The organism is Streptomyces sp. NPDC001868, from assembly GCF_040297125.1.
GTDB lineage: Bacteria > Actinomycetota > Actinomycetes > Streptomycetales > Streptomycetaceae > Streptomyces.
In genome coordinates, this window is record NZ_JBEOYO010000051.1 from 1 (window position 1) to 57,671 (window position 57,671).

The 57,671-nt window shown below is 71.2% G+C and carries 37 protein-coding genes and 2 pseudogenes (1 of these 39 running past the window's edge); 15 read left to right on the plus strand and 24 right to left on the minus strand.

Features of this window, described 5'->3' with window-relative positions:
* Positions 1-154: 154 nt before the first annotated feature.
* The 5 genes from glgB to ABT147_RS37540 form a co-directional block, all read right to left on the minus strand.
* Entirely contained in the window at positions 155-3,382 is a 3,228-nt protein-coding gene (gene glgB, locus ABT147_RS37520) for a 1,4-alpha-glucan branching enzyme (protein WP_351414832.1), read from the minus strand.
* 29 nt (positions 3,383-3,411) lie between these two features.
* Entirely contained in the window at positions 3,412-4,869 is a 1,458-nt protein-coding gene (locus ABT147_RS37525; RefSeq protein WP_351414834.1) for a maltokinase N-terminal cap-like domain-containing protein, read from the minus strand.
* A gap of 93 nt (positions 4,870-4,962) precedes the next feature.
* Positions 4,963-6,681, minus strand: coding sequence for a maltose alpha-D-glucosyltransferase (gene treS / locus ABT147_RS37530; protein WP_351414837.1), 1,719 nt, complete (start codon positions 6,679-6,681; stop codon positions 4,963-4,965).
* The gene (locus tag ABT147_RS37535) at positions 6,678-8,816 is read right to left on the minus strand and encodes an alpha-1,4-glucan--maltose-1-phosphate maltosyltransferase (protein ID WP_351414839.1); all 2,139 of its coding nucleotides are present in this window, start codon (positions 8,814-8,816) and stop codon (positions 6,678-6,680) included. Before ABT147_RS37535 ends, treS begins: the two co-directional genes overlap by 4 nt.
* A gap of 229 nt (positions 8,817-9,045) precedes the next feature.
* Complete coding sequence (locus ABT147_RS37540; protein WP_351414842.1) at positions 9,046-10,362, minus strand: S8 family peptidase; 1,317 nt, start codon at positions 10,360-10,362, stop codon at positions 9,046-9,048.
* Positions 10,363-10,702: 340 nt separating this feature from the next.
* Here ABT147_RS37540 and ABT147_RS37545 point away from each other — a divergent pair, with 340 nt between their 5' ends.
* Positions 10,703-13,369: a glycosyltransferase family 1 protein gene (locus ABT147_RS37545; RefSeq protein WP_351414844.1), complete on the plus strand. Its 2,667-nt coding sequence runs from the start codon at positions 10,703-10,705 to the stop codon at positions 13,367-13,369.
* A 49-nt stretch (positions 13,370-13,418) separates the two neighbouring features.
* Here the strand turns inward: ABT147_RS37545 and ABT147_RS37550 are convergent, their stop codons facing one another.
* From ABT147_RS37550 to ABT147_RS37580, 7 genes are all read right to left on the minus strand, one after another.
* Positions 13,419-13,958 (minus strand): DUF1990 domain-containing protein, encoded by a 540-nt coding sequence (locus ABT147_RS37550; RefSeq protein ID WP_351414847.1) that lies wholly within the window; start codon positions 13,956-13,958, stop codon positions 13,419-13,421.
* Between the two features lie 68 nt (positions 13,959-14,026).
* Positions 14,027-15,688 carry a M4 family metallopeptidase gene (locus ABT147_RS37555; protein ID WP_351414849.1) on the minus strand — a complete coding sequence of 554 codons (1,662 nt, stop codon included), beginning with the start codon at positions 15,686-15,688 and terminating at the stop codon, positions 14,027-14,029.
* 210 nt (positions 15,689-15,898) lie between these two features.
* Complete coding sequence (locus tag ABT147_RS37560; RefSeq protein WP_351414851.1) at positions 15,899-17,968, minus strand: M4 family metallopeptidase; 2,070 nt, start codon at positions 17,966-17,968, stop codon at positions 15,899-15,901.
* Between the two features lie 353 nt (positions 17,969-18,321).
* Positions 18,322-20,100 carry an ABC transporter ATP-binding protein gene (locus ABT147_RS37565; RefSeq protein ID WP_351414853.1) on the minus strand — a complete coding sequence of 593 codons (1,779 nt, stop codon included), beginning with the start codon at positions 20,098-20,100 and terminating at the stop codon, positions 18,322-18,324.
* Positions 20,097-21,926, minus strand: coding sequence for an ABC transporter ATP-binding protein (locus tag ABT147_RS37570; protein ID WP_351414856.1), 1,830 nt, complete (start codon positions 21,924-21,926; stop codon positions 20,097-20,099). The genes ABT147_RS37565 and ABT147_RS37570 overlap by 4 nt, the downstream gene beginning before the upstream one ends.
* Before the next feature lie 114 nt (positions 21,927-22,040).
* Positions 22,041-23,978: an ABC transporter ATP-binding protein gene (locus ABT147_RS37575; protein ID WP_351414858.1), complete on the minus strand. Its 1,938-nt coding sequence runs from the start codon at positions 23,976-23,978 to the stop codon at positions 22,041-22,043.
* Entirely contained in the window at positions 23,975-25,918 is a 1,944-nt protein-coding gene (locus ABT147_RS37580; protein ID WP_351414860.1) for an ABC transporter ATP-binding protein, read from the minus strand. The genes ABT147_RS37575 and ABT147_RS37580 overlap by 4 nt, the downstream gene beginning before the upstream one ends.
* 169 nt (positions 25,919-26,087) lie before the next feature.
* On the opposite strand from ABT147_RS37580, the pseudogene ABT147_RS37585 reads away from it, so the two are divergent.
* The 5 genes and pseudogenes from ABT147_RS37585 to ABT147_RS37605 form a co-directional block, all read left to right on the plus strand.
* A pseudogene (locus tag ABT147_RS37585) lies at positions 26,088-27,035 on the plus strand (ABC transporter ATP-binding protein); the annotation flags it as partial.
* Positions 27,036-27,187: 152 nt separating this feature from the next.
* Positions 27,188-27,937 carry an ABC transporter permease gene (locus ABT147_RS37590; protein WP_351414866.1) on the plus strand — a complete coding sequence of 250 codons (750 nt, stop codon included), beginning with the start codon at positions 27,188-27,190 and terminating at the stop codon, positions 27,935-27,937.
* Between the two features lie 87 nt (positions 27,938-28,024).
* Entirely contained in the window at positions 28,025-29,287 is a 1,263-nt protein-coding gene (locus tag ABT147_RS37595) for a sensor histidine kinase (RefSeq protein WP_351414868.1), read from the plus strand.
* Complete coding sequence (locus ABT147_RS37600) at positions 29,280-29,957, plus strand: response regulator (RefSeq protein WP_351414870.1); 678 nt, start codon at positions 29,280-29,282, stop codon at positions 29,955-29,957. The genes ABT147_RS37595 and ABT147_RS37600 overlap by 8 nt, the downstream gene beginning before the upstream one ends.
* A 144-nt stretch (positions 29,958-30,101) precedes the next feature.
* A complete protein-coding gene (locus tag ABT147_RS37605; RefSeq protein WP_351414873.1) occupies positions 30,102-30,875 on the plus strand; it encodes a maleylpyruvate isomerase family mycothiol-dependent enzyme in 774 nt (257 codons plus the stop codon).
* 11 nt (positions 30,876-30,886) lie between these two features.
* Here the strand turns inward: ABT147_RS37605 and ABT147_RS37610 are convergent.
* Positions 30,887-31,501 (minus strand): annotated as a pseudogene (locus tag ABT147_RS37610) (sulfatase family protein); the annotation flags it as partial.
* Between the two features lie 405 nt (positions 31,502-31,906).
* Positions 31,907-34,159 (minus strand): glycogen debranching protein GlgX, encoded by a 2,253-nt coding sequence (gene glgX, locus ABT147_RS37615; RefSeq protein WP_502983228.1) that lies wholly within the window; start codon positions 34,157-34,159, stop codon positions 31,907-31,909.
* 152 nt (positions 34,160-34,311) lie between these two features.
* Here glgX and ABT147_RS37620 point away from each other — a divergent pair, with 152 nt between their 5' ends.
* From ABT147_RS37620 to ABT147_RS37645, 6 genes are all read left to right on the plus strand, one after another.
* Positions 34,312-35,538, plus strand: a complete 1,227-nt coding sequence (locus ABT147_RS37620; protein ID WP_351414875.1) for a L,D-transpeptidase — start codon at positions 34,312-34,314, stop codon at positions 35,536-35,538.
* A 205-nt stretch (positions 35,539-35,743) separates the two neighbouring features.
* A complete protein-coding gene (locus ABT147_RS37625; RefSeq protein WP_351414877.1) occupies positions 35,744-37,000 on the plus strand; it encodes a L,D-transpeptidase in 1,257 nt (418 codons plus the stop codon).
* Positions 37,001-37,115: 115 nt separating this feature from the next.
* Positions 37,116-37,883, plus strand: coding sequence for an enoyl-CoA hydratase/isomerase family protein (locus tag ABT147_RS37630; protein WP_351414880.1), 768 nt, complete (start codon positions 37,116-37,118; stop codon positions 37,881-37,883).
* Between the two features lie 341 nt (positions 37,884-38,224).
* Entirely contained in the window at positions 38,225-38,728 is a 504-nt protein-coding gene (locus tag ABT147_RS37635) for an ATP-binding protein (protein ID WP_351414882.1), read from the plus strand.
* 210 nt (positions 38,729-38,938) lie between these two features.
* Complete coding sequence (locus ABT147_RS37640) at positions 38,939-40,213, plus strand: YncE family protein (protein WP_502983229.1); 1,275 nt, start codon at positions 38,939-38,941, stop codon at positions 40,211-40,213.
* Positions 40,214-40,327: 114 nt separating this feature from the next.
* Positions 40,328-40,951: an ADP-ribosyltransferase gene (locus ABT147_RS37645; RefSeq protein ID WP_502983230.1), complete on the plus strand. Its 624-nt coding sequence runs from the start codon at positions 40,328-40,330 to the stop codon at positions 40,949-40,951.
* 30 nt (positions 40,952-40,981) lie between these two features.
* Here ABT147_RS37645 and ABT147_RS37650 read toward each other — a convergent pair whose 3' ends face one another.
* Entirely contained in the window at positions 40,982-41,614 is a 633-nt protein-coding gene (locus ABT147_RS37650) for a GNAT family N-acetyltransferase (protein WP_351414887.1), read from the minus strand.
* A 62-nt stretch (positions 41,615-41,676) separates the two neighbouring features.
* Between ABT147_RS37650 and ABT147_RS37655 the strand changes: the two genes are divergently transcribed.
* The 3 genes from ABT147_RS37655 to ABT147_RS37665 all read left to right on the plus strand — a co-directional run bounded on the left by ABT147_RS37655 (position 41,677) and on the right by ABT147_RS37665 (position 43,864).
* Positions 41,677-42,591: a helix-turn-helix domain-containing protein gene (locus tag ABT147_RS37655; protein ID WP_351414889.1), complete on the plus strand. Its 915-nt coding sequence runs from the start codon at positions 41,677-41,679 to the stop codon at positions 42,589-42,591.
* 71 nt (positions 42,592-42,662) lie between these two features.
* Positions 42,663-42,875 carry an EF-hand domain-containing protein gene (locus ABT147_RS37660; RefSeq protein ID WP_086800233.1) on the plus strand — a complete coding sequence of 71 codons (213 nt, stop codon included), beginning with the start codon at positions 42,663-42,665 and terminating at the stop codon, positions 42,873-42,875.
* A 326-nt stretch (positions 42,876-43,201) separates the two neighbouring features.
* Positions 43,202-43,864, plus strand: a complete 663-nt coding sequence (locus ABT147_RS37665) for an NADPH-dependent F420 reductase (RefSeq protein WP_351414891.1) — start codon at positions 43,202-43,204, stop codon at positions 43,862-43,864.
* A gap of 23 nt (positions 43,865-43,887) precedes the next feature.
* Here the strand turns inward: ABT147_RS37665 and ABT147_RS37670 are convergent, their stop codons facing one another.
* The 9 genes from ABT147_RS37670 to ABT147_RS37710 all read right to left on the minus strand — a co-directional run.
* A complete protein-coding gene (locus ABT147_RS37670) occupies positions 43,888-47,781 on the minus strand; it encodes an ATP-binding protein (protein WP_351414893.1) in 3,894 nt (1,297 codons plus the stop codon).
* Between the two features lie 28 nt (positions 47,782-47,809).
* Complete coding sequence (locus tag ABT147_RS37675) at positions 47,810-48,367, minus strand: glycoside hydrolase family 25 protein (protein WP_351414896.1); 558 nt, start codon at positions 48,365-48,367, stop codon at positions 47,810-47,812.
* Between the two features lie 26 nt (positions 48,368-48,393).
* Complete coding sequence (locus tag ABT147_RS37680) at positions 48,394-49,656, minus strand: McrC family protein (protein ID WP_351414898.1); 1,263 nt, start codon at positions 49,654-49,656, stop codon at positions 48,394-48,396.
* Positions 49,653-51,845: an McrB family protein gene (locus ABT147_RS37685; RefSeq protein WP_351414900.1), complete on the minus strand. Its 2,193-nt coding sequence runs from the start codon at positions 51,843-51,845 to the stop codon at positions 49,653-49,655. Before ABT147_RS37685 ends, ABT147_RS37680 begins: the two co-directional genes overlap by 4 nt.
* Positions 51,846-51,940: 95 nt before the next feature.
* On the minus strand, positions 51,941-53,479 hold the full coding sequence (locus ABT147_RS37690; protein WP_351414902.1) for an NADase-type glycan-binding domain-containing protein: 1,539 nt from the start codon (positions 53,477-53,479) through the stop codon (positions 51,941-51,943).
* Positions 53,476-54,033 (minus strand): phage tail protein, encoded by a 558-nt coding sequence (locus tag ABT147_RS37695; protein ID WP_351414905.1) that lies wholly within the window; start codon positions 54,031-54,033, stop codon positions 53,476-53,478. The genes ABT147_RS37690 and ABT147_RS37695 overlap by 4 nt, the downstream gene beginning before the upstream one ends.
* A gap of 133 nt (positions 54,034-54,166) precedes the next feature.
* On the minus strand, positions 54,167-56,125 hold the full coding sequence (locus tag ABT147_RS37700) for a putative baseplate assembly protein (protein WP_351414907.1): 1,959 nt from the start codon (positions 56,123-56,125) through the stop codon (positions 54,167-54,169).
* Positions 56,125-56,568: a GPW/gp25 family protein gene (locus ABT147_RS37705; protein ID WP_351414910.1), complete on the minus strand. Its 444-nt coding sequence runs from the start codon at positions 56,566-56,568 to the stop codon at positions 56,125-56,127. The genes ABT147_RS37700 and ABT147_RS37705 overlap by 1 nt, the downstream gene beginning before the upstream one ends.
* Before the next feature lie 79 nt (positions 56,569-56,647).
* Positions 56,648-57,671: the 3' portion of a VgrG-related protein gene (locus tag ABT147_RS37710; RefSeq protein WP_351414912.1), read on the minus strand. Its footprint extends 851 nt past the window's final position; only the last 1,024 of its 1,875 coding nucleotides appear in the window; its start codon lies off the right edge, out of view; its stop codon occupies positions 56,648-56,650.

Genomic DNA, 57,671 nt, shown 5'->3' on the forward strand with positions numbered 1-57,671 from the left:
CTAAAGGGCCGCAGGCCCTTTAGGGGCGCGGGGAACTGCGCGACCAGCCCCCACGCACCCGCACCCACCCACCCACCCCGCGCGGAGCGCGAAGGGGGGCGAAGGGGCGTAGCCCCTGGGGGATGGGACGGGTAGGGGCGGCGGGGGCGGGAGGCTAGGCCGGGCGGAGCCAGAGGGTGGTCAAGGGGGGCAGGGTGACGCGGATGCTGGCCGGGTGGGTGTGCCACGGGTGGGGGTCCGGCTTCACCGGATCGGGGGTCGTCACATCGGTCCCGCCGTACGCCCCCGCGTCCGTGTTCAGAATCTCGCGCCAGGCCGGAACATCCTCGGGAACCCCCAGCCGGTAGTCCTCCCGGACGACCGGGCTGAAGTTGGACACCGACAGCAGCGGCGCACCGTCCGCCGCGAACCGCAGGAACGCCAGGACGTTGTCGTCCGCGGAATCCCCCGTGATCCAGGAGAACCCGGCGGGCCTGGTGTCCTGCTGCCACAGCGCGGGCGTGCCACGGTAGGCCGAGTTGAGGTCGCGGACGAGGTCGCGAACACCCCGATGGTCGGCCTCGGCACCGTACGCCGGGTCCAGCAGCCACCAGTCGGGCCCGTGCGCCTCCGACCACTCGGCGCCCTGCGCGAACTCCTGCCCCATGAAGAGGAGTTGCTTGCCGGGATGCGCCCACATGAAGCCGAGGTACGCACGGTGGTTGGCGCGCTGCTGCCACCAGTCACCCGGCATCTTCGACACCAGCGAGCCCTTCCCGTGCACGACCTCGTCGTGCGAGATGGGCAGGACGTAGTTCTCGCTGTACGCGTACACCATCGAGAACGTCATCTCGTGGTGGTGGTGCTTGCGATGGACGGGATCCTTGGACATGTAGCCCAACGAGTCGTGCATCCAGCCCATGTTCCACTTCAGCCCGAAGCCGAGCCCGCCGAAGCCGCCCGGCCCGGTGTGGTGCGTGGCCCGGGTGACGCCGTCCCAGGCGGTGGACTCCTCCGCGATGGTCACGACGCCCGGCACCCGCCGGTACACCGTCGCGTTCATCTCCTGGAGGAAGGCGACCGCGTCCAGGTTCTCCCGCCCGCCGTGCTCGTTCGGCGTCCACTGCCCCGGCTCGCGCGAGTAGTCGAGGTACAGCATCGAGGCGACGGCATCCACCCGCAGCCCGTCGATGTGGTACTCCTCGCACCAGTACAGGGCGTTCGCCACCAGGAAGTTGCGCACCTCGCGGCGCCCGTAGTCGAACTCCAGCGTCCCCCAGTCGGGGTGCGCCGCCCGCGCCGGGTCCCCGTGCTCGTACAGCGGACGCCCGTCGAACTCGGCCAACGCCCAGTCGTCACGCGGGAAGTGGGCCGGCACCCAGTCCATCAGCACCCCGATCCCGGCCCGGTGCAGGGAGTCGACCAGGAACTTGAAGTCGTCGGGGCTGCCGAGGCGGGCGGTCGGGGCGTAGAAGCCGGTGACCTGGTAGCCCCAGGAGCCGCCGAAGGGGTGCTCGGCGATCGGCAGCAGCTCGACGTGGGTGAAGCCGAGGTCGGAGACGTACGCCGGTAGCTGCTCGGCGAGTTGACGGTACGTCAACCCGGGTCGCCAGGACGCCAGATGGACCTCGTACACCGAGAAGGGTGCCTCGTGCGCGGGGGTCTCCGCGCGCCGGGCGAGCCACTCCTCGTCGGTCCACTCGTAGTGCGAGGCGTGGACGATGGACGAGGTGTGCGGCGGGACCTCCGTACGCCGGGCCATGGGGTCGGCCCGGAGCGTCTTCGAACCGTCAGGCCGCGTGATCTCGAACTTGTACAGCTCGCCCTCGCCGATCCCGGGCACGAACAGCTCCCACACCCCCGAGGAGCCCAGCGAACGCATCGGGAAGCCGGTGCCGTCCCAGAAGTTGAACGTCCCCGCCAGGCGTACGCCGCGCGCGTTCGGCGCCCACACCGTGAAACGGGTGCCGGTCACGCCCTGGTGGGTCATCGGCTCCGCGCCGAGCGCCTTCCACAGCTCCTCGTGCCGGCCCTCGTTGATCAGATGCTGGTCCAGCTCGCCGATCGCGGGCAGGAAACGGTACGCGTCCTCGGTCTCCTGTTCCTTCCCCTCGTACGAGACCAGCAGCCGGTACGCCCCCGGCACCTCCCGCAGCGGCAGCAGTGCCGAGAAGAACCCGCCCCCGTCGTCGTGCAGCTCCGCCCGCAGCGACTCCACCACCACGCTCACGCCGAGCGCGTACGGCCGGAACGCGCGGAACACCACGCCCCCGGGCGCGGGGTGGGCCCCGAGCACGGAGTGCGGCGCGTGATGGGTTCCGGACAGCAGCCGCTCGCGATCGGCACCGTCCATCGCGGGGGAGAAGGCGGGCTGGGCGAGGGCGGGTTCGTGGTCGGGGGTGCCGGTCGGCTCGTTGGGGTGGTCGCTGTCAGCGCCTCCGGTGGCCTGCTTGGGCACCTTCGGTTCGGCGACCACCGGCTCGGCGGCGGTCTGCTTGGGGACCACCGGTTCGCCGGCCGTCGCCGGCCCGGCCAGCACCGACACGCGAGCGCTCCGCTCGGCCACGGCCGGCTCCGGCACCGGCGTTCCGGCGCCCGACGGGACGCCGGCAACCGACGCCGCCGCCCCCGCCTCCTGCGGCGGCTGCACGGCCTTCTTCGCGGAGGCCTTCTTGGTGACGGTCCTCTTGGCCACGGCCTCGGTCGTGACGGCCTTCGCGGTCACGGCTTTCTTGGCCACGGCTTTCTTGGCCACGGCTTTCTTGGTCGCGGTCTGCTTGACCGCCGCCTTCTTCGCGACTGCCTTTTTCGCGACAGCCTTTTTCGCACCGGTCTTCTTGGCGGCGGCTTTCTTGGCCACGGCCTTCTTCGCCACGGCTGGCTCGGCCGCAGCTGGCGCGGCCATGGCTTGCGCTGCCACGGTCGGTTCCGCGACCGCCTTCTCCGCGACCGCCTTCTCCGCGACCGCCTTCTTCGCGGACGTCGTCTTGGCGGGGGCCTTCTTGGCGGGAGCCTTCTTGGCCACGCGCTTGCCTTCCGCCACCTTCCCCGGTGCGGACTTCTTGGCGACCGCCTTGCTCTCGGTGGCCTTCTCGACGGCCGGTGTCCCCTCGCCGGCCTTCTCGGCGACCGCCTTGGTCCCGGCCGTCTTGGCGGCGGTCTTCCTGGCCAATGGCGGCACCCTGTTCCCGACCGTGGCCGTGCCCTGGGCTGTTGTGCTCTTGGTCGCCGCCTTCTTCGCCGTCTTCGTCGTCGCCGTCTTCTTGGCTGTCGCCTTCTTCGCCACGGCCTTCTTCGCGGTCGCGGCCGTCTTCTTCGTGGCCGTCTTCTTCACCGGGGCGGGCCCCTCGGCGGCGGGGCCGGTGGGCTGGGTGCTGTCGTCGGACGGCGGGCGGGGAGTCACAGGGACGGTCTCCTCGGGAGGGGGTGGTGTCAGGGGGTGTCGGCGCCGGGGTCCGTCGCCAGTCGGTGGACGGCGGCCAGGGGCACCGGCAGCCAGTCGGGGCGGTGGCGGGCCTCGTAGAGGACCTCGTACACGGCCTTGTCGGTCTCGTACGCGCGCAGCAGCACGGGATCCGTACGCGGGTCGTCCCCGGCGACGTCCGCGTAGCCGGAGCAGTACGCGGCCCGGCAGGCGGTCGCCCACTCGGCGGCCGGGGGCTGGAGGGAGTGCGCCGCGTAGTCGAAGGAGCGGAGCATGCCGGCGATGTCACGGGCGACGGGCTGCGGCATCCGCCGCTCGGCCAGCGGCTTCGAGGGCTCGCCCTCGAAATCTATGAGCGACCACTCCCCGGAGGGGGAGCGAAGACACTGTCCGAGGTGGAGGTCGCCGTGGATGCGCTGCGCGGTCCAGGTGCGGCCCTCGGCGGCCAGGTCGGCGAGGGCCTCGAAGGCGGTGTGCAGACCGGGCGCGTACGGGCGCAGCGCGGGTACGGCCTGCGCGGCGGCCTCCAGGCGTCCGGTCATGCCGTCGACCAGGGACTCCAGTTGCGGCCTGCCCAGGGTGACCGTGGGCAGGGCCCGGGTCAGCGCGGTGTGCACCTCGGCGGTCGCCCGGCCCAGCGCCCGTGCCTCGGCGGTGAAGTCCTCGCCCTTGGCCAGCACGCTCAGCGCCAGCTCCCAGCCGTCCGCCGCGCCGTGCAGGAACGGCTGGAGGACACCCAGGACGTGATGGGTGTCGGGGCCCGAGTCGGTGCCCCGGCCCAGCTCTGCCACCATCCAGGCCACCGGCGCCGGTACCCGGGGGCAGCCCTCGCGGGACAGCACCATCGGCAGTTCGAGGTCCGGGTTGTCGCCGGGCACGATCCGGCGGAACAGCTTGAGGATGAACGTATCGCCGTAGACGATCGAGGAGTTGGACTGCTCCGAGGTCACCACTCGGGGCACCAGGCCCTCGGGGATGCCGTGCCGCATGTCGCGTCCGCAGCGCAGCTCACCTACGTGTGCCTGGGACCGCAGCGCCTCCAGGAGGACGTCGGCGAGACGCGGGTCGTACAGCGCCTCGTACACCGTCCGCCCGGCCAGCGGTCCCTCGGCCACATGCCCGATCAGCGCGGGCGCCAGCCGGGGCGGCAGGGTCTGGCGTACGCCGAGCAGCAGTTGGTAGCAGTCGCCCGGGTGGGCCGGGGCGCCCTGGGACGGCACCAGTGGCTGGTGGGCGCGGAGGATGAGGTGCAGCAGTCCGGCCTTGGCGGTGCCGACCGGCAGCAGTTCGGTGGCCGCCACCAGGCTGAACCCGGCGACCGGCCGCCCCTTCCCCGCGAACCAGCGCTGCCGTGGCAGCCACTCCCGCAGCAGCGGTTCCAGGGAGATGAGCAGCCCGGGACCTGGCTCTGCGGTGGGCGGTGGAGCAGGACTTGTCGCGGTGGAGTGCGTGGCGGCTTCCGACATGGCCTCGCGTCCTTTCCCCGGGGGCGGGGTGTTCCTGTCTGCGTGCCCCGGGCGGGCCGGGAGAAACCGGCCCGCCCGGGGTTCCGGGCGGGCTTACACGGTGTCCTTCCGCAGGCGGAACCAGTAGAAGCCGTGGCCCGCGAGGGTGAGGAGGTAGGGCAGTTCGCCGATGGCCGGGAAGCGCACTCCGCCGATGAGTTCGACGGGGTGGCGTCCTTCGTAGGCGCGCAGATCGAGTTCGGTGGGCTGTGCGAAACGGGAGAAGTTGTTGACGCACAGCACCAGGTCGTCCCCGTCCCCCTCGGTCGAGGGTGCCTCCCGGAGGAAGGCGAGGACGGCCGGGTTGGACGACTGGAGTTCGGTGTAGGTGCCGAGGCCGAACGCCGGGTTCTGCTTGCGGATCTCGATCATGCGGCGGGTCCAGTGCAGCAGCGAGGACGGCGAGGACATCGACGCCTCGACGTTCGTCACCTGGTAGCCGTAGACCGGGTCCATGATCGTCGGGAGGGAGAGCCGTCCCGGGTCGCAGGAGGAGAAGCCGGCGTTGCGGTCCGGCGTCCACTGCATCGGCGTACGCACCGCGTCCCGGTCACCGAGCCAGATGTTGTCGCCCATGCCGATCTCGTCGCCGTAGTAGAGGATCGGCGAGCCGGGCAGGGAGAGCAGGAGTGCGGTGAACAGTTCGATCTGGTTGCGGTCGTTGTCCAGGAGGGGCGCCAGCCGGCGGCGGATGCCGATGTTGGCGCGCATACGCGGGTCTTTGGCGTACTCCGCGTACATGTAGTCGCGCTCTTCGTCGGTGACCATCTCCAGCGTCAATTCATCATGATTGCGCAGGAAGATGCCCCATTGGCAACTGGAGGGGATGGCCGGGGTCTTGGCGAGGATTTCCGAGACCGGGTAGCGGGATTCCCGCCGGACCGCCATGAAGATCCTCGGCATCACCGGGAAGTGGAACGCCATATGGCATTCGTCGCCGCCGCTGGGGAAGTCACCGAAGTAGTCGACGACGTCCTCCGGCCACTGGTTCGCCTCGGCCAGCAGCACGGTGTCCGGGTAGTGCGCGTCGATCTCCTTCCGTACCCGCTTGAGGAAGTGGTGGGTTGCCGGAAGGTTTTCGCAGTTGGTGCCCTCCTGCTGGTACAGGTAGGGCACCGCGTCCAGGCGGAAGCCGTCGATGCCCAGGTCCAGCCAGAACCGCAGCGCCGAGATGATCTCCTCCTGCACCGCCGGGTTCTCGTAGTTGAGGTCCGGCTGGTGGGAGAAGAAGCGGTGCCAGTAGTACTGCTTGCGGACGGGGTCGAAGGTCCAGTTGGAGGCTTCGGTGTCGACGAAGATGATGCGCGCGTCCTGGAACTGCTTGTCGTCCTCGGCCCAGACGTAGTAGTCGCCGTAGGGGCCGTCGGGATCTTTCCTGGACTCCTGGAACCACGGGTGCTGGTCGCTGGTGTGGTTCATGACGAAGTCGATGATGACGCGCATGCCGCGTTGGTGGGCGGCGTCGACGAATTCGACGAAGTCGGCGAGGTCGCCGAATTCGGGGAGGACGGCGGTGTAGTCGGAGACGTCGTAGCCGCCGTCGCGGAGGGGGGATTTGAAGAAGGGCGGGAGCCAGATGCAGTCGATGCCGAGCCACTGCAGATAGTCGAGTTTGGCGGTCAGGCCCTTGAGGTCGCCGATGCCGTCGCCGTTGCTGTCCTGGAAGGAGCGGACGAGGACTTCGTAGAAGACGGCGCGTTTGAACCAGTCCGGGTCCCGGTCCTTCTGCGGAGTGTCCTCGAAGGTGTCCGGAACGGGCTCGTTGACGATCATGGTGTGGGTGACCCCCCGATCTGCGGGTTGGACGGTCGCAGGACGGTCAGTACGTGGGCGGGCGAGCGGCCCGGTTCAAGACGTACATAGTTGTTCCTGCCCCAGGTGTAGACCTCGCCGGTGAGCTCGTCGCGCACCAGCACGGACTCATGCCAGTCCAGGCCGAGTTGCGGCATGTCCAACGAGACCGTGGCCTCCTGGGTGTGGTGGGGATCGAGGTTGACCACCACCAGAACCGTGTTCGAGCCCGCGCGTTTCGAGTAGGCGATCACCGCTTCCTGGTCGGCCTGGTGGAAGTGCAGATCCCGCAACTGACGCAGCGCCGGGCTCCGACGCCTGATCTCGTTGAGCTTGCCGAGCAGTGGGGCGATCGTACGTCCGTCTTGTGCCGCCGCGTCCCAGTCGCGGGGGCGGAGTTGGTACTTCTCGGAGTCGAGGTACTCCTCGCTGCCCGGCTTGAGGGGGGTGTTCTCGCACAGTTCGTAGCCGGAGTAGACGCCCCAGGTGGGGGAGAGGGTGGCGGCGAGGACGGCGCGGAGTTCGAAGGCGGGGCGGCCGCCCTGCTGGAGGAAGGCGTGGAGGATGTCGGGGGTGTTGACGAAGAAGTTGGGCCGCATGTAGGCGGCGGCCTCGCCCGCCAGCTCGGTGGCGTACTCCGTCAGCTCCTGTTTGGTGTTGCGCCAGGTGAAGTAGGTGTAGGACTGCTGGAAGCCGGTGGCGGCCAGGGTGTGCATCATCGCCGGGCGGGTGAAGGCCTCGGCCAGGAAGATGACGTCGGGGTCGGTGGCGTTGATGTCGGCGATGACCTGCTCCCAGAACACCACCGGTTTGGTGTGGGGGTTGTCGACGCGGAAGATCCGCACCCCGTGGTCCATCCAGTGCCGCAGGACGCGGGTCGTTTCGGCGATGAGACCGGGCAGGTCGGCGTCGAAGGCGATGGGGTAGATGTCCTGGTACTTCTTCGGCGGGTTCTCCGCGTACGCGATCGTCCCGTCGGGGCGGTGGTGGAACCACTCGGGATGCTTCTGCACCCACGGGTGGTCCGGGGAGCACTGCAGCGCGAAGTCCAGGGCGACTTCCAGGCCCAGCGCGCGGGCCTCGGCCACGAAGAAGTCGAAGTCCTCGATCGTGCCCAGGTCGGGGTGGACGGCGTCGTGGCCGCCCTCCGGGGAGCCGATCGCCCACGGCACACCCACGTCGTCCGGAGTCGGCGAGAGGGTGTTGTTGCGGCCCTTGCGGAAGGTGGTCCCGATCGGGTGGATCGGGGGCAGGTAGATGACGTCGAAGCCCATCGCGGCGATGGCGGGCAGGCGGCGGGCGGCGGTACGGAACGTGCCGTGGGGCTGCTCGGGGGTGCCCTCGGAACGCGGGAAGAACTCGTACCAGGAGCCGTACAGGGCCCGCTCCCGCTCCACCAGCAGGGGCAACGGCTCGGAGGACGTCACCAGTTCACGCAGGGGGTGGCGGGTGAGGACCTCGTCCACCTCCGGCGCCAACGCCGCCGCCAGCCGGGAGGACGCGGGCCGCGTGGTGTCCCGTAGCGCGTCCACGGCGGCGAGGAGGGTGCCTCGGCCGTTCCTGCCCTCGGGGATGCCGTCGGCGGCGCGCTCGTGGAGGCGCGCGCCCTCCTCCAGGACGAGTTCCGTGTCGATACCGGCCGGGATCTTGATGTGGGCGTGGTGGCGCCAGGTGGTGACCGGGGCGCCCCAGCCCTCCACGGCGTACGACCAGAGGCCCTCGCTCGGTACGGAGACGGTGGCGCCCCAGCGGTCGGTGCCGGGGGCGAGTTCGCGCATCGGGGTCCAGCCGGCCGGGCGGCCCTCCGGGTCCCTGAGCACGACATTGGCGGCGACCGCGTCGTGGCCCTCGCGGATGACGACGGCCGAGATCTCGAAGGCCTCGCCCACGACCGCCTTGGCCGGCCGGCGGCCGTGGTGGACGGTCGGCCGTACGTCGATGACCGGTATCCGCCCGATGGTGGGGGCGCCCGGAGTCACCGGGGTCTTCGGAGGTGGCGCGGCAGGCGCGGGCGGGCCGGTGCGCGCCGGGCGTGCGGGGCGTGCGGCGGTGCTGTCGGGTGGGGCGGTGGTGGTACTGGTCGTCGGGGGGGCTGACGAGTGGTGCGTGGCGGGCATGACCGCTCCTGTCCGCGTCAACGTGGGTGGGCGGATGAGGGTGTGGGGAGGTGGGGCCAGCGGGACGTACCGGTGGAGCCTTCCCACACAGTGCGGGTGGGCATTCCGGCACTTTGTTAACTACTCACGCGTATGTCTACACACAAGACCGGCCTCGTCCGAGAGGGGCGAGGCCGGTCACTGTAGTCGCTCTCGGTAAAGAGCCGCTCACCTGTGGTGTTACGGCTTCCTACGGGTTGTCGACGTGGAGAAGCTTGTTCGGGGAGCCCGGATATCTGTCCTTGACCTTGCCCGAAACCGCTCGGTCCACCAGCGACTTGGCCACTTCCGCCGGTGCGGCCCGCGGATGGTCGGCCAGATAGAGGGCCGCCGCGCCCGCCGCGTGCGGGGAGGCCATGGACGTACCGGAATGGGTGGTCTTCCCGGTGTCGCTCCGGTGCGAGGCGGAGGTGATGGACGCCCCGGGGGCGAACAGGTCAAGGCTCGGGCCCCAGTTCGAGAAGGGGGCGCGGACGTCCTTCCTGTCGGTGGCGCCGACCGTGATCGCCTGTTTGACGCGGGCGGGTGAGTGGAGGCCGGCCGCGACTGCGTCGTTGCCCGCGGCGACCGTGTAGGTGACCCCGGACGCGATGGAGTTGCGTACGGCCGCGTCGAGCTGGGCGTTGCCGTAGCCGCCCAGGCTCATGTTCGCGACGGCCGGTTTCCTCGCGTGCTTGGTGACCCAGTCGATGCCCGCGATGACCTGGGCGGTCGTCCCCCCGCCGTCGTCGTCGAGCACGCGTACGGCGACCACCTTGGCCTTCTTGGCGACGCCGTACGTGGTGCCGGCGACGGTGCCCGCGACATGGGTGCCGTGGCCGTTGCCGTCCTGGGCTGTCCTGTCGTTCTGGACGAAGTCCCAGCCGTGGGCGGCCCGGCCGCCGAAGTCCTTGTGCGTGATCCGTACACCGGTGTCGATCACGTACACGGTGACGCCCTTGCCCGCCGACCGCGGCCAGGTGTAGCCCTTGTCGAGCGGCAGGTTCGGCTGGTCGACGCGGTCCAGGCCCCAGGAGGGCGGGTCGGGCTGCCGGGGGGCGCCGGCGGCGTGCCGGGGGTCGGGTGCGGCCTGCCGGGTGCCGTAGGTCGCCTGCCAACTGCCGTGGGTCGCCTGCCGGCTGTCGTGGGTGGCCTGTCGGCGGTCGTAGGTGACCTTCGTGTCCTGGACGACCGAGGCCACGCGGGGGTCCGCCGCGAGGCGCCTGGCCTGTTTCTCGCCGGCCTCCACGGAGTATCCGTTCAGGGCGGTGCTGTACGTGTGGCGTATTTTCGCCCCGTACTTCGCCGCTATGCCCTTTCCGGACTTCGACGGGGCCGCCGTTCCCGCCTTGAGGGTCACGATGTAACTGCCGTTGACGGAGCCGGGACCACCGGCTCCGTGGACGAGCCCCTCCGCGGCGGCCTGCGCCGGCGGGGAGATGGCCGAAAGTGCGGCGGCCGTCAGCGCCGCGGTGAGCCCTCCCGCCCAGCGCCTGCGCCTGTTTCTCGCCTCTGTCGGATCGTGCATGTGTGAGAACCCCCTCCCCGGCCGAGGTCGGCCGGTGTTCCACTGGGCAGCCTCTCGTGCGGTGTGAAGCCCCACAAGGCCGCGCAGAGGGGTGGAATCGGCCATATCGCCCGTGGGGTACATGTGGACCTTGCGGCTGTGTTGCGGCGAATTCAGGACTGAACTCCCCGGGGTGGACTGCCCGGCGGGGCGGCCGGGGTACGGATGCGCCGTAATCGCATACCGAGGGACGCCCCGTGGTTGCCGGGCCCCCGCGCCGCTACCGTCGGGGGGTGACGAACGGCGCACAGCGGAGTGCGTCCCCGGCCCGTACGTCTTTGGCGCGAAGGTGGAACCCTCTGTGAAGGCCATCCGCAGATTCACCGTCCGACCCGTCCTGCCCGAAGCCCTCCATCCGCTCAGCGAGCTGGCGCGCAATCTGCGCTGGTCCTGGCACGCGGAGACCCGTGACCTCTTCCAGTCGGTCGACCCCGAGCGCTGGGCCTCGTCCGGCGGCGACCCCGTACGCCTGCTCGGCTCCGTCTCCACCCGCCGCCTCGCCGAACTCGCCGAGGACCGGCGCTTTCTGCGCCGGCTGGCCGCCGTCGCCGACGACCTGCGTGACTATGTCACCGGGGACCGCTGGTACCAGGTGCGGGGGCGGGGGGACGCGCACGGGCGGGCGCAGGCGGGGGCGTCCGAACTCCCGGCCGCCGTCGCCTACTTCTCGCCCGAGTTCGGCATCACGGCCGCGCTGCCGCAGTACTCGGGCGGTCTCGGCATCCTCGCCGGCGACCATCTGAAGGCGGCCAGCGACCTCGGAGTCCCGCTGATCGGCGTCGGACTGCTCTACCGGCACGGCTACTTCCGGCAGTCCCTGTCCCGGGACGGCTGGCAGCAGGAGCACTATCCGGTGCTCGACCCCAACGAACTGCCCCTGGTCCCGCTCCAGGACACCGACGGCACCCCGGCCCAGGTCGACCTGGCGCTGCCCGGCGGCCGCCGGCTGCACGCGCGGATCTGGCAGGCCCAGGTCGGCCGGGTGCCGCTGCTGCTGCTCGACTCGGACGTCGAGGAGAACGACCTCGGCGAACGCGGTGTGACCGACCGGCTGTACGGCGGCGGCAGCGAACACCGGCTCCTCCAGGAGATGCTGCTCGGCATAGGAGGAGTGCGGGCCGTACGGACGTACTGCCGGCTCACCGGTCACGCCGGGCCCGAGGTCTTCCACACCAACGAGGGCCACGCCGGTTTCCTCGGCCTGGAGCGCATCGCCGAACTCTGCGACCAGGGGCTCGACTTCGACGCCGGCCTGGAGGCGGTCCGCTCCGGCACGGTCTTCACCACCCACACCCCCGTCCCCGCCGGCATCGACCGCTTCGACCGCGAACTGGTCGCCCGCCACTTCGGCCCCGACGCCGAACTGCCGCGCATCGACGTCGGCCGCATCCTGGGGCTGGGCATGGAGACGTACGCGGGCGGCGACCCGAACGTCTTCAACATGGCGGTGATGGGCCTGCGGCTCGCGCAACGGGCCAACGGTGTCTCGCTGCTGCACGGGCAGGTCAGCCGGGAGATGTTCTCGGGCCTGTGGCCGGGCTTCGACCCGGACGAGGTCCCGATCACCTCGGTGACCAACGGGGTGCACGCACCGACCTGGGTGGCCCCGGAGGTCTTCCGCCTCGGCGCCCGGCAGATCGGCGCCGAACGGACCGAGGACGCCATGACGGTCGGCGGTTCCGAGCGCTGGGACGCCGTCGGCGACATCCCCGACCAGGACATCTGGGACCTGCGCCGGGACCTGCGCGAACAACTGGTCGTGGAGGTACGGGAACGCCTGTCCGCCTCCTGGCGGCAGCGGGGCGCGGGCACGGCCGAGCTGGGCTGGATCGAAGGAGTGTTGGATCCGGATGTGTTGACCATCGGGTTCGCGCGCCGAGTCCCGTCCTACAAGCGCCTGACCCTGATGCTGCGCGACCCGGACCGCCTGATGGATCTCCTCCTCCACCCGGAACGCCCGATCCAGATCGTGATCGCGGGCAAGGCGCACCCGGCGGACGACGGCGGAAAACGCCTGATCCAGGAGCTGGTGCGGTTCGCGGACGACCCGCGCGTCCGCCACCGGATCGTCTTCCTCCCCGACTACGGCATGGCGATGGCCCAGAAGCTCTACCCGGGCTGCGACGTCTGGCTGAACAACCCCCTGCGCCCCCTGGAGGCGTGCGGGACGAGCGGTATGAAGGCGGCCCTGAACGGCTGTCTCAATCTGTCCGTCCTGGACGGCTGGTGGGACGAATGGTTCCGGCCGGACTTCGGCTGGGCGATCCCGACGGCGGACGGTACGGCGACGGCCGAGGACCAGGACCGCCGGGACGACGTGGAGGCGGCGGCCCTCTACGACCTGCTCGAACAGCGGGTCGCCCCACGCTTCTACGAGCGCGGCCAGGGCGGTCTGCCCGACCGCTGGATCGCGATGGTCCGCGAGACCCTGACCCACCTCGGCCCGAAGGTGCTGGCCGGCCGCATGGTCCGCGAGTACGTGGAACGCCTGTACGCCCCCGCCGCCCGGGCCCACCGGTCACTGGTCCCGGACGTGGCCCGCGAACTGTCCGACTGGAAGGCCCGCGTCCGGGGCGCCTGGCACCGGGTGACGGTCGACCACGTGGAGACCTCGGCCGCCCCCGCCAGCACCGCCGCCGAACTGGGCGCCACCCTGGTGCTGCGCGTCCGCGTCGGCCTCGGCGATCTGGCCCCGGACGACGTCGAGGTCCAGGCGGTCTCCGGCCGCGTCGACATGGAGGACCGCATCACGGACGCGACGTACGTCCCGCTCAAGCCCACGAGCGGCCCCGACGACGAGGGCCGCTGGGGGTACGAGGGCCCCCTCGCCCTGGACCGCACGGGCTCCTTCGGCTACACGGTCCGCATCCTCCCCACCCACCGCCTGCTCGCATCGCCCGCGGAACTGGGGCTGGTGATGGTGCCTTCGGAGGAGTTGGGGGAGGGGGCGGGGGTGTTGATGCGGTAGCGCTGTCCCGGCGGGGGCGCCGACACGGTCGCCCGGCCCCGGGCCCGGCTCACTCCTTCGGGTCCCCCGCCAACCTCCGCAGTACCACCCCGCACCGCCGCGCGTACGCGTGCTGCAAGCCCCGGGTCGCCGCGCCGCCCGCTCGGGCGTACCACTTGGCGGCGCGGCTGAAGGCGGTGACCGTCAGCCAGACCGTGCCGTCGCCGGTGCGGTCGACGACGAAGGCTTCCTCGCCGCATTCGGGGTGGCCGGGGAGGGTGCCGTAGGCCCAGCCCTTGCGGCGGGGTTCGTCGACGGTCCAGACGACGCGGCAGGGGGCCTTGATGAGGCCGCCCAACGTCACGGTCACGTCGACGCCCGGGGCGGCCTCCGCCGCGTCCGTCCGTATGCCCACGCCCATCGCGCGGTGCATCTCCCAGGTGAGGACGGCGTTCGCGGCTCGCTCGAACACGTCCGTGCCCTCGCCTATGCGGGAGCGGACGTGGAGGGGGTTGAAGTCGGGCGGGCAGTGGCCCTCGCGGGTCGCGCCGACCGCGTCGTAGGTGAAGGGGCCCTCGGGGAGCGGGAGTGAGCCGTCGGTGTGGGACATGAGCCAAAGAGTAGGGCGGCACCCGGCGTTGCCTTCCGGCCGGGTACCGCCCCTTGTTCAGCTGTGCGTCACGCGGTGACGTTGACCGCCGCCCACGCCGCGTTCACCGCCGCGTACTCCGCGCTGCTCGCGCCGTAGAGGGAGGACGCCGCGTTCAGGGTCGCCGTACGCGCGCCCTTGTAGTTGGTCGTCGAGGTCATGTACGTGCTCAGCGCCTTGTACCAGATCTGGACGGCCTTGTCGCGACCGATGCCCGAGAGCGTGGAGCCGTTCGACGTCGGGGAGTTGTACGTCACCCCGTTGATCGTCTTGCTGCCGCTGCCCTCGCTCAGCAGGTAGAAGAAGTGGTTCGCCGGGCCCGAGGAGTAGTGGACGTCCAGGCTGCCGAGCGACGACGACCAGTAGTTGGCCGACGAGCCGTCCTTGCTCGGCTGGTCCATGTAGCGCAGCGGGGTGCCGTTGCCGCGGATGTCGACCTTCTCGCCGATGAGGTAGTCGCCAGGGTCCTTGGAGTTGGCCGCGTAGAACTCCACCGCCGTGCCGAGGATGTCGGAGGTGGCCTCGTTCAGGCCGCCGGACTCGCCGCTGTAGTTCAGGCCCGCCGTGTTCGAGGTCAGGCCGTGCGTCATCTCGTGGCCCGCGACGTCCAGGGAGGTGAGCGGCTTGACGTTGCCCTCGCCGTCGCCGTACGTCATGCAGAAGCAGCTGTCGGACCAGAAGGCGTTGACGTACGCGTTGCCGTAGTGGACACGGGAGTACGCGGCGACGCCGTTGTTCTTGATGCCGTTGCGGCCGAGGACGTTCTTGTAGAAGTCCCAGGTGACCTGGGCGCCGTAGTGGGCGTCCACGGCGGCGTTCTGGTCGGTCGAGGAGCTGGTCGCGGTGCCGGTGCCCCAGACGTCGTTGGCGTCGGTGAAGAGCGTGCCGGCCGAGGACGACGTGGCGCGGGCCTTGTTGTACGTCTTGTGGCTGCCGCGCGCGGCGTCCGTCAGGTTGTACGTGGAGCCCGACAGGGTCGTGCCGATGGTCACCGAGCCGTTGTACTGGCTGTTGCCGGTACCGGTCTGGATGGCCTCCCACTCGTACAGCTTCTTGCCGGTCTCCGCGTCGGTGATGACGTGCAGCTCCTGCGGGGTGCCGTCGTGCTGGAAGCCGCCGACGACCGTCTCGTAGGCGAGGGCGGGCTTGCCGCTCGCGGCCCAGACGACCTTGCGCGGGGCCTTGTCGGCCGCCGTCCTGGTGGAGCCCTCCGCCTTGGCGGCCTTGAGGGCCTGCTTCTCGGCGGTGGCCTTGGTGACGTCCGCGGTGAGGTCGGAGAGCTTGACGGCGGCGGTCGTGGCCTTGGTGATGCTCTTGATGTCACCGGCCTTGGACTCGTGGACGACCAGGTCGCCGCCGAGGACCGGGAGACCGCCGAAGGTGCGCTCGTAGCGCGTGTGGACCGTGCCGTCGGTGTCCTTGAGGACATCGCGGACGACCAGTTCCTCCTTGGCGCCCAGGCCTATCTCGTCGGCGGTCTCGGCCGTGGTGGCGTCCGCCTTCTTGATCAGGGCGGTGCGCGCGGCGGGGGTCAGCTGGACCGGGGCGCCGGCCGGCTGGGCCTTGTCCGCGGCCGGCGCGGGCTGGGCGGTGGCACCGGAGGTCAGCCCGGTGGTGAGCAGCGCGCCGGCGGCGATGGCGGTCGCGATGGCGAGCGTGGTGCGCTTGTGACGCGCGTAGAGGGGAGACACACAAGCTCCTTATGTGGGGGAATGCTCTGGTGCTGGTGCGGCGGGTGAGGGAAGAGTGACATCCGGGGCGTGTTCATGTCATGAGGGCAAAGTGATGTTGGCCGAAAGTCGACTGTCCGACAAATGTTTCGGGAACATGAACAGGCGTCGCCCCGGCGGGAAGTGACCCGCCGGGGCGACGCCTTGCCTATGTGTTCCGCCGCGCTCCCTCTACGGGAACGTCAGCTTCCAGCTGTTGATGTACCCGGTGTCCCGGGCCGCGTTGTCCTGGACCCGCAACTGCCAGACGCCGTTGGCGACTTCGGAGGACGCGTTCACGGTGTACGTCTGGTTGATGTTGTCCGCGCTGCCGCCGGTGCCGTACGCCTTCAGCGTGTACGCCGTGCCGTCGGGGGCGACCAGCTGGACCTGGAGGTCACCGATGTAGGTGTGGACGACGTCCACGGCGACCGCGAGGTTCGAGGGCGCGTTGCCGGTCCGGCCGGAGACGGTGATCGACGAGGTGACCGCCGCGCCGTTGTCCGGAATCGAAACGTCGGTCGTGCTCTCGAACGACGTACCGCCGCCCCCGCCACCGCCGGGCCGCGCACCCACGTTGATGGCCGCCCACGCGTTCTGCACCGCCGTGTACTCGGCGGACGTGGTGCCGTACAGCTCACCGGTGACCGCGAGCGTGCCGGTGCGGGCCGCCGCGTAGTTGGTCGTCGACGTGAACTTCGTGGTCAGCGCCTTGAACCAGATCTGCTCCGCCTTGGCGCGGCCGATGCCCGTCACCGGGAGGCCGTCCGAGGTGGGCGAGTCGTAGGTGACGCCGTTGATGGTCTTGGTGCCGCTGCCCTCGGAGAGGAGGTAGAAGAAGTGGTTGGCGGGACCCGACGAGTAGTGCACGTCGATCGAGCCGATGCCCGAGTACCAGGCGTCCTTGGACGAGCCGTCCTTGCTCGGCTTGTCCATGTAACGCAGCGGCGTGCCGTCGCCGTTGATGTTGATCTCCTCGCCGATGAGGTAGTCACCGACGTCGGAGGAGTTCGCCGCGTAGAACTCGACCGTCGAGCCGAAGATGTCCGAGGTGGCCTCGTTCAGACCGCCGGACTCACCGGAGTAGTTGAGGCCGGCCGTGTTGGACGTGAGACCGTGGGTCATCTCGTGCGCGGCCACGTCGATCGAGGTCAGCGGGTTGGCGTTGCCCGAGCCGTCGCCGTACGTCATGCAGAAGCAGGAGTCCTGCCAGAACGCGTTGACGTAGTTGTTGCCGTAGTGCACCCGGGAGTAGGCGCCGACACCGTCGCCGCGGATACCGCTGCGGCCGTGCACGTTCTTGTAGTAGTCCCAGGTCAGCGCAGCGCCGTAGTGGGCGTCGGCGCCGGCCGACTCCAGGTTCGACGGAGAGCCGTTGCCCCAGACGTCGTCGGGGCCGGAGAACAGGGTCCCGGTGCCGGAGGTGCCGCGGTTCAGGTTGTACGTCTTGTGGCCGCCGCGCGCGCCGTCGGTGAGGTTGAACGTCGAACCCGACTGCGTGGTGCCGAGGGTGACCGAGCCGCTGTACACCGTGTTGCCGGTGCCGGTCTCGACCGCCTCCCACTCGTACAGCTTCGCGCCGCTGGTGGCGTCGGTGATGACGTGCAGTTCCTGCGGGGTGCCGTCGTGCTGGAAGCCGCCGACGACCGTCTCGTAGGCGAGGACCGGCTTGCCGCTCGCGGCCCAGACGACCTTGCGGGGTGCGCGGTTGACCTCGGGGCTCTTGGCGTCCTCCGCCTTCGCCGCGCCGAGGGCCTGCTTCTCGGCCTTGCCGGCGGTGACGGTGGGCTTCAGCGAGGGGACCTTGATGGTCGCCTTGGTGGCCTTGACGATGCCCTCGGTCTCGCCCGCCTTCGACGTCTCGACGACCAGGTCGCCGCCGAGGACCGGGAGGCCCTCGTACGTCCGCTCGTACCGCGTGTGCACGGTGCCGTCGCGGTCCTTGAGCACGTCACGGACGACGAGCTTCTCCTTCGCGCCGAGGTTCAGCTCCTCGGCGGTCGCCGCCTTCGTCGCGTTGGCCTCGCGTATCAGCTCGGCACGCTGGGCGGGGGTGAGCTTCACGGAGAGCGCGCCCGGGTCGGCCTTGCCCGCGGCCGACGGTGCCTTCTCCGGGGCGGCGGTGGCGGCGCCCGACTGGACGGCCGCGGCCAACAGGGCGGTGACGGCGACGAGCGCGCCGGCGGCCGCGCGCCGCCGGGTGCTGTGGCCGAAGGTGTTACCGGTGTGGGAGGTGCGTCTGTGGGACTGGCGTCTCAACACTGACTCCTTCTGCGTGGCCGCGGTTCGCGCGGCCAGGGGAGAACGGACGGCTGGTGACCGCCCGGGCAGAACAAGGTGAGAACTGGTGAACGCTTAAACCACATGCGTGGGGGGTGCTTTCGCGGCACGGCCGGAGCCACTTGTGAGGTTGCTGTGCCGCGGTTGTGGGCAGAGTGGCAGGAGATTGCGCTTCCTGTCAGGAGCGCGTCAACAAGTTGGCCGGAAATCCTCCGTTGCCCGGTTGGTCATGTTCGATATACGGACTGTTCGCCGTGGGGCACTTGATCCGTTGCGGCGCCGGTGGCGGCCGTCAGTGAGCCGCGATCAGTGAGTTCCGCGGACGGCGACCGCCGTCAAGCCGCCCCCTCCCCGTGCCACCTCCGCCACAGCGCCGCGTACGCCCCGTCCGCCGCCACCAGCTCCTCGTGCGTGCCGAGTTCGGTGAGGCGGCCGTCCTCCATGACGGCGACCCGGTCCGCGTCGTGCGCCGTGTGGAGGCGGTGGGCGATGGCGATGACCGTACGGCCGTGCAGGACGGCGGCGAGGGCGCGTTCGGTGTGCCGGGCGGTGGTGGGGTCCAGCAGGGCGGTGGCCTCGTCCAGGATGAGGGTGTGCGGGTCGGCCAGGACCACGCGGGCCAGGGCGAGTTGCTGGGCCTGGGGGCCGTCCGTGCGGCGACCGCCCTCGCCCAGGCGGGTGTCGAGGCCCTCGGGGAGGTCACGGACCCAGTGGTCCGCGCCCACCGCCGTCAGCGCCGCCCACAACTCCTCGTCCGTGGCCGCCGGTTCGGCGATCAGGAGGTTGTCGCGGACCGTGCCCAGGAAGACATGGTGCTCCTGGGTGACCAGCACGACCTGGCGGCGCAGACGTTCGGGGCCGAGGCCGACCACGGGGACACCGCCGACCGTCACCATGCCCTCGGTCGGCGCGTCGATGCCGGCCAGGAGACGGCTCAGGGTGGTCTTGCCCGCGCCGGACGGGCCGACCACCGCGAGCCGTTCACCGGGGCGGACCGTCAGATCCACACCGCGCAGCACCTCGCCGCCCCGGTCGTACGCGTAACGGACGCCCGTCACGTCGATGCGGTCGTCCGCCGGTTCCGGGGTGCCGTCGGAATCCGAGCGCGGGGCACCGGCAAGACCCTCCACCCGGGCGAACGAGGCGCCGCTGCTCTGCAACAACTCCACCCGCATCAGGATCTCGTCCAGCGGGCCGCTCAGCTGCTGCAGATACAGGGCCGCCGACACCACCGTGCCCAGGCTGACCGAGCCGCGCGCCAGCAGCGCCCCGCCGACGAGGAGCACCAGCACCTGGGGCACGAAGTACGAGACATCGACCCCCGGGAAGAACACCGTCCGCAGGAACAGGGTGTGGAACCGCCGCCGCCGGGACGTCTCCAGCGCGTCCCGGCTCACGGCGATCCGCCGTCGCTCCAGCCGCAACGCCTCGACCGTACGGGCGCCGGACGCGGTCGCCGCGACGATCTCCGCGACCTCCGAGTTGGCCTCGCCCTCCGCGAGATACCCGGCGCGCGCCCGGCGCAGATACCAGCGCAGCACCACCCCGATACCGCTCAGCCCGAACAGCGCGCACAGCCCGAGCAGCGGGTCCAGCGCGAACACCGCGCCGATCAGGAACACCGCCTGCACCGAGCTGATCAGCAGCTCGGGGCCCACATCACGCAGCGTCTTGCCCACCGCGTCCACATCGGCCGTGCCGCGCGCCGTCAGATCACCGGCCCCCGCCCGCTCCACGACCGACGCCGGCAGCGCCAGCGTCCGGTCCACGAACTCCTCCCGCACCCGCGCCAGCGTCCGCTCCCCGAACCGGTGCCCCACATAGCGGGCCCAACGTGCCAGCAGCAACTGCGCCACCGCGCACAGCACGATCACCGCAGCCAGCCGGTCCACCGCCCCGACTCCACCGCCGCCGCGCACCTCGTCGATGATCCGCCCCAGCAGCCAGGGCCCGGCCAGCCCCATCGCGGCGGCCGCCCCGTTCAGTCCCAGCACGGCGAGGAACGCCCGCCCGTCCGCCCGCACCAGCCGTACGGTGGCCCGCCGTACGGAGGCCGCGTCGGCGATGGGCAGCCGGCCTGGGGCGGCGGGGGATACGGGTTCAGCCGTCGTCACCGTGCGACCTCCTCGACCGTGCTGTTGGCTGGGGCTGGGGCTGGGGCTGGGGCTGGGGCTGGGGCTGGGGCCGGGTCCGGGCTCGTGCGCGTGTCTGGGTCAGTGTCCGGGTCCGTGCTCGTGACCTCTTCCTCTCCCGCGTCCCGCGCCACCAGCGCCCGGTATCCCGGCTCACCGGCCAGCAGTTCGCGGTGGGTGCCCAGGGCCGCGACCTTGCCGTCGACCAGGTGGAGGACGGTATCCGCGTGGTCGAGGACGAGCGGCGAGGTGGTGGTGACCAGCGTCGTACGGCCCTCGCGGGCGGCCCGCAGCCGCTGGGCGACCCGGGCCTCGGTGTGGGCGTCGAGCGCCGAGGTCGGCTCGACGGCCAGCAGGACCTCGGGGTCGGCCACCAGCGCCCGCGCCAGCCGTACGCGCTGCCGCTGGCCGCCGGAGAGATTGCGGCCCTGCGCGTCGACCGCCGAGTCGAGGCCGTCCGCCAGGCCCTGCACGATGTCCTCGGCCACGGCCGCGCGCAGCGCCCGCGCGGCCGTCGCGTCGTCGACGTCGCCCTGGCCGCCGAGCAGCTCGCGCAGCCGGCCCGCGAACAGGTCGGCCTCGTGGTCGGCGACCAGGATCCGCGCGCGGACCTGCGCCAACGGGATCGCGTCGAGCGGGATTCCGCCCCAGGTCACCGCCGTCGGCGCGTACCGGCCGAGCCGGTCCACGACGGCCGCGGCCTCGGCCGGCCGGTCGGCGGCCAGCGCGACAAGCCGCCCCGGCGGCACCCGTACGCCCGACTCCGGGTCGTGCAGCGTCGAGGGCTCGGCGGGCGCGTCCGTGGTGCCTCGGTCCGGCAGCGGCTCCAGGCTCACGAACCGGATGACGCGCCGCGCGGCCACCACCCCGCGGCTCAGCTCGTACCCCATCTCGACAAGGAACGACACCGGCCGCACCAGCACGGTGACGAACCCGTACACGGCTACCAACTCGCCCACGGTGATGGCCCCTTGAGCGGCGAGCCGGGCCGCGAGCCAGGTCACCACCGCCAGGAACAGCGTCGGCAGCCCCACCCCGAGCGCCTGCATCCAGCTGGTCACCGACCCCACCCGGTACCCCTGCGCCCGCAGCCGCTGCGAGTCCCGGTGGAACGCGTCCGCGACCAGCCCCTTGCCACCGAGCCCGTTGAGGACACGCAGCCCGCCCGCGAGGTCCGCGATCCGCGCGGTCAGCACGCCCTGCCGCTCCCGGTACTCCGTCTCCGTGCCCTGCAGCCGCCGCATCAACGGCCCCACGAGTACGGCCACCAGCGGCATCCCGAGCAGGACGACGGCCGCGATGGGGAGGGAGACCGACACGAGCAGCCCGGCGACCACCAGATACGCGGCGATCGCGCCGACCCCCGGGCCGAGGACCGTCAGGGAGGAGGAGATCGTGTTGACGTCGCCCACGCCGATGGTGACGACCTCCCCGGCGCCGACGCGACGCGGCAGGGCCGCCCCCAGCCGGACCGCGTGCGCCATCACGACCTTCACCGTGCGGAAGTTGGCGTCCATCCGGACCCGGGTCATCGTGCGGTGGCGCATGATGCTGAGCCAGGCGTTGAAGACGCCCACGCCGAAGAGCGCGGCCGTCCAGGCGGTCAGGGCGCCGTAGTCGCCGGGTTCCAGGCCCTCGTCGATCGCCCGGGAGAGCAGGTACGGGGTGGCAGCGAGCAGGATCATCCAGACGCAGGAGATGAGGGTGCCGAGGGCGGAGCGGGGCGCCTGCTGTTTGACCAGCCACCACAGGTAGTGGGCGCCGCCCCGGCGGTCGGGGGTGCCGGGGTCCTCGTACGCGTTGATCATCGGCCCCCGGTTTTCTGTGTGGAGTTGGATGGGGAGGAGTGGGTTCGATTCCTGGTGCGGGTTCGGTGGGGCTTCTCGCGCAGTTCCCCGCGCCCCTGACGGGGCGCGGCGCGTCTACGCCAGGCTGTCCCGCCAGGCCCGGTGCAGATCTGCGAATCGCCCTGCCCCCGTGATCAGGTCCGCCGGGGTGCCGTCCTCCACGATCCGGCCGTGTTCCATCACCAGGACCCGGTCGGCGATCTCGACCGTGGACAGGCGGTGGGCGATCACCACGGCCGTACGGCCCCGCAGGACCGTCGCCATGGCGCGCTGGACCGCCCGTTCGCCGGGGACGTCGAGGGAGCTGGTCGCCTCGTCCAGGATGAGGACGGCCGGGTCGGCGAGCAACGCCCGGGCGAACGCGACGAGTTGGCGCTGCCCGGCGGAGATACGGCCACCGCGCTTGCGTACGTCGGTGTCGTAGCCGTCGGGCAGGGCGGTGATGAAGTCATGGGCGCCGATGGCCTTGGCGGCGCGCTCGATGTCCGCGCGCGTCGCGTCGGGGCTGCCGATGGCGATGTTCTCGGCGACCGTGCCGGAGAACAGGAACGACTCCTGCGTCACCATGATCACCCCGCGCCGCAGCTCGGGCACCGAGAGGTCGCGCAGGTCGACGCCGTCGAGGAGGACCCGCCCGGACGAGGGGTCGTAGAAGCGGGCCACCAGCTTGGCGAGGGTCGACTTGCCCGCGCCGGTGGAGCCCACCACCGCGACCGTGCTGCCCGCCGCGAGGGTGAGGTCGAAGCGGGGCAGGACCTCGCCGCCGGTGCGGTACGCGAACCGTACGTCCTCGAACACGACCTCGCGGCCCGGCAGTTCGCTGGACGCCGCGGGCAGCTCCTTCGGCTCGGCGGGTTCGGGGACCGACGGGACCTGCGCCAGGAGGCCCGCGATCTTCTCCAGCGAGGCCGCCGCCGACTGGTACGAGTTCAGGAACATGCCGAGCCGGTCGATCGGGTCGTACAGGCGCCGCAGATACAGCACCGAGGCCGCCAGCACACCCAGCGCCAGCGTCTCCGAAGCCACCCGGTACGCGCCCCAGAGCACGATCGCCGCGACCGTGATGTTGGCGACCACACGGGAGCAGACCACATAGCGGGCCATCTCCAGGATCGCGTCGCCGTTCTTGCGCTCGTGATGCCGGTTCAGGGTGCCGAACTCCGTGTCGTTCGCGGCCTCCCGGCGGAACGCCCGCACCGGGCGGATGCCGTTCATCGTCTCCGCGAACTTCACGATCACCGCCGCGATCGCGCTGGACCGGGCCGTGTAGACGCTCGCCGCGCGCCGCCGGTACGACCGCACGAACCCGTACAGCGGCACGAACGACGCCAGCGCCGCCGCGCCCAGACCGAGGTCCAGCCAGAGCAGCATCGCCGAGATGTAGACGAACGCGAGGATCACGCCGATGAGTTCCTGCAGCCCCTCGTCGAGCAGCTCGCGCAGCGACTCGACGTCCGTGGTGGACCGGGAGATGAGCCGGCCCGAGGTGTACCGCTCGTGGAAGTCGATGCTCAGCGCCTGCGCGTGCCGGAAGATCCGGCCGCGCAGATCCAGCAGCACGTCCTGGTTCACCCGCGCGGACGCCCCGATGAACGCGTACTGCAGCCCGCCGGCCGCCAGCGCGCACACCAGATACCCGACGCCCACCGCGATCAGCGGCCCGTGCCGGCCGTCCCGGAGCGCCGGTACGGCACTGTCGATGGCGTACGCCACCAGCAGCGGGCCCGCCTGCACGGCCGCCTGCTGGAGCAGCAGCAGCACGCTCGCCATGATCACGCGGGCCCGCATGGGCGCGAGCAGGGAGCGCAGCAGGGCGAGGGTGGCGCCCGGGGGAGTGGGGAGGTCGTCGTGGTCGAACGGGTCGCCGGCGGGGGCGGCCTCGTGCGTGGTGGTGGGCCGGTCGCCGCTCGGGGGCTTCTCCAGGGAAGTCGCCTTGCCCGGATTCTCGTTCGGTTCCTTGCTCGGCTCCTCGTTCGGGTCCTTGTCCGGCGCGGTGGTCAAGGGCGCCGTCATCGCTCGTCCTCCTCGGTGCCGGACATCAGATGGGCGTACTCCGGGTTCGTGCGCAGCAGTTCCTGGTGGGTGCCGACCGCCGTGATCCGGCCGCCGGAGAGCAGGGCCACACGGTCGGCGAGCAGCACGGTCGACGGGCGGTGCGCCACGATCAGCGCGGTCGTCTCCGCGAGCACGTGGCGCAGCGCGGCCTCCACCGCGGCCTCCGTGTGCACGTCCAGCGCCGACAGCGGGTCGTCGAGGACCAGGAAGCGGGGTCTGCCGACCACCGCCCGCGCGAGCGCCAGGCGCTGCCGCTGGCCGCCGGAGAGGCTGAGGCCCTGCTCGCCGACCTGGGTGCCGGTGCCCTGCGGGAGCGCGTGCGCGAACTCCGCCTGCGCGATGGCCAGGGCGCGGTCCAGCTCGGGCTCGCCCGCGTCCGGCCGGGCGCCCATGAGGACGTTCTCGCCGACGGTCGCCGAGAAGAGGGTGGGTTCCTCGAAGGCCACGGCGACCAGGGCGCGCAGCGATTCCCGGGGCATCGCGGTGATGTCCTCGCCGTCCAGCGTGATGCGGCCGGACGTGACCTCGTGCAGGCGGGGGACGAGGGCGGTCAGGGTGGTCTTGCCGGAGCCGGTGGCGCCGACCAGGGCCATCGACTCGCCGGCGCGGATGTGGAGGTCGATGCCGTCGAGGGTGGGGGTGGTGTCGGGGGCGGCGTCGGGGTAGCGGAAGGTGACGGCGTGGAACCGGAGGCCGAGTGTTCCGTCAGCCGTCTCAGCCGTCTCAGCCGCGGGCAGCCGTGCCGCTGGGGCGATGGGGGTCCCCCCGGTCGAGCGAAGTCGAGAGTGCCCGCTGGACTCCGGCTCCTCGTCCATCACCTCGAAATACCGCTCCGTCGCCGTCGCCGCCTCCTGGCTCATCGCCAGCAGGAAGCCGATCGAGTCGACGGGCCACCGCAGCGCGAGGGCCGTCGACAGGAAGGCGACCAGGGTGCCCGCCGAGAGCACCCCGTCCGCGACCTGGACGACCCCCACCACCAGCGCCGCCCCGATCGCCAGCTCGGGAAGCGTGATGATGACGCCCCAGATCGCCGACAGCAGACGGGCCTTGCGCAGCTCGGTGCCGCGCAGCGTCCGCGACAGCTCACGAAAGGCCCGCGCCTGGCTGCGGTGCCGCCCGAACCCCTTGATGATGCGGATCCCGAGCACGCTCTCCTCGACGACGGTCGTCAGATCGCCGACCTGGTCCTGCGCGAGGCGCGCGACGGCGGCGTACTTCCTCTCGAAGAGGACGCAGGTGACGATCACGGGGACGACGGGGCCCAGGATGACCAGCCCGAGAGTCCAGTCCTGGACGAGCATGATGATGACGCCGACGACAATGGTCACCGCGTTGACCAGCAGGAACGTCAGCGGGAAGGCGAGGAACATCCGCAGCAGCATCAGGTCGGTCGTGCCGCGCGAGAGCAGTTGACCGGAGGCCCAGCGGTCGTGGAAGGCGACCGGGAGGCGTTGCAGATGCCGGTAGAGATCCGCGCGCATCGAGGCCTCGACCCCGGCGAGGGGCCGCGCCACGAGCCAGCGCCGCAACCCGAACAGCAGCGCCTCGGCGAGCCCGAGCAGCAGCAGGTACAGCGCGCCCAGCCACACGCCCGCCGGGTCCCGGTCGGCGATCGGGCCGTCCACCATCCACTTCAGGACGAGCGGGATGAACAGGCCCACGCACGAGGCGACTATCGCGACGAGCGCGGCGACGGTCAGCCGCGCCCGCACGGGCCGCACATACGGCCACAGCCGCAGCAGCGTGCGTACGGCCGACCGCCCCTCGGCCTCCCCGGCCCGCTCGGCTCTCTCGGGCTCCTCGGGCGGCCCGGCCTTCTCGGCCTTCTCGGGCGGCGCGGTGGTCTCGGGTTCCTGGTTCCGGTCGGGTTCCTCGGCGGTTGCACGTGTCGTGGGCATCAGCAGCGAGCCTACGGATCGGCACTGACAACGCCCACCGAGTTTTGGCCGGACCGCGTTCGGCCGCCGGTCCTGCGACCCGGGCGGGCACAGGGGTGTACCGGGAGCTCAGAGGGGTCGTACCGGCACATCCACCGATCGGCTGATGTCCTTTCGAGCGCGATGGCCGATGTGCTCACGGGCGTTCCGCCGGGATTCTCGACACATGCCACACAAGTCGTCCACACCCGTCATCGAGGTCACCGGCCTGCGCAAGGCCTACGGCGGCCGGAACGTCGTCGACGGTGTCTCCTTCACCGTCGAGGAGGGCGAGATCTTCGGGATCCTCGGCCCGAACGGCGCAGGCAAGACCACCACCGTCGAATGCGTCGAGGGCCTGCGGATGCCCGACGCGGGCCGGGTCCGGGTCGCCGGCCTCGACCCGGTCGCCGAGCACGAGGCCACCCGCCGTGTGCTCGGCGCGCAGCTGCAGGAGAGCGAGCTGCAGGCCAAACTCACCGTCCGTGAGGCGCTGGAGCTGTACTCCGCCTTCTATCCGAGGCCGCTCGACTGGCGGCCCCTGGCCGAACGGCTCGGCCTGACCGACAAGCTCTCCACCCGGTTCGCCAAGCTCTCCGGCGGCCAGAAGCAGCGGCTGTTCATCGCGCTCGCGCTGGTCGGCGACCCCCGGATCGTGGTCCTGGACGAGCTGACCACCGGGCTCGACCCGCGTGCCCGCCGGGACACCTGGCAGCTGATCGAGGACATCCGCGCGAACGGTGTCACCGTCCTCATCGTCACCCACTTCATGGAGGAGGCGCAGCGGCTGTGCGACCGGATCGCCGTGATCGACAGGGGCCGGATCGCCGCCCTGGACACCCCGGCCGGTCTGATCCGCCGCTCGGCGGGCGCCACCGTCATCAGCTTCACGCCCTCCGCCCCGCTGGACGACCGTGACCTGAACGCGCTGCCCGCGCTCGCGGCGATCGAGCGCAAGGACGGCCGTATCACCCTCTCCGGCACCGACGAGACCGTGAACGCCGTGCTCACCCTCCTCGCCCGCACCCACACCACCGCCCGTCACCTACGGGTCACCGACGCCACGCTGGACGACGCGTTCCTCGACCTCACGAAGTCCGATGGCAAGTCCGATGGGAAGGCCGATGGGAAGGCCGATGCGAAGGCCGATGCGAAGGCCGATGTGAAGGCCGATACGAGGTCCGGCGCGACGGCTGACACGAAGCCCGACACGAAGCCCGGCGCGAAGGCCGGTACGAAGGAGGCAGCGGCATGAGCGTCGCATCCCTCAACACCGCCGTCCTGCGGACCGAGCTCCGTCTCTTCCGCCGGGAACCCGGCAGCCTCTTCTGGATCCTGGCGTTCCCCACCCTCCTCCTCCTGATCCTCGGCTCGATCCCGTCCTTCCGCGAGGCCGACCCGGCCTACGGCGGACTGCGCCCGGTCGACGGCTATGTCCCCGTGAGCGTGCTGCTCGGCCTGATCGTCGGCGGGGTGCAGGCCATGCCGCAGACCCTCACCGGCTACCGCGAGCGCGGCGTCCTGCGCCGGATGTCCACGACCCCGGTCCGGCCCGCCGCCCTGCTGTCCGCCCAGATGTTCCTGTACGGCGGTGCCGCCCTGGTGTCGGCGCTGCTCGTCCTCGCGGTCGGCCGCCTCGCCTTCGACGTACGGCTGCCCGAGCAGCCCTTCGGCTACGCGGTGGCCCTCGTCCTGGCCGTCCTGGTCGCCCTCGCGCTGGGGGCCGTGCTCTCCGCGCTGTCCCGCACCACCAAGATCTCGGCGGCGATCGGGTCCGCCGTGTTCTTCCCGGCGATGTTCTGCGCCGGTGTGTGGATGCCGGTGCAGACCATGCCGGACGCCCTGGCCCGGTCCGTCGGCTACACCCCGTTCGGCGCGGCCGCGCAGGCCCTGAACGAGGCGGCGGCGGGCGACTGGCCCGGCTGGGACCACCTCGGCGTCCTCGCGCTCTGGACGGTGCTGCTCACGACCGCCGCCGCGCGCTGGTTCCGCTGGGAGTAGGCAAGGGGAGTAGGCAACGGGTCAAGGGAGGCAAGGGGCCAAGGGAGGCAAGGGGAGGGTGGGCAAGAGGCCATGCAGACTGGGGAGATGACCGCGGCGGACAGACAGATCGAGCGGCGCTGGGCACAACTGCACACCTGGGGCCCGTACGGGCTGCTCGGTGTCAGCGTCGTCCTCGCCATCGCCACCAGCGAGCTGATCGTCGATGCCACCGAGTGGTACGTCACCGGGGCCCTCATCGTCGCCGCGGTCGCGCTCCAGGTGTGGTGGCACGGCACCCACCCCCGCCGGGCCGGCTGCCGCCCCACCCCGTCCCCGGCCGGGACGGTCTACTACGTCGTCCGCTGGGCCTTCGCCTTCGCCCTGACCTGGATCAACCCGTTCTTCGCGTTCTACGCCGCCGCCGGCTACATGGACGCCGACGAGCTGCTCCCGGTCAGATGGCGTCGGCTCGGACTGTTCGCCGGCGCGGTCACCGTGGCGGGCGCGCAGTCCGGCGGGCTGCCGCCGAGAGGCCTGACCCAGTGGATCGTCTTCGCCGCCCTCCTGGGAGCCAACTCCGGTCTGCAGATGGTGGTCGCCCATCTCACCGAGCAGGAGGAGCAACGGACCCGCGAGCGCACCGCGACCATCGCCGAGCTGGAACGCACCAACGCGGCCCTCCAGCGGGCCCTCGACGAGAACGCCGCGCTGCACGCCCAACTCCTCGTCCAGGCACGGGAGGCGGGCGTCGCCGATGAGCGCCGGCGCCTCGCCGCCGAGATCCACGACACCATCGCCCAGGGCCTGACCGGCATCATCGCCCAGCTTCAGGTCGTCGCGAACGCCCCCGACCTCGGCATCGCCCGCACCCACCTCGCCCGCGCCTCCGACCTGGCCCGCCACAGCCTCGGCGAGGCCCGCCGCTCCGTGCACAACCTCGCCCCGGTCGCCCTGGAGCACGACGGGCTGCCCGAGGCACTGAAGAAGACGGTCACGGAATGGGCCGAACGGACGGGCACACGCGCCGAGTTCACGGCCACCGGACGGGTGGAGCCGCTCCACGACGAGGTCTCGGCGACGCTCCTGCGCATCGCCCAGGAGGCCCTGTCGAACACGGCCCGGCACGCCGCCGCCGGCCGCGTCGGCGTCACCCTCACCTTCCTCGGCGACGAGGTCATCCTCGACATCCGCGACGACGGCCGAGGCTTCGACCCCCGCGCCCTCCCGGAACGCACCCGCACCGGAGGCTTCGGCCTCGACGGCATGCGGGTCCGCGCCGAACGCATCGCAGGCGCCCTCACCCTCGAGTCCGAGCCGGGCCACGGCACGGCCCTCTCGGCTCGCGTACCGTTGGTCCGCCATGACTGACGAGGCGAACCCGCATCCGCATCCGCATCCGAACCCGCGTCCCGGGCAGCCCATCTCCCTGCTGATCGTCGACGACCATCCCGTCGTACGGGACGGCCTGCGCGGCATGTTCGCGTCCGCGCCCGGCTTCCGCGTCCTGGGGGAGGCGTCGAACGGCGTGGAGGCGGTGGACCTGACCGCGACCCTCGACCCCGATGTGATCCTGATGGACCTGCGTATGCCGGGCGGCGGCGGAGTCGACGCCATCGCCGAACTGACCCGCCGCCGCGCCCGCGCGAAGATCCTCGTCCTCACCACGTACGACACCGACTCGGACACCCTCCCCGCCATCGAGGCGGGCGCGACGGGCTATCTGCTGAAGGACGCCCCGCGCGACGACCTGTTCCACGCGGTCCGCGCGGCGGCCGAGGGCCGCACCGTCCTCTCCCCGGCCATCGCCTCCCGCCTGGTCTCCGCCGTCCGCGCCCCCGGCAACGAACCCCTCTCCGCCCGCGAACGCGAGGTCCTGACCCTCGTCGCCAAGGGCACCTCCAACCGCGAGATCGCCCGCGAACTCTTCATCAGCGAGGCGACGGTCAAGACCCACCTCACCCACCTCTACGCGAAACTGAACGTCAAGGACCGCGCGGCGGCGGTGGCCACGGCCTACGAACGCGGCATCCTCGGCTGAGGACTGTCCTGGCGATCATGAGCGGAGCCGGATGACGCGTGCCGCGTCGGTGACGGCCGGCGCCGCCGCTCCGCCCGGCCGTCGACGCGTTCGTCCGAACAAATTCGCTACCCGGCGGCCGGAGTGCCGTGATACACAACCGCCGTGTACAACATCTTGGAGTTCCCCGAGGTCCTGCGGCTGATCGAAGACCGCTCGGCCGCGTTCCGCGCCGCGATCGTGTCCGCCCCCGACCTCGACGTCCAGGTCCCGACCTGCCCGGACTGGACGCTGCGCGAACTGGCGCAGCACCTCGGTGACGGCCGCCGCCGCCAGGCCGCCATCGTCGCGGCGGGCCCTGGCGCTGAGCCCCCGGCGAGGACGGACCCGAAGGGCGCCCCGACCGCGCCCCGCGACCGCGCAGCCCTGGACGCCTGGCTCGCCGAGTCGACCGAGCTCATGCTCGACGCGATGCGCGAGGCCGGCCCGGACCGCGGCTGCTGGACCTGGTGGGGCCGCTCGCAGGCCCCGGAGACCAGCGGAGCCGTGGCCCGGCACCAGATCCAGGAGATCGCCGTCCACACCTACGACGTTCAGCTCACCCAGGGCGCCGCACAGCCGCTGCCGACGGACGTCGCGGTCGAGGGCGTCGACGAGTTCCTGACGACCGTCGCGGCGACGACCGTCCCCTGGCCGTTCAAGCCGGCGACCATCGACCTGCACGCCACCGAGGGCCGCTCCTGGCGTCTGACCCTCGACGCCGACGGCGTCCGCTGCGACGACCTCGCCGCCGACACGGAGCCGGGCGACATGGCGATGCGAGGCGCGGCGAGCGAACTGGTCCTCTACTTCTACGATCGCGCCCCGCTCGACGGCCTGGAGACCACCGGCGACACCGAGCCGATGGAGCAGCTCGCGGACTGGGACCCGAACGCCTAGGACGCGCACTGCGGGTACGCGGGGTCCGGCCGGGCGCCGCCCAGTTCCAGGAGGGTCGCCGTCCAGTCGGGGGAGAACAGCGGCTCGCCGCTGACCTGGTGGCCGTCGATCCGGGCGGGCCGGCGCAGGATCGTCGGCACCCGGATGCCGCCCTCCAGCAGCACGAACTTCTCCCCGCTGAGGGGCCAGTTGTAGGAGTAGCGCTCGCCGCCGTTGTCGCTGGCGAACACCACGACCGTGTTCTCCTTCTCCTCCTGCCCGGCCCGGCGCAACGCGGCCAGCACCTCGCCGACGGCCGCGTCCATGCTCTCCACCATCTGCGCGTACTTCTCGACCGAGCCGCCGTCGTAGTGGTTGAGCGCCCTGCTGATCTCCGCCTGGTTCTTCGCGGCCCTGATCTTCGCCGCGATCTCGGCTCCCGTCTCCTCGTCGTCCTCCGCGAGCCAGGGCCAGTGCGGGGTGGTGAAGTTGAGGTTCAGCAGCCACGGCTCGTCGTGCCGGCGCCCGACGTACTCGACGGCCCGCTCGGTCAGGACCTCCGTGTAGTACCGCAGGTCCTTGTACTCGGCGTCGCCCTCGTACAGGTCGTAGGTCCCCAGCTGCCCCAGCTTGGAGAAGTACTCCAGAGGTTGTCGCGCTTCTCGTTGATACGAAAGGCGAGGACAGCGGTGGCTGTGCGGGTTCCGGCCAGGGCGGTCGTGACGATGAGGGGAAACGGCCGGCCCATGACGGCGGGACCCGCCCGGTGACCAGGCGGGTCCCGCCGAGGACGAGGGTGAGGATCAGGAGCAGCGCACCCGTGAGCTGGGAGACGCCGTCCAACAGCCGGGGTTGCGCGGGCTTGTCGTCCCCGCTGCCGGCCCACTCCAGCATCTCGTGCTTGAGCAGCAGGGACTTGCCCGCCCCGGGGAGGGCCTTCGCCGCGTCGCCGGTATCTGTCCACTCACGCAGGGAGGCTGCCTATGTGTTCGCCGTTTCGAACTTCCCTTGTGGTGAAGGAGCTCGGCGGCTGTGGGCAGGTGCCCCTCCCGTCACTCGACCTTCAGCAGCAACACCGTCCGGGCGGGAACCGTCACCTCCGCGCCCGCCCGATGCACCACCCCCGGCCCCTCCTCCTGCCCCTCTTGGGACGTGTCCACCAGCACCTCGTACCGCGCGGCCCAGGGCGTCCCCGGCAGCGTGAAACTCGTCGGCTCACCCCCCGCGTGCAACACCGCGAGAAAGCTGTCGTCGACGACCGGCGCTCCCCGGGCGTCCCGTCCGGGGATGTCGCGGCCGGAGAGGTACATGCCGAGGGTGGCGGCGGGGGCGTACCAGTCCCGTTCGGTCATCTCGGTGCCGCGGGCCGTGAACCAGGCCAGGTCACGCAGGCCGTCCGCCGAGTGGGCCCGGCCGGAGAAGAAGGCGCGGCGGCGGAGGACCGGGTGGGCGTGGCGCAGCGCGATCAGCCGGGACGTGAGGTCGAAGAGGGACCTCCAGCCGGGGTCGTCCAACAGCCCCCAGTCGAGCCAGCTGATCTCGTTGTCCTGGCAGTACGCGTTGTTGTTGCCCCCCTGCGTGCGGCCCAGTTCGTCACCGGCGACCAGCATCGGCACACCCGTCGACAGCAGCAGCGTGGTCAGCAGGTTCCGCAGCTGCCGCCGCCGCAGCGCCCGTACACGCTCGTCGTCCGTCTCGCCCTCGGTGCCGCAGTTCCAGGACCGGTTGTCGTCCGAGCCGTCCCGGTTGCCCTCCCCGTTGGCCTCGTTGTGCTTGCGCTCGTACGACACGAGGTCCCGGAGTGTGAAACCGTCGTGCGCGGTGATGAAGTTGACCGAGGCGTAGGGCCGCCGGCCGCCCCACGCGTACAGGTCACTCGATCCGGACAGGCGGTAGCCGAGGTCCCGTACGTCCGGCAGCGCGCCCCGCCAGAAGTCGCGGACGGCGCCCCGGTAGCGGTCGTTCCACTCCGTCCACAGGGGCGGGAAGGCCCCGACCTGGTAGCCGCCCGAGCCCACGTCCCAGGGCTCGGCGATCAGTTTCACCCGGCGCAGCACGGGGTCCTGGGCGATGACCGCGAGGAACGGGGAGAGCATGTCGACGTCGTGCATCGAGCGGGCCAGCGCCGCCGCCAGGTCGAAGCGGAAGCCGTCCACGCCCATCTCCGTCACCCAGTAGCGGAGCGAGTCCGTGATCAGCCGCAGGACGTGCGGCTGGACCACGTGGAGGGTGTTGCCGCAGCCCGAGTAGTCCGCGTAGCGGCGGGCGTCGCTCTGCAGGCGGTAGTAGCCACGGTTGTCGATGCCGCGCAGGGAGAGGCTGGGGCCGCGTTCGTCGGCTTCGGCGGTGTGGTTGTAGACCACGTCGAGGACGACCTCGATCCCGGCCGCGTGCAGCGCCCGCACCATCCGCTTGAACTCGCCGACCTGCTGCCCGGTCGTGCCCGACGAGGCGTACGCCGCGTGCGGGGCGAAGTAGCCGATCGAGTTGTAGCCCCAGTAGTTGCGCATGCCCCGGCGCAGGAGATGGTCCTCGTGCGCGAACTGGTGCACCGGCAGCAGTTCCACCGCCGTGACGCCCAGCTTCACCAGGTGCTCGATCGCGGCGGGGTGGGCCAGACCGGCGTACGTGCCGCGCAGTTCCTCCGGGATGCCCGGGTGGGTCATGGTGAAGCCGCGCACATGCAGCTCGTAGATGACCGAGTCCGCCCACGGGGTCTTCGGGCGGCGGTCGTCGGCCCAGTCGTCGTCATCGTGGACGACGACGCCCTTGGGGACGTACGGCGCCGAGTCCCGCTCGTCGCGCACGGTGTCCGCGACATGCTGCTCGGGCCAGTCCCGGACGTGCGCGTACACCTCCGGCGGCAGGCTGAACTCCCCGTCCACGGCACGGGCGTACGGGTCGAGGAGCAGCTTCGCCGGGTTCCAGCGGGCGCCGGTCCACGGGTCCCAGCGGCCGTGCACCCGGAAGCCGTAGCGCCGGCCGGGGAGGACGCCGGGCACGAAGCCGTGCCAGATCTCATGGGTCAGCTCGGTCAGCCGCAGCCGGGTCTCCTCACCCGTCTCGGAGAAGAGGCACAGCTCGACGGCCTCCGCCCCGCCCGCCCACAGCGCGAAGTTGGTGCCCGCGACCCCGTCCGGGCCCACCCGGAACCGTGCGCCGAGCGGCGTCGACGCCCCCGGCCACACGGGCCTCGGCTCGGGCACCGCCTCGCCCTGCCTGCCGCCGTTCAGCACGGTCGCCGGACGCGCGGCCGGCACCCCGCGCGTCCCCCGCATTTCCTCCTGCTCGGCTGCGCTCGACACCTCAGGCCTCCCGCGGCTCGGTGGGGCGACGGGAAAGGGGGAGCAAGGTGTCCCTGCCACTGCTCCCCACCGAGTCGTCCTCCCAACAGTTCTGCCCAGAGCACGCCTCGCACTCACGTTTCCCGGGGGCGTGCGCCGTCGTTGGGCCGCACGTGAACCACGCACAGACGCACGCGCGCCGCGCCGTGGCCGCCCTGGCCGCCGCGCTCACCTGGGCAGGCCTGCTGGCCGGGGCCGCCGGATGTACCGTCGGACCGCCGCTGACCAGTGGAAAGGCGCCCGATGACACGATCCGGGTCGCACCGGAGGACGGCAGCAAGGGCGTGCGCCCGGAGCAGCGCTTCGAAGTACGGGTGCCCAGTGGGCGCCTGGAGTCCGTCAAGGTGGTGAAGTCCCAGGACGCGCAGGAGTCACCCGTACCGGGGCGGCTGTCCGCCGACGGACTGACCTGGCGCCCCACCGGCTCACGGAAGCTCGCGCTGGCCGCCAAGTACACCGTCGACGCGGTCGCCCTCGACGGCCACGGCCGGCGCTCGGCACGGCACGTCACCTTCACGACGTACGTCCCCGACGAGCGCTTCATCGCGTACGTCACGCCGGAGAACCGGGCCACCGTCGGCACCGGGATGATCGTCTCCCTGGAGTTCAACCGGGAGATCGAGGACCGCGCCGCCGTCGAACGCGCCGTCGAGGTCACCGCCGAACCGGCCGTCGAGGTCCGCCCGCACTGGTTCGGCAAGGGACGCCTCGACTTCCGCCCCGAGACGTACTGGAAGCCCGGCACCCGGGTCACCGTCGGCCTGCGGCTGCGGGACGTCGAGGGCGCGCCCGGCGTCTACGGCCAGCAGGACAGGACGTTCTCCTTCACCGTCGGCCGCCATCAGGTCAGCGTGGTCGACGCGGCGAGGCACACCATGCGCGTGGAACGCGGCGACGGAGTGCTCGCCACGCTCCCCATCACGGCCGGGGCGCCCAGGACGACGACGTACAACGGGAAGATGGTCGTCACCGAGATGCTGGAGGTGACCCGGATGAACGGGGCCACCGTCGGCTTCAAGAAGGCGAACGGCAAGGGCGAGTACGACATCCCGGACGTCCCGCACGCCATGCGCCTCACCACCTCCGGCACCTTCCTGCACGGCAACTACTGGGCCCCGGACGCCTTCGGCAGGGCCAACGTCAGCCACGGCTGCGTCGGCCTGCGCGATGTGAAGGGCGGCGATTCCGGCACGCCCGCCGGCTGGTTCTTCGACCGCAGCCTTGTCGGGGACGTCGTCGAGGTGATCAACAGCAACGACAAAAAGGTCTCTCCCGACAATGGGCTCGGAGGATGGAACATGGGGTGGAAGGAGTGGAAAGCGGGTGCAGCGGTGAAGTAGGCCGACATAGGGCCGACATGGCACCGGCATCGAACAGGCATGGCACCGCCTCGGGGGTGCGCGCGTGATCATGCAAGTTGGGACTGAACGGTGACATTCTTCGAGGTCAAATCACTCCGATCATCTGGTTAATGTACGTGCGTACGCGCACGCTGCGCGTAGGGGTGCGGGCCTGGATCAGGCCGTGCGAGGGGAGAACAGAAAGTTGAACGGGCGACCGATATCGGGGGCGTCGGTTGGCGCGCGGACTCGTCGGCGCAGGGGGGCCCTGGCCGTGCTGCCGGTCCTGATGCTGCTTGCCGTCACCGCGTGCGGCGGAGGCGGGGGTTCGGACTCCGGCTCCGGCGGCGACAAGGGGAAGGGCTCCGACAAGAGCGCCTCCGACAAGGCGGCGACCAAGGCCTCGGAGGCGGTGGTCTCCATCGCTCCGAAGAACGGCGCCGACGACGTGGCCACCAGCGGCGCCCTGAAGGTGACCGCCGCCAAGGGCAAGTTGTCCGAGGTCACGGTCGAGAACGACAAGGGCGAGAAGATCGCCGGGGAGATAGCGAAGGACGGCTCCAGCTGGACGCCGTCCATCCACCTCAACTCGGCCACCGAATACAAGGTGCACGCCGTCGCGAAGGACTCCGACGGGCGTGAGGCGGCCGAGGACTCCTCCTTCACCACGCTGACCCCGAAGAACACCTTCGTCGGCATCTTCACCCCCGAGGACGGCTCGAAGGTCGGCGTCGGCATGCCGTTCTCGATCCGCTTCACCCGGGGCATCACCGCCCCCGAGGACGTCGAGAAGGCCATCACCATCAAGACCGAGCCGGCCGTCGATGTCGAGGGCCACTGGTTCGGCAACGACCGTCTCGACTTCCGCCCGGAGAAGTACTGGAAGGCCGGTACGAAGGTCACCGTCGACCTCAACCTCGACGGGGTCGAGGGCCGCGACGGCGTCTACGGCGAGCAGAGCAAGAAGATCTCCTTCACCATCGGCCGCAGCCAGGTCTCCGTCGTCGACGTCAAGAAGCTCACGATGAAGGTCCAGCGCGACGGCAAGGTCATCAAGACCATCCCCGTCACCACCGGCAAGCCCGGCATGGAGACCTGGAACGGCCAGATGGTCATCAGCGAGCGCCTCAGCGTGACCCGGATGAACGGCGAGACCGTCGGCTACGGCGGCGAGTACGACATCAAGGACGTGCCGGACGCCATGCGTCTGACCAACTCCGGCACCTTCATCCACGGCAACTACTGGGGCGGCGACGCCTTCGGCAACTACAACGCCAGCCACGGCTGCATCGGCCTGCGCGACACCCGGGGCGGCTGGGACCGCAAGGCGCCGGGCGCGTGGTTCTTCGACAACTCGATGATCGGCGACGTCGTGGTCGTCAAGAACTCCAACGACCGCATCGTCGACCCGGACAACGGCTACAACGGCTGGAACATGGCGTGGGACAAGTGGAAGGCATAGGCGCCGCCGCTCGACCCTGATGGGTTCCGGCCGCCCCTGACGGACTCCGATGTACGGCCCCGGTGTGATGCACGGCACCGGGGCCGTTGTCGTTAGTCGCCGTTAACCTGCCTTCATGACCGTGCATCTCGAAGTCGCCGAAGGCGTAGGCACCATCCGCCTCGACCGCCCCCCGATGAACGCCCTGGACACCGCCACCCAGGACCGCCTCAAGGAACTCGCCGAGGAGGCCACGGCCCGGACCGACATCCGCGCCGTCGTCCTCTACGGCGGAGAGAAGGTGTTCGCGGCCGGCGCGGACATCAAGGAGATGCAGGCCATGGACCACGCGGCGATGGTCGCCCGGTCCCGTGCCCTGCAGGACTCCTTCAGCGCCGTGGCCCGTATCCCCAAGCCGGTCGTCGCGGCCGTCACCGGCTACGCGCTGGGCGGCGGTTGCGAGCTGGCGCTCTGCGCGGACTACCGGATCGCCGGGGAGAACGCGAAGCTCGGCCAGCCGGAGATCCTGCTCGGGGTGATCCCGGGCGCGGGCGGCACCCAGCGGCTGTCCCGTCTCATCGGCCCCTCCAAGGCCAAGGACCTCATCTTCACCGGCCGTATGGTCAAGGCGGACGAGGCCCTGACACTCGGCCTGGTGGACCGGGTCGTCCCGGCCGACGAGGTGTACACCGCCGCGCACGAGTGGGCGGCGCGGCTGGCGCGCGGCCCGGCGATCGCGCTGCGGGCCGCCAAGGAGTCGATCGACGCGGGTCTGGAGACCGACCTGGAGACCGGGCTCGCGATCGAGCGGAACTGGTTCGCGGGGCTGTTCGCCACGGAGGACCGCGAGCGCGGGATGCGGAGCTTCGTGGAGGAGGGGCCGGGCAAGGCGAAGTTCGTCTGACGGCCGGGAGTCAGGGTCGGTGAGGCGGGCCGGAATCCGGGCCCGGGCGCCCCGAAATCCGGTCCGCAAGTTCCGCTGATCGCCTTGCAGTTGACGCGATGTATTACCCGCGTCCCCCGAAGGAGCGGTTTATCCGTTCCTTAAGGCAGCCTTAAGAGAGCCTTGCCCAAGGCTCTTGGCGCTGACCGAAGTTCAGGATGTTCGCGCAGGTCAGAGGGGCTGCTAGAAGCCGCCTACTGCCACTGGCATATGTCGAACGAAACCCCCGGAATGGTTGGTTCCGGGGGTTGTATTCCTGTGGAACGGCCCCGAAAGGGGCTCGGGGCGGCCATGATGGGGGCATGGCGGGGCTGGAGGGTATCGAACAGCCGCGGCGGCACGGGAGTGCGACCGCGGCGCGTTGGTCACCTGCGATCGAGGACGAACGGGCGCAGAAGGCACTGGAGTTGTTCGGCAACCCGACCGAGGCGGAGGTCCCGCTGCCGTCCCGTCCCGAGTCCGCGGCCACGGCCCGGCGGCTCGCCCAGATCGTCGTCCTCCGCCAGTGGCGGCTGTCGCCGAAGATGACCGAGGACGCGGTCTTACTCGTCTCCGAACTCGTGGGCAACGCCGTACGGCACACCGGCGCCCGCGTCTTCGGACTCCGTATGCGCCGCCGGCCGGGCTGGATCCGCGTCGAGGTCCGCGACCCCTCGCGTGGCCTGCCCTGTCTGATCCCGGTCCAGGAGATGGACATCAGCGGCCGGGGCCTGTTCCTGGTGGACAAACTCTCGGACAGATGGGGAGTCGACCTGCTGCCCAGGGGCAAGACAACCTGGTTCGAGATGAGGGTCGCAGACAGGTAAAGGGCGCCCAAGGCCCCCGCAGGGGGGCGCGGGGCTGTAACACTATGCGGCTCCGCCGCGTGGGCGCGACCAGCCACAACGAACCCGCAGCCGGCCTCCCGACAGAAGCCCCCACGACCCCCGACCCGGCCCCCCGGCGGCAGCCGCCACGCACCTCCGCCGATCGGTCCAATCGCCCGATTTCCCGCCCGACCTCCCTATAAAGGTCGCGTGACCACGCCCCGCACCCCCCTCACGCAGCGCACCCCCCGCACACAGCGGTCCCTCACACAGCGCACCCGTACGCAGCGCAACCTCGTGCGGCGCACGATCCTCGCGGCCGCCGCGCTCGCCGCCGTGGCCGCGTGCGGCGCCGAGACCAGGACCCATGAGCAGGAGCAGCGGATCCGGGCAGACCGGGCCGCCGCCGAAGCCGAAGCCGCCGAGCGGAAGAAGAAACAGCGGACGGCGGCCCGTGGACTGCACGGCATGCCGCCCGTGCTGGACCCCAAGGACGTCTACGCCGCCGACCGCCCCAACAAGCTCTCCCCGGTGGTCAAGGACTTCCCGTCCCGGGTGTACGTGCCCAACAGCGAGTCCGACACCGTCTCCGTCATCGACCCGAAGACGTACGAGATCATCGAGACGATCCCGGTGGGCCGCCAGCCCCAGCACGTCGTGCCCTCCTGGGACCTGAAGACCCTGTGGGTCAACAACAACCGGGGCCACACCCTCACCCCCATCGACCCGGCGACGGGGAAGGCGGGCAAGCCGGTCGAGGTGCACGACCCGTACAACCTGTACTTCACCCCGAACGGCGAGTACGCCGTCGTCATGGCCTCCCTCGACCGCGAACTCGTCTTCCGCGACCCGCACACCATGAAGCGGGTCAGGACCGAGCCGGTCACCTGCTACGGCGTCAACCACGCCGACTTCTCCATCGACGGCACGTACTTCATCGTGTCGTGCGAGTTCAGCGGTGAGCTGCTGAAGGTCGACACCGAGAAGATGAAGGTGATCGGACAGCAGAAGCTGCCGTTCGAGGGGGCCATGCCGCAGGACGTGAAGATCTCACCGGACGGCAGACGGTTCTACATCGCCGACATGATGGCCGACGGCATGTGGGTCCTCGACGGCGACAAGTTCGACGAACCGAAGCTCCTGCCCACCGGCAAGGGCACCCACGGGCTGTACGTCGGCCGCGACTCCCGCGAGATGTACGTCTCCAACCGCGGCGAGGGCACCGTGTCGGTCTTCGACTTCACGCAGAACAAGCTCACCAAGAAGTGGCACCTCCCCGACGGCGGCAGCCCCGACATGGGCGGCGTCTCCGCCGACGGCAAGGTCCTGTGGCTCTCCGGCCGCTACGACTCCGAGGTGTACGCCATCGACACCCGCACCGGGGAGCAGCTCGCCCGCATCCCCGTCGGCAGCGGCCCGCACGGACTCGCGGTGTACCCGCAGCCCGGCCGCTACTCCCTCGGCCACACCGGCATCTTCCGGTGACCGTCGGCCGGCCTCGGCGTCTGCCGGTGACACATGACAACCGGGCGGGCTGACACGCCGCCGTACGAGTGACGGTGCCCGGCCCGGCGCCGCGCGCCCGAGATCGTGATCGGCATGATCACAACTCGTCTGCGGCGCCGGGCCGCCGCCGTCGTCCTGTCCCTCTCCGCCGTCCTCGCGACCTCCGCCGCGACCGCTCCGGACCGGACCCCCGCCTCGACACCGGCCTCGACCCCGGCCAAGGCCGCCGCCCCCACCTGCCCCCGGTTCGAGGACCCGGTCCACGCCGCCGTGGACCGCCGCGTGGACGTCGACCGCATCACCCCCGACCCGGTCTGGCGCACCACCTGCGGCACGCTGTACCGCAGCGACAGCCGGGGCCCCGCGATCGTCTTCGAGCAGGGCTTCCACCCCAAGGACGTCATCGACGGGCAGTACGACATCGAGCAGTACGTCCTGGTCAACCAGCCCTCGCCGTACGTCTCCACGACCTACGACCACGACCTGTACAAAACCTGGTACAAGTCCGGCTACAACTACTACATCGACGCCCCCGGCGGCGTGGACGTCAACAGGACCATCGGCGACCAGCACAAGTGGGCCGACCAGGTCGAGGTCGCCTTCCCCGGCGGCATCAAGCCGGAGTACGTCATCGGCGTCTGCCCCGTCGACAAGAAGACCAAGACGGAGAAGATGAGCGAGTGCGAGAGCAACCCGCGCTACGTGCCCTGGCACTGAGCCCAGGGGCGCTCGCCCCGCCCGTCCTGCTCATCGGGCGCTGAGCAGGAGCTCCGAGCCCACCGGCAGATAGCCCGCCGCCTGGAACGCCCGCACGCTGCGGGCGTTCCCCGGCGCGATCTGCGCCCACAGCGGCTCGGCGACCAGATGCCGTGCGGCGGTCACCAGCTCCCGGCCCAGCCCCCGGTGCCGTACGGCCTCGTCCACCTCGACCGACACCTCCAGCCGCCCGGCGATCCCGCGGCCCGTCGTCAGGACACCGCCGTCCGCCGCCCACACCCGTACGTCGTCACGGCGCCGCCGCGCGTACGCGACACGGGGGTGCCCGGCGTCCTCGATCTCCTTCAGCGGCAGCGGCGGTTCGCCCGGCAGGGGCGGGGCGACCAGCATCGCGTCGATCGTCTCGGACGTACGGTCCGTCCGTGCCATGAGGGCCGCCAGGAACCGCGGGTTCATGCTCGCGGACAGCGCGTCGCACTCCGTCGCCGCGAGCGTCTCGTACACCCAGGCCGGATCCTCGTCCGTGAAGACGACGGAGTGGGCCGTGAAGCACAGGACCCCCGCGTCCCGGGGAGAATGCTGGGCGACGACGGTCGTACGGCCGTCCGCCGGCGGGAAGACCCCCCGGGCCGCCGCGTCCAGAATGCCCCGCAAGCTCTCCATCACCGGGCTCCTTCGCCGTGCGTCTTGAGTCTCCACCCACTGGAAGGCCCACACTCGCAGACATGATCGAGACAGACACCGGCCTTTTCACCATCGGGCAGCTGGCCCGCGGCTCCGGTCTGTCCGTCCGCACGATCCGCTACTGGTCCGACGAGGGCGTCCTGCACCCGGTCACCCGCAGCGCGGGCGGCTACCGGCTGTACGACGCCGAGGCCGTGGCCCGGCTCGAACTCATCCGCACCCTGCGGGAGTTGGGCCTCGGCCTGGACCACGTACGGAAGGTGCTCGCGGGCGAGACGACCGTCGCGGAGGTCGCGGCCACGCATGTCGCCGCGCTGGACGCGCAGATCCGGGCCCTGAAGGTGACCCGGGCGGTGCTGTCGACCGTGGCGCGACGCGGTTCGACCGCGGAGGAGACGACCCTGATGAACAGACTGGCCAGGCTGTCCGCCGCCGAACGAGGGCGGATCATCGACGACTTCATGGAGGAGACCTTCGGAGGACTCGACACCGCCGACCCCGACATCCGTACACGACTGAGGTTCAGCCTCGCGGATCTGCCGGAGGACCCGACGCCCGAGCAGGTGGACGCGTGGGTGGAGCTGGCCGAGATGCTCCAGGACCCCGGGTTCCGGACGCGGATGCGGCAGGCGGTCGAGTTCAGCGCGGCGGACCGGGGGCCGGACGTACCGGCGGGCACGTCGTTGTGGTTCATGAGCCGTCTGGTGCAGCTCGCGGGGGAGGCGCTGCGGGACGGTGTCGACCCGGCCTCGCCCGCCGCCGAGGAGGTACTGACCGGGCTGCTCGGCGATGCCGACTGGCCCGTCCTGCTGGAACGCATCATGTCGGCCGCCCACGCCGAGCTCGCCCGGTTCCGGGAGCTGGCCGCGCTGGTGCGGGGCATGGATCCGCTGTCGGCGCACACCGAGGAGTTCGCGTGGGTGGTCGCCGCACTCCGCGCCCGGGTGGCCGGTTAATCTGACCTGCGTCAGTAGGACTGTCGGCAGTACTGCCTGGAAGAGGCAGGGCACCAAGAAGGGGCGGATCGGTGGCGGACATCGAGGCAGCGCGCAAGGAGTTCCAGCGGATCGACGCGGACGGGGACGGTTTCATCACCGCCGCCGAGTTCAAGACCGCCCTGGCCCAGGAGGGCGACTGGAACGTCACCGAGTCCGTGGCGGAGGTCATCATCCGCACCCGCGACCTCAACGGCGACAAGCTCCTGTCGTTCGACGAGTTCTGGGCCCACCTGAGCAAGTGAGCCGGGGCTAGGCCCTGTCGTCACATTCCCGCCTGCCCCGCGACGCCATGCACGCACTCTCGCCGCACCGGGCCCTGACCCAAGTACGTCCAGTACGCGGGTCAGGGCCCGGCACGCCGAGAGCACGCACCTGACGCCGCGGGGCCGCCCTCCGGGCGACGGCGGGAATGTGACGACAGGGCCTAGGGGCGCCCACCGTCGCGGCACAGGACGGGGGCGCCCCTTCGTCGTGCCGGGAGCCGGAATAGCGCAGGGCGACCCTGAGTTGCAGCCCAGTGATGCATGCACATGCATGTAAGTGGGCAATATCACCCAAGGGGCTTGTCATGAAGATCGGCATCATCGGTGCGGGCAACATCGGCGGCAACCTCACCCGACGGCTCACCGCCCTCGGCCACGACGTCTCCGTCGCCAACTCCCGCGGCCCGCACACCCTCACCGACCTGGCCGAGGAGACGGGCGCGACCCCGGTCGCGGTACGGGACGCGGCACGCGGCGCCGAGGTCGTGGTGATCACGATCCCGCTGAAGGCCGTCCCCGACCTGCCGTCCGGCCTCCTCGACGAGGCCGCGGAGGGTGTCGCCGTCATCGACACCGGCAACTACTACCCCCGGCAGCGCGACGGCAGGATCGCCGGGATCGAGGACGACGGCCTCACCGAGAGCCGCTGGACCGAACAGCACCTCGGCCACCCCGTCATCAAGGCCTTCAACGGCACCTACGCCCAGGACATCCTCGACCGCCCCCGCCCCGCGGGCGCCCCCGACCGCATCGCCCTCCCCGTCGCCGGCGACGACGACACGGCCAAGTCCACGATCCGCGCCCTCATCGACGAACTCGGCTTCGACACCGTCGACGCCGGCGGCCTCGACACGTCCTGGCGCCAGCAGCCCGACACTCCCGTCTACGGCCTCCGGGCCGGCGTCGAGGACGTGACCAAGGCGCTGTCCGAGGCGTCGCCGGAACGCAAGCCGGAGTTCCGGGGCTAGTCCGGCAGACCGACGCGGCCCCGTCACTCCACGGTCAGCCGGGCGTGCAGCAGTGTCGCCCGGCTGAGTTCGGTGCCCGGAGCGTGCTCCTCGTTGAAGAGGGCGACGAGGCCGCGTGGGGCCAGCGACCACTGTTCGTCGAAGTCCGGGACAGCCCGCAGATCATCGAGGAGCGAGGACACCACGTACGCGATCTCGGTGGGGCGGTCGCCCCATCCGTCGCCCCACCAGAAATGCTGGTTCGCGGCACAGGGCGCGGGAAAGACGAGTCCTTCGTCGGTCGTGATCCAGGCGGTGTCCTGCAGCACGACAGAGGCCAGTTGCCCGTTCGCGGGCAGCGACAGCGGGGCGTGGAACCGCCACCTGCCTCGCTCGGAAGCGTCACCGCCGGTACGAAGGGCGGGCATGCCGGTCAGGGGATCGAGGAAGAAGGCCTCCGCCTCGGTGCGCCGGGCGCGAGCGAGCGTGACGTGAGCCGCGGTCGGGTCGCACGCGACTAGGCGCTCGATCCACCGCTCGACCGTCGCGTCGGGTCGCTCGACCTCCGTGACGGCGCCGTACGGCAGCAGTTCCGGATCGTAGGCGCGGGCCGCCTGCAGAGCGGCGGCCGCGTCGGACTCGTAGCTGTCGCCGATCGCCTTCCAGCCCGCCGAGAGGAGCGCTCGATCCTCGGTCTCGGGGAGGGGGTGACCCGTGACGTCGGGGTGGGCGGCGACGACCGTGCGGTGCGCGTCAACGCTCCTGCCGTAGAGGCCGACGGTCCCTTCGACACCGCTGACACTCTGGTTGCGCATGGTGTTCGCCAGGTCGACGAGCGCCGCGCGGGCCTCCTCCGGGAGCGCGGCGTTCCGCGCGGCGCGCCGCAGAACCGTCTCGTCCTCGTCGGCCGGTACGCGGACGACGGCGGGCTCGGCGCCCGGCCGCCACTCGGTGACCAGCTCGGGCAGCCGCAGCAGGTTGGGCCACCAGGGAAGGGGCTGTCCCGCCAGGGTGCTGACGACGCCCCAGTAGGCCTCGTACTCGATGTAGGGACGCGCCGTGTCCGCGGCCCAGAGGGCGGGGCCCGTGATGCCCAGGTCCCCGTACAGGGAGCACACGGTGACGATGCCGTGAGTGTCCCGCTCCTTGGAGAGGGAGGCGGCCACGGCCGAGGCGGCCCCCCTCTCGGTGGTGTGCACGATACGGATGATCCCGATCTCGGTCGCCCAGTCGACGGCCGGGCCGTAGGGGGTCTGCGTGCTGCCGTGCCAGTGACCGGGCTGGAGATTGTCGGGCAGGGGTCGGCGGAGCAGGGCGCCCCGATGGGTGAAGGCCGGGGTTTCCGCTGCCCAGACGTAGACCGATGAGGCAGGCCACAGGGGGCTGCCCGTTCTCTCCCGGTCACCGTGTTGGGCGTCGGGCCGGGGAAAGTTCTCGTACCGCCGGGTGAGTCCGCGGACGGCGAACGCCTGGTGACCGAGGAGCCGACGGAGTTCGGTCCGGCCGAGGTACTGAGCGCGACGCATCCTGCGGTCCTGCCGGTAGCTCATGGGCGGAGGGCCAGGCCGGGCGGGCGGCGTCTCGCCGTCGTCCGGCGTGAGTGCCTCCGGGCGACCGGCCGCCGTCGGTGAACCCGCCGTGCCCGTTCCATGGGGTCGGACGCGGTGGAGCTGCCACGAGGTGCGGAGGCGATCCAGGGCGAGCCGCGCGCTGCCGGCCGAGACACCCAGTTCGAGGCGGGCGGCGCCGAGTTGTTTCAGGCGTCCGGTGTCGGTCAGCAGGCGGTTGGGGCCGGTCTCCTCGTCCGAGCGTCGCGGGACGAACACGTCGACCATGGTCATGGCGAACAGCATGTACGCGGAGAGTTCCGCCCAATGTGCCCGCAGGCCGTCGTCCGCCGGAGCCTCCTCCGACGCGAGGCGGTGCAGTTCCCGGTGGAGCGTCCGCCGGACGTCCGCGCCGGGGGCGACCAGCCGCAGTCTGTCCACGGAACTGTGCAGGTCGTGCAGAAGTTCTCCCCAGGGTGCGTCATGGGGCTGGGATCCGAGGACGACGCGGAAGCTGGAGAGGGTCTCGGTGACCTCTTCGAGAAGAAGACATCCGGCGATGCTGCGGAGATCGGTCGTGTCCGTGCGGTGCCGGATCTCGACGACCTTGCGGGTGAAGCGGATCAGATCGCGGGGGATTCCGCCGGAAAGGGCGTACACGAGGGCGACGAAGGGATCGGTGAAACCCGGAATCCGCGTCTGGAGCAGTTCCCTCGCCTCCTCCAGGGTGCGCGGCTCCAGGTGGAGGATGTCCTCCAGGGAACTGTCGGTGACGTCCCGGACGGGCAGACCTCGGCGGATGAAGGCCGCTCCGACGTCCTCCGAGACCGACAGCAGGAAGTACACGTTGGGTATCGCGAAGATCGCCTTGATCTCGGCGAGGAAGGCCCGGGCCTGTTCCGTCGAGCCGAGCCGGTCCAGTTCGTCGATGCCGATGAACACCTTGTGTTTGTTCTCGTGGCCGATGTACTCGCTGATGTGGGTGAGCAGTTCACGGAACTGTGTGACGAGTTCCGGATAGGTCAGAGGTCGGGACGAGGAACCGCTGGTGCGGGTCAGGCCGAGGGCGAGAGCGCTCATGGCGGTGAGTCCGGCGTTGTGGGTGGTTCCCGAGGTCTGCAGGTGCCGCAACTGGTGAAGGTGGTTGTGGCAGGCGCGCACGAGGTCTTTACGCCACAGGCTTGCGAACAGGGGGCGCGGCAGGCTCCGCGCGATGATCGCCACGCCCAGGAATACGAAGATCGTTCGGGTGATTCCCGGATGTTCCTGCCAGGCGGAGTGGTAGGCCTCCTGAAGCCGGCCCAGCCAGTGGACCGTCACGGCCCGACCCTCGGACTCGGCCCAGCGGTAGGTGCCTCTGGCCCAGTTCTCGAGGCCGACGGAGATCAGGAACAGTCCTGCGGACAACCTGATGAGTCGCGACACCCACCGTATGAGACGTCGGCCGAGGCGCGTGGGGCGTATACGCAACAGAAAGGGTTCGTCAGCGTTCTGGCCACAGTGAGCGAGGAAGCTGCGGCAGACCTGCTGGAACAGGCTCAGCAGGAATTCCTCCGGGCGGTAGTTGGCCGGAGTCTGCACGATCACATGGAAATGGCCCGGTACCCGAAGGCCTGCGAGGTTGCCCTCACAGGCCTTTTTCAGCAGCGTCGTCTTTCCCACTCCCCGGGGGCCGCAGAGGGCGATCGCCCCGCCGTCCATCTGGTCGAGCTTGTGGCGCAGCGCCTCCTCGGCACGGCTCGACACCCAGAAACTGGGGTCGTGGGCGTGCAGCAGCCCCCGGTGATGCCGCGTGACCAGAAGGGTGTCGTGCTCCGGGCCCAGGAGGTTGGTGATCTCGCGACGCATCCGAGGTACGAGCCGACGGCTCAGCCCGAAATAACACCAGTGGGCCAGATGCGGATATGCCTGGACAGCCCAACGGCACCACCGGAGATACAGGAACGCCGCCCACAGTTGACGCGCGAAGTTGTCCCTGCCGACCGGCTCATGGAAATCCACGAGCGCGCCGAGTGCCGCCCACAGGAGCAGGGCCATGTCGCCCCACCACGCCACCCCCACCGTCACGGACAGGACGGCGCGCAGGAGCGCGGCAAGGAGAACCATGGGCAGAAAGGGCCTTGAGGTGCACCGGGCCGCCGCGGTACGGAACTCGGCGCGGCTCCGGTCCAGTCGCTGCGCGAGACGCCACAGCCGGTCGTACCGCTCTTCGTCGTCCAGAACGGCGTTCGCGACAGTGTCCTCGCGCATGATGCCGCGCAGAGCCGACGCGTTGATCTCCGCGCGGTTCAGGGACAGATAGGTCTGGATGTCTTCATGCCTCAGCGCTTCCGCGACCGCGAGGTCGTAGAACATCCGTAGAGAGTCCGGCTCTTCGTCCCACACGCTCATGCCGGGCATTCTCGCGTGCGGTGATCACTCAGCCCCCCGCGGCCCACGACCTGAGCGCGGCCTTGCTCGGGAAGTCCGCCACGTTCCTGTCGATCGGGTTGTCCGTGTGCTGGTGGAAGCGCCACTTGGCCTTGATGCGGGGTCTGCCTGCGGTGACGTAGTCGGCGATCCAGAGGCCGTCGCCGGCGTAGGACGTGGAGTCGACGGTCAGCCAGTAGTGGCGGTTGCAGTAGAGCACCACCCGGTGGTTCGGGCGGAGTTCCTTGATCTTGCGCAGGAAGCGGTCCTTCTCGGCATTGCTCGCGTGCGTGCCCTCGCCCGTCGTCTCCCAGTCGACGGCGAGGATGTCGCCCGCCTTCTCCGGGGCCCTGCCGACGAAGTACTCGGCCTGGGCGGTCAGGTTGCCGGGCCAGAGGAAGTGGTAGTAGCCGACGACCAGTCCCGCCTCGCGGGCGGTCCTGGTCTGGCCGGTGAGTCTGGGGTTGGTGTAGGTGCGGCCCTCCGTGGCCTTGATGAAGACGAAGGAGAGGCCGGTGGTGTCGTAGGAGGAGGGCTGGTAGGAGCTGACGTCGATGCCTCGCAGCATGGGGGCCTCCGGGGTGGGGGGAGTCGTCAGTCGGGTGTGGGGGTGGTGATCCGCTCGGCCAGGGTCGTGATGTCCGCGAGGAGGATGGGGGGTGGGACAGCGAGGTCGAGGGTGTGGGTGGTGACGGTGATGCCGGATCGGCGGATCACGTGGGGGGTGGGGTCGGGGCTGTGGGGGGAGGCGCAGGCCGCGTAGATCAGGTGGCCTTGGGGGAGGCCGAGGACCGTGCAGTAGGCGAGTAGTTGGTAGAGGTGCGACGTGGGCGGGGCAGCGGGGGTGACGTACGTGTATTTCGCGTCCGCCACCGTGAGGGGGCTGCCCTTGCGGTAGAGGACGAGGTCGGGGCGGAAGGGGACGCGGGCGGCCTCGTCGAGGCGGTGGTGGGTCTCCTGGGCGGCGCAGCGGATGCCCTGACGGGCGAGGGCGGCGGTGAGGGTGACGGTCAGGAAGCGTTCGAAGACCGTCGGCATGTCGAGGAGGAAGCCGTCGGTGGGGAGCGGGCTGCCGCCCTCCGGCTGGGCCGCGCGGTGGGACAGGAGCAGCTCCGCGAGACGGAGGGCCGGGGCGTAGCGGGAGTTGAGGCGGGTCGGGGTCCAGGCGGGGAGCGGTGCGCCCGGGTGGAGGAGGTGGACCCCGCACAGGTGGTCGGTGAGGTGGCGCAAGGTGAGGCGGGTGGCGGCGGGGACGCCCGGGAGGCGGGCGGCGAGGTGCAGGGCGGCCAGAAGGACGCGGTTCTCCGCGATGTCCGGGGTGTGGTCGTCGTAGCGGACGGCCACCGGGAGGGGCAGGCCCACACGGCGGAGCTGGTCCGCCGTCCGGATCCGGCCCCTGACCAGCGGGAGATCCTCCTCGACCGTGCGGTAGCCGTGCAGGACACCGGACTCCAGGGTGCGGCGCGTGATGCGGGCGAGCAGGTCCGCGAGGGCGGGGAGCAGGTCATCGGCCGTGGCTGCGGTGACCGGGTCCGGGGCGGGGCGCCAGGGGTCGGTGGGGGAGTAGGAGAGCAGGAACAGCAGGTCGCGGACCGGGAGTTTGGGCCGCAGGAGGAGTTCGACGGTGCCGCCCGCCGGGGTGCGCAGCCGGACCAGGCCCGCCTTCTGGTTACCGGCCACGCGCCAGCGTCCGCCGGGGGCCGGGGTCAGCCGTACGAGGCCGGGGACGGAGAGCAGGCCCGCGACCTGGTCGGCCGTCAGTTCCCGTACGGTGCCGGGGCCGGTCTCGTCGACGGTGAGCCGGAGCGGGGGCGCGAGCGCCGAGGGCGGGGCGGTCGCAGGGGGCACGGCGGTCATGAGCCGAGCGCCGCGCGCAGGGAGGCCAGACCGTACTCCTCCTCGACGTCCACGCCCGTGCCGTACAACTGGTCCTCCAGCAGCGGCAGGATCTGCGTACTCCAGATCAGGTCGAGGCCCTCGGGGCGGGCGACGCCCGGTTTCATCAGGTACGAGGGGCCGATGGCGCGGTCGGCGTCGCCGAGGCGGCGGTTCAGCTCGTCCAGGAGGCGGGCCGGGGCCTCCGGCAGCCCCTGCCGGCGCAGCCAGCGGTCCAGCAGGCCGAGGACCGGCCGCTTCTCGGGGGAGAGCCGACGGAAGGCGAAGCGGCGGCGCATCGCCGCGTCGACGAGCGCGATCGAACGGTCGGCCGTGTTCATCGTGCCGACGAGGAACAGATTGCCCGGCAGATGGAACGGGTCGTGCGGGCTGTACTGGGTGGTCACCGGCTCCTCGCGGTACTCCAGCAGGAAGTACAGCTCGCCGAACACCTTCGCCGGATTGGCCCGGTTGATCTCGTCGACGATCAGGACGTACGGGTTCGCCGGGTCCCTCCGCGCCCGCTCGGCCAGCAGCTTGAAGGGGCCCGGGACGACGTCGAACACCACCGAGCCCGAGCCGCCCGTCCCGCCCTCGCCGCGCACCGGGCGGAAACCCTCGAAGAAGTCCTCGTAGGTGTAGGACGGGTGGAACTGCACCAGCTCCACCCGGTCGGGCCCCGCCAGATGCCTGGCCAAGGCGCGGGCGAGGTAGGTCTTGCCGGTCCCGGGCGGGCCGTGGAACACGAGCTGACGCTGCTCCTGGAGCTGCCGGGCCGTCTCGCTCAGCCACTCCAGCGGCATGAGCAGCTGCTCGGCCAACTCCTCGGTGACGGCCGGTAGTTCGAGCGGTTTCGTCACGTCGGCCTCGGCGAGCTCCTCCGCGACGACGTCCTCCAGACCGGCGCGTTCCGCCAACTCGGCGGCCACGCTGCTGATGTCGTACACCGTCGGCGGCAGCGGCAGCCGTGCCTGCACCTTCTCGGGCAGCTCCGCGCGGACGAGCGGCCGCTCGGCGGTGGCCCAGCGCACCGGGCGGCGGCGGGCGTTGTCGAGTCCCTCGGAGGGGTCGTACGACGCCGGGCCCTGGACCGTGCCGACATGGACCTCGTCCGGCGTGACCGTGACGACCAGATCGCCCGGCCGCATGACGGTCAGGAACACATGCAGCTGGTAGGCGGCCTGGGCACGCAACTGGGCACTGGCGTCCGGCATCGCCTCCGCGACGGTCCGCCGGATGTGCTGCTTGTCGGCGCCGGCGGGGATCTCGGGCATTTCGCGCCAGGACATGGAGCAGTAACCCTGCCGGATCCAGGCCGGGATGTAGTCGTGGCCGTCCACGTTGTGGCCACGGACCAGCCAGCCGCGCTGGTCGTGCAGGACGGCGCCCTTGCGCCACTGTCCGACCCATGGTTCGTCGTAGAAGTCGACGGGTCCGCCCGTCTGCGCTTCGAGGACGCCGCTCAGCGCCAGCAGGTCCCGGTCGTCGTCGCCGGTGGGCTCGCGGAGCTCGTCCGTGAACGCCTTGACGATCTCGTGCTTGTGGTGAGCGCTGGCGATGGGCTGGTAGGTGTCCGGGAAGAGCGCGTAGAGGAGCACGTGGATCTGGGCGCGGCCCTTCTTGTGGCCGACCGAGTCCTGGATGGCCAGGCAGAGGTTGCGGAACTCCCATGGGTCGTCCAGCAGCGCCGCCCGTTCCGGCCGATCCGACTCGGCCAGCCGCTCCACCAGCAGGACCAGGATCTGGAACTGCGCCCACCGGTAGTTGAGGAAGCCCTGGCCGCCGTGGAGGAAGCCCTTCAGACCCGGCTCCAGGGTCTCCGGCACGACGACCGGCCGGTCGGACCAGGACAGCACCTCGCGGAGGATCTGGAGTTTCTTCGGGAGACCGATCTGCTCCGGTACCAGCGGGGCCATGTTGACGAAGAGCAGCTCGGCCGCGAGGACGATCGTCTCGTCGGGGGCACCGGCGAGCTGGCGGCTCAGCTTGACCAGGAAGGAGTCCGACGACTCGTCGGGCCGGTCCACGAAGCGGGCGCGCAGATCGGAGGCGGTGCGGCCGGTCCAGGCCTCCAGCTCCGGCGCGAACGCGGATCTCCCGGTCAGCAGCCCCTCCCGGAAGATCCGCCGCACCGCTGCCACGACATCGGTGCCGTCCGGCCTTCTCGCCACAGTCCCACCCGCCCCTCGCACATTCCGAATGCCCACCCTAGAAGGGGGTTGAGGACTCGTCACGACGAGGGACGGCCGGATCGGGCGGGCCGGTTCTAGCTGGTGCCGGCCGAGCGGCCGAAGAATTCGATCTCGGCTATCGCGACCTGCTTCTTGTCGTCGGCGCCGTAGGCGGAGCGGATGGTGAAGCGGACGGTTTCGGCGTTGCCGACGCGGAACTTGCGGCTCTGGCCGCCGACGGTCTGGTCGAGGGTGAGGAACTTGGTGGACTTGGAGCCGTCGGCGGCGGTGATCGTCGCCTCGATGCGGTGCGGGCGGGCCGACTCCGCGCGCTGGTCCGGCTTCTTCGAGACGCCCGGGATGATGACCACGTCCAGCAGCCGGACGGGCTGCTCGAAGCGGGCCTCGATCCACTCCCCCTCGCCGCCTTGCGTGACACCCGGGCCCCACCAGGTGTTGCTGTAGTTGTCGAAGGCCAGATCCGGCTTGTGGCCGGGGAACGAGCGGGACGCCTTGTAGGTGTCCGGGTGGACCGACGCGCGCTTGGCGAAGTGGTCGCGGGCCGCCTGGTAGCCGTCGTCGGCCTGGAAGGCGAGCGTGACGATCAGGGCGAGGACGACGGCGGCGACCACCCAGTTGAGGATCGCGCCGAAGCCGCGGCGCAGGCGCGGGCGGTCGCCCGCCCACGGGGTCTCCGTGTTGCGGCCGTTCAGCATCCGGCGCCACCACGGCAGCCGTCCCGGTGTCTGCGGCCGGCCGGCCATCGGCATCGCGCAGCGCGCGCAGAAGTGCCGGTCCGGGCGGGTCGGGGTCCCGCACCACGGGCAGGGCACACCGCCCTCCGTACCGAACTCCGGTCCTGGCGTACGGACTTGGGGGCGCTGTACGTCGGGGCGGCCCGGCAGTACGGGCGCGACGGCCGGCTCCGCCGGGGCACGGGGTTCGGGGTCCGCGACGGGGACGAGGAGGGACCTGGCCCGGTCGGCGGCGGAGGGGGAGGGCGAGGGAGTGGGAGAGGGAGTGGGGGAGGGGGACGGTGTGGCAGGGGGTGTTGGTGTGGGGAGGGGGGTGGTGGGGGCCTCGTCGTCGTGGTGGGGGTGGGGGGCCTGGGGGGTGACGGTGGGGGGCGCCGCCTGGGCCTGGGCCTGGGGAGCTGTTGGTGTCCGGTCGGCGGGCGACGGCTCGGGGGCGGCGGGGGGCGCGTCCGTGCGGGTCGGCGCGTCGGCCTCGGGGGTGCGGACGTCGGTGGTGGCGGTCGTGGCGGTCGTGGCCGTTCCCGTTCCCGGCTGGCCGGTGTCGTGGGCCGTGCGGGCCGTGCCCGTGCCGGCGCCCGGGAGGGCGAAGGCGTCCCAGCCGTGCTCGTCGTCGGCCGTCGCGGGGGTGGCGGCGGGGGCGGGGGCCGGGTCGCTCGTACGCGGGCCGGCCGTGCGGTCGGGGGCCGGGTCCGTCGTACGGGCGCCGTTCGCCGGGGCCGTGGCCTCGCTCCTGGCGCCGCCCGCGGTCGCGTGGGCCGGGGTTCCGGACCAGCCGAGCACCGCGCCGCAGGCGTCGCAGAAGGACTGGCCGGGCTCCCCGCGGGTTCCGCATTCGGCGCAGCTCTTGGCCTGGCCGGTGCCGGGGGTCTGGCTGGTCATCTCTCGGGGATCCTTTCGGCGGCGGTCACCTGGACCGTGTAGGGCATGTGGGCGGGGCGGGCGGCGGCCACGAGGCTGTCGAGCCGGTGTTCGTCCGCGGGGGTGGGGTCGGGCAGGCGCAGGGCCACGTGGAGGCGCGGGCGGGCCTCGCCGGGGACCGGGCCGAGGGGGCGGGCGTCCCAGGTGGCGGCGCCGCTCTCGGTGATCTCCGGGGTCACGCCGAAGACGAGGCGGACCGCTTCGGAGAGGCCGCGGCGGGTGCCGCGTACGCGGTGCAGGTACGCGGCGGCGGCGACGGCCGCGCGCAGCCGGGGCTCCGGTTCGGTGCCGTCGGTCTCGGCGCCCACCCAGCCGGCCAGCCACTGGGTGAAGTCCACCGGGGCGAGGGACGGGGTGAAGTAGGAGTCCAGGCAGTCGAGGACGGAGAGGATCGGGGCGAGTACGTCGTCGAGGCCGCCGACGAAGCGTTGGGCGAGGTCGTCGTCGGCGAAGACGGCGGGGAGCATGGTGCCGATGGGGTGGGAGGAGCCGAGGCCGTCTATGGAGCCCCTCATGTGAGACCTCCCCTCGTCGTTGACCGGTGGGGGAGTGGAGTGCCTGGTAGCTCGGGGCCGGCTGTTCGTTGGCGCCTGCGGGTTGTCTTCGGTTGCTCGCGCAGTTCCCCGCGCCCCTCACGGGGCCCGGCCCTCATGGCTTGTCGCCTATCACTCGGACCCGGTGGTCGAAGGAGAAGACCAGGGACGGGGGCGAGAGGTCGATGCGGTTGGTGGGGTCGCCTCGTTTGCCGGTGAGGGGGTCGGCGGGGTGGAGTTGGACGTCGTCGACGAGTTCGACGCCGGGGACGCGCTGGAGGACGGCGAAGACCTCGCCGGACTGGACCGGGCGGCCGAAGGGCCAGCCGCGGCCGTCGGCGCCGCCGGTCAGCGGGTCGAGGTGGCGGTAGAGCGCGTCGTGGGCCTGGCGGCGGACGCGGTCGGTGTCGGTGCCCCGGAAGGCGTGCAGCGTGGCGACGACCGTGATGCCCTGGTAGAAGGGCGGGCCGACAGCCAACCGCGTGCCGATCAGGCGGCGTTCGTCCAGGTGGCGGGTGATACGGCGCAACAGGGCGTCGCCGGGGACGAGTTGCTCGAAGCGGAGGCGGCCGCCCGGGTCCGGGACGGCTTGCGGGACCACCAACACCCGTACCGCGTAAGCGCCGTGCTCACCCTCCTCGCCCTCCAGGCAGGTGATCCGGGCGGTCTCGGGGGCCGCGCGGCGGGCCAGCTCCTCGTAGTCGCGCAGGGTCACCGCACGCTCCTGCGCGCGCAGCGTGATCGGCGCCCGGACCTTCGCCTCCTCCACGGTCTCCGCGTCGACCCCGCCGCGCGCGGCCTCGCGGTTGACGACCTCGGAGACGTACGGGACGGAGGTGCGCAGCACCCGGATGGCGCCCCGGGCGACATTGCCGGCGCGGCCCCCGCCGGTGCGGTAGCGCACGGCGCGGATGACGGCGCCCTTGGGCGCGACGGCCCCGTACGCGCGCAGGGTGCCGTCGGGCTCCCGTACCGCCGGGCCGAAGGCGATCTCGCCGGTGGCGGAGTCGAGGGTGATGTGCCGGTCGTAGGGGGCCGACCCGGCGAAGGAGGGAACGACCTCCCAGTCGGTCCAGCCGTCGTGCTCGGCGGTCTGGAGGAGGACGGGCGGGGTGTCGCCGACCACGGGGTGGTGGGCGAGCCGCAGCCGCTGGCCGGGCAGGCCGGTGGACTCGCCGAGCGCCTCGTCGTACACGGTCTCGGCGTGTACGACGGTGGTGGTGCCGCCGATGGTGAAGGCCTCGGCGGCGCGGACGGTCGGCGAGGTGGTGTAGAAGGGCTGGCCGGGCAGGGGTTCGGTGACCCGGCAGCGCAGCCAGCCGGCCTCCTGCCCGCCGGTGCGGGACAGGGTGTGCCCGGCGGGGATGTGGAGGACCACCTCGCCCGGGCGGTTGAGGCCGCCGGTGGCGTCGCGGTCGACCTCGCACTCCGTCCAGCCGTCCTCGGTCCACGCCTCCCAGACCAGCGGGGGCTGCCGGGGGTCCACGCCGACGCCGTCGACGACGCTGTCCAGCTCCAGCGCGACCGCGCAGTACGGGACGGCGGAGGTCAGGCCGAGCAGCATGCAGTCGCCGGGGCGCGGGGACTCGGCGAAGCACATCAGGTCCTTGCCCTCGGCGAGGTCGGCCGTCCGGTCGGCGACCGGTTCACCGGGCCGCTGGGTGACCAGGTACCGCAACTCGCAGGGCACGACGCTCAGTTCGCGCTCGGTGGCGAAGACGACCGCCTCCTCGCTCTCGGTGCGCAGAGTCGCGACCTCCGTGCCGACGGGCAGCGGTATCGGCTCCTCCTGCGGCGCCGACAGCCAGAAGGTGACATCCGTGCGGGCGGCCGAGGGCGGGAAGAGGGTGATGCCCACCAGGTCCAGGAACGCCAGATGGTTCTTCTCCGGCACCCGGTTGAGCCGGTAGACGATCTGGTCGGCCATGTGGGCGACCGTCTCCACCAGGGTGACACCGGGGTCGGAGACGTTGTGGTCGGTCCACTCCGGGGCCCGCTGCTGGATGTAGCGCTTGGCGTCGTCGACGAACTGCTGGAAACGGCGGTCGTCGAGGTTCGGGGAGGGCAGGGCCATCAGCGGTCGCTTTCGGGACGGTCGGAGCCTTCGGAGTCGAGGTCCGGCTCGTCGTGGGAGGGGATGACGTAGAACGGGAAGACCAGGCTGCGCGGGTTGTTGGTGCCGCGGATCGAGTACCGCACGTCGATGAAGAGGACGCCCTGGTCGGCGCCCGCCGTCACCTCGACGTCGGTCACCTCGATCCGCGGCTCCCAGCGGTCGAGGCTCGTGTACACCTCGTGCTGGATACGGCCGGCGGTGGCCTCGTTGACCGGCGCGAACACCAGGTCGTGGATGGCGCAGCCGAACTCGGGGCGCATCGGCCGCTCACCCGGCGCGGTGGCCAGGACGAGCCGGATGGCCTCCTCGACCTCGCGCTCCCCGCTGACCAGGGCGATGCCCCCGGTGGGTCCGATGCGCAGCGGGAACGCCCAGCCGGATCCGACGAACTGCTCGGCCATCAGTGGGCCGCCCCTTCCTTCTTGAAGCCGTTCCGAAGCCGGGTCGTCCCGGTCGCCCCGGTCGCCCCGGTCGTCCGGGTCATCCGAACGGGTACTTGATCATGTTGACGGAGAAGACGCCCATCAGGTCGACCTTGGCGCCCTTGAGGCCCAACAAGCCCGCGGCGGTGAGCTGCACGGTGCCGACCGAGGTGAGGTTGATGGCACCCGCCGCGTTGACGTTGACCGCGCCGGCCGCCCTGACGCTGACGAGCCCCCCGCCCTGGATGTTGAGTGGCCCGCCGCTCCTGATGGTCAGGGACCGGCCCGCGGTCAGGGACAGATCCGTACCGGCCCGCACGGACACCGAGGTGCCGCCCTTGATGGAGACGGCCCCCTTGCTGTCCACCGTGATCTCGGTCTTCGTCCGGTCCAGATTGATGATCAGCCGGTCGTTGCCGGTGGCCAGGCGGACGCCCTGCTTGCGCAGGCCGGTCTGCTGGCTGAGCAGGTCGACCCGGTTGCCCTCCCGGTCGGACAGGGTGTGCAGGATCGCCTTCTTCTTGACCGGGTCGTGCAGCCACACGTCCTTCACCGGGGTCGGCTTGTCGACGCCGTTGTAGAGGCCGCCGATGACGAACGGATGGTCGAGCGCGCCCCGGTCGAAGCCGACCAGCACCTCGTCGCCGACGTCCATCGGGAAGATCCCGCCGCCGCCCTTCCCGCCCAGCTGCACGGTCCGCGTCCAGTCGCTGACGTAGGTGTCGTCCAGCCACGGGAACTGCAGCTTCACCCGGCCCTGCTTCAGCGGATCCTGTACGTCGGTGACGAGGGCGTTGGCCACACCGGGCAGCCGGGGGGCCGCCGTACCGCCCCCCGAGGTCAGGCCGAACAGCGAGCGCCACTGCCGTCCGCTGACGGTCACCCAGGTCTCGTAGTGGTCGCCGTCGCCGAAGGTGTGCCGTACGGAGGTGCAGGTGTACTTGCCCTCGAACGGCTTGCCCACGTCGGAGAGCGTGATCGGCACACCGGGGCGCAGCAGCGGATTGCCGCGCACCATGACCTCCAGCTCGGCGAAGGCGGAGGTGATGTCGTCGGCGAGCGAACCGGCCGCGTGCGTGACC

Coding starts and splice junctions, on each gene's coding strand:
- ABT147_RS37535 (WP_351414839.1), bottom strand. CDS start 8,816: ATGCCCGCCACGCACCACTCGTCAGCCCCCCCGACGACCAGTACCACC.
- ABT147_RS37580 (WP_351414860.1), bottom strand. CDS start 25,918: ATGCCCACGACACGTGCAACCGCCGAGGAACCCGACCGGAACCAGGAA.
- ABT147_RS37635 (WP_351414882.1), top strand. CDS start 38,225: ATGGCGGGGCTGGAGGGTATCGAACAGCCGCGGCGGCACGGGAGTGCG.
- ABT147_RS37665 (WP_351414891.1), top strand. CDS start 43,202: ATGAAGATCGGCATCATCGGTGCGGGCAACATCGGCGGCAACCTCACC.
- ABT147_RS37680 (WP_351414898.1), bottom strand. CDS start 49,656: ATGACCGCCGTGCCCCCTGCGACCGCCCCGCCCTCGGCGCTCGCGCCC.
- ABT147_RS37600 (WP_351414870.1), top strand. CDS start 29,280: ATGACTGACGAGGCGAACCCGCATCCGCATCCGCATCCGAACCCGCGT.
- ABT147_RS37670 (WP_351414893.1), bottom strand. CDS start 47,781: ATGAGCGTGTGGGACGAAGAGCCGGACTCTCTACGGATGTTCTACGAC.
- ABT147_RS37695 (WP_351414905.1), bottom strand. CDS start 54,033: ATGAGGGGCTCCATAGACGGCCTCGGCTCCTCCCACCCCATCGGCACC.
- ABT147_RS37650 (WP_351414887.1), bottom strand. CDS start 41,614: ATGGAGAGCTTGCGGGGCATTCTGGACGCGGCGGCCCGGGGGGTCTTC.
- ABT147_RS37630 (WP_351414880.1), top strand. CDS start 37,116: ATGACCGTGCATCTCGAAGTCGCCGAAGGCGTAGGCACCATCCGCCTC.
- ABT147_RS37645 (WP_502983230.1), top strand. CDS start 40,328: ATGATCACAACTCGTCTGCGGCGCCGGGCCGCCGCCGTCGTCCTGTCC.
- ABT147_RS37675 (WP_351414896.1), bottom strand. CDS start 48,367: ATGCTGCGAGGCATCGACGTCAGCTCCTACCAGCCCTCCTCCTACGAC.
- ABT147_RS37690 (WP_351414902.1), bottom strand. CDS start 53,479: ATGACCAGCCAGACCCCCGGCACCGGCCAGGCCAAGAGCTGCGCCGAA.
- ABT147_RS37570 (WP_351414856.1), bottom strand. CDS start 21,926: ATGATCAACGCGTACGAGGACCCCGGCACCCCCGACCGCCGGGGCGGC.
- ABT147_RS37540 (WP_351414842.1), bottom strand. CDS start 10,362: ATGCACGATCCGACAGAGGCGAGAAACAGGCGCAGGCGCTGGGCGGGA.
- ABT147_RS37705 (WP_351414910.1), bottom strand. CDS start 56,568: ATGGCCGAGCAGTTCGTCGGATCCGGCTGGGCGTTCCCGCTGCGCATC.
- ABT147_RS37655 (WP_351414889.1), top strand. CDS start 41,677: ATGATCGAGACAGACACCGGCCTTTTCACCATCGGGCAGCTGGCCCGC.
- ABT147_RS37550 (WP_351414847.1), bottom strand. CDS start 13,958: ATGTCCCACACCGACGGCTCACTCCCGCTCCCCGAGGGCCCCTTCACC.
- ABT147_RS37595 (WP_351414868.1), top strand. CDS start 28,025: ATGACCGCGGCGGACAGACAGATCGAGCGGCGCTGGGCACAACTGCAC.
- ABT147_RS37700 (WP_351414907.1), bottom strand. CDS start 56,125: ATGGCCCTGCCCTCCCCGAACCTCGACGACCGCCGTTTCCAGCAGTTC.
- ABT147_RS37575 (WP_351414858.1), bottom strand. CDS start 23,978: ATGACGGCGCCCTTGACCACCGCGCCGGACAAGGACCCGAACGAGGAG.
- ABT147_RS37590 (WP_351414866.1), top strand. CDS start 27,188: ATGAGCGTCGCATCCCTCAACACCGCCGTCCTGCGGACCGAGCTCCGT.
- ABT147_RS37525 (WP_351414834.1), bottom strand. CDS start 4,869: ATGTCGGAAGCCGCCACGCACTCCACCGCGACAAGTCCTGCTCCACCG.
- treS (WP_351414837.1), bottom strand. CDS start 6,681: ATGATCGTCAACGAGCCCGTTCCGGACACCTTCGAGGACACTCCGCAG.